Source organism: Pseudomonas sp. RAC1, from assembly GCF_030658255.1.
Lineage (GTDB): Bacteria > Pseudomonadota > Gammaproteobacteria > Pseudomonadales > Pseudomonadaceae > Aquipseudomonas > Aquipseudomonas boreofloridensis.
The window spans coordinates 173,014-227,888 of record NZ_JAUTXS020000022.1; the positions used below are offsets into that span (position 1 = coordinate 173,014).

A 54,875-nucleotide genomic window follows, 5' to 3' on the forward strand; every position below is an offset into this window, starting at 1 on the left:
CTGAAGCCGAACGCGGCGCACAGTTCGTCTGCGTGCTGGCGCTGGTCAGGCATGCCGACGATCCCCTGCCAGTGCTCTGCGAGGGGCTGTGGCACGGGCGGATTCTGTTCGCGGCCAGTGGCGAGCATGGTTTTGGCTACGACCCGCTGTTCTGGGTGCCCGAACGCAATTGCTCCAGCGCCGACCTGGCGCCGCTGGAAAAGAACCAACTCAGTCACCGCGCCCGGGCCATGGCCCTGCTGCGTCAGCGTCTGGGATTGGCATGACCGAATCCTCCTCCGCGCCACCGCCGGGCCTGGTGCTTGCGGTGCTGCCGCCGCTGTCGCTGTACATCCACATTCCTTGGTGCGTGCGCAAATGCCCTTATTGCGACTTCAACTCGCACCAGGCCGGACCGACCCTGCCTGAAGCGCAGTACGTCGATGCCCTGCTCGCCGACCTGGCGCTGGAAATGCCGGCGGTGCAAGGCCGGTCGATCAGCAGCATCTTCTTCGGTGGCGGCACGCCCAGCCTGTTCAGCGCCGCCGCACTGGGTCGGCTGCTGCGTGGCATCGAGCAGCGCATTCCCTTCGCCGCCGACATCGAGATCACCCTGGAGGCCAACCCCGGCACCTTCGAGCAGGACAAGTTCAAGGCCTATCGCCAGACCGGCATCAACCGCCTGTCCATCGGCGTGCAGAGTTTCCAGGCGCAGAAGCTGGAAAAGCTCGGGCGCATTCACAATGGCGACGAGGCCGTGCGCGCCGCCGGCATGGCCCGGGCGGCAGGCTTCGACAACTTCAATCTGGACCTCATGCACGGCCTGCCTGAACAGTCGCTGGACGAAGCGCTGGGCGATCTGCGCCAGGCCATCGACCTGGGGCCGACCCACCTGTCCTGGTACCAACTGACCCTGGAACCGAATACCGTGTTCTGGAACCAGCCGCCGCTGCTGCCCGAAGACGACATTCTCTGGGATATCCAGGAGGCCGGACAGGCGCTGATGGCCGAGCAGGGTTATCGCCAATACGAAGTGTCGGCCTATGCCCAGGCCGAACGCGCCGCGCGCCACAACCTCAACTACTGGCGCTTCGGCGACTTCATCGGCATCGGTGCCGGGGCCCACGGCAAGCTGTCGTTCCCCGACGGGCGCATCCTGCGCACCTGGAAGACTCGCCTGCCCAAGGACTACCTCAATCCCGAGAAACCGTACAAGGCGGGCGAGAAGCTGCTGCCGCCCGATGAGCTGCCCTTCGAGTTCCTGATGAACGCCCTGCGCTTGACCGAGGGCGTGGAAGCCGAATTGTTCACCCAACGCACAGGGCTGCCGCTGGCGCAGTTGGCCGAGGCACGGCGCGCTGCCGAACAAAAGGGGCTTTTGCGAGTCGAACCGGAGCGGCTGGCGGCAACGCCCCAAGGCCAACTGTTTCTCAACGATCTGCTGCAGTACTTCTTGAATTAAGGATGACCCATGGACCTGGTGCTTGACCTGCTCTCGACCGTTTCCCGCTGGAGCCGCAGCAACCTTTCGGAGATTTCCCTGGCGTTGGTGGGCTGCCTGCTGGTGCTGTTCGGCACCGACATCAAGGGCTGGGTCGAGCAGCGCCTGGGCGGACTGGCCGGCGCCCTGCGGGTGCCGTTCATGGCCCTGCTGGTGATGATCGGCAGCGGCGCGGCGCTGATCTATGCCACACCGTGGGTGGTGAAAGCGCTGGCACAGTTCAACAACTACGCCCTGGCGCCGGTACTGCTGGTGGTACTGGTGCTGATCGGCGTGGTGGCGGATCGCCGCGGCTCGTAACGCAAAAGGGCTGCATAGCAGCCCTTTGTCGGTCGGTCCAACGCTGACTGTCAGTCAACCTTCTCGAACTTCAGATCCCACACCCCATGCCCGAGCCGCTCGCCGCGGCGCTCGAACTTGGTGATTGGGCGCTCGTCCGGACGCGGTACGTAGGTGCCGTCCGCCGCCTGGTTGCGGTAACCCGGCGCGGCCTGCATCACTTCCAGCATGTGCTCGGCGTAGGGCTCCCAGTCGGTGGCCATGTGGAACACGCCGCCGACCTTGAGTTTGCGCCGCACCAGTTCGGCGAACGCTGGCTGGACGATGCGCCGCTTGTGGTGACGGGCCTTGTGCCACGGATCGGGGAAAAACAGCATCAGCCGGTCCAGGCTGCCGTCGGCCACGCAGCGGTTGAGCACTTCGATGGCATCACAGTCGTACACCCGTAGGTTTTTCAGGTTCTGCGTGAGCACGCCGTTGAGCAGCGCGCCGACACCAGGGCGGTGCACTTCGACACCGATGAAATCCAGCTCCGGTGCGGCAGCGGCCATTTCCAGCAGGGAGTGGCCCATGCCGAAACCGATTTCCAGGGTGCGCGGCGCCGAGCGGCCGAACACCTGGTCGTAGTCCACCGGGCTGTCGGCCAGGGGCAGGATGAACAGCGGGCCGCCCTGCTCCAGGCCGCGCTGCTGGCCTTCGGTCATGCGGCCTGCACGCATCACGAAACTCTTGATGCGGCGGTGCGGGCGCTCTTCGCCGTCGGCGGAGATCGGCGTTTCTTGCGATTCAGTCATCAGGTGCTCTTACTTGATCAGACCATCCAGCGGCGAAGACGCGCTGGCATAGAGTTTCTTCGGCATACGCCCGGCCAGGTAGGCCATGCGACCGGCGACGATGGCGTGCTTCATGGCTTCGGCCATCAGTACCGGCTGCTGGGCGTGGGCGATGGCGGAGTTCATCAGCACGGCTTCGCAGCCCATTTCCATGGCGATGGTGGCATCGGAGGCGGTGCCCACGCCGGCATCGACCAGCACCGGCACCTTGGATTCCTCGAGGATGATCTGCAGGTTGTAGGGGTTGCAGATGCCCAGGCCCGTGCCGATCAGACCCGCCAGCGGCATGACCGCGATGCAGCCAACCTCGGCCAGTTGACGCGCGATGATCGGGTCGTCGCTGGTGTAGACCATGACATCGAAGCCATCCTTGACCAGGACTTCGGCGGCCTTGAGGGTTTCGATGACGTTGGGGAACAGCGTCTTCTGGTCGGCCAGCACCTCCAGCTTCACCAGGTTGTGGCCGTCGAGCAGCTCACGGGCCAGGCGGCAGGTGCGCACGGCTTCGATCGCGTCGTAGCACCCGGCGGTGTTCGGCAGGATGGTGTAGCGGTCCGGAGGCAGCACATCGAGCAGGTTCGGCTCGCCTGGATTCTGGCCGATGTTGGTGCGGCGCACGGCGACGGTGACGATTTCGGCACCCGAGGCCTCGATGGCCTCGCGGGTCTCGTCCATGTCACGGTACTTGCCGGTGCCGACCAGCAGGCGCGACTGGAAAGTACGCCCGGCCAGGGTGAAAGGCTTGTCGCTGCGAACGTTGCTCATCGTGGTTCCTCTGCAAAGGTTACGGGAGTTGCGGGTGGGCACGGCGCGGCCGTCAGCCGCCACCGATGGCGTGGACCACCTCGACCCGGTCGCCCTCGTTCAACAGGGTGCAGTCGTGCTGGCTGCGCGGCACGATGTCCAGGTTCAGTTCCACCGCCACACGACGCCCGACCAGCTCCAGACGCCCCAGCAGGGCCGCCACGCTCTCGCCTGCAGGCAGTTCGTAGGGTTCACCGTTGAGTTGAATGCGCATGCGCACGGCCACCATCGTTCATTGGGGCCCGCATTCTAGCGCCGATCCGCCGTGCAACCCAAGGGCGAGCGGCGCCATCAGTCGCTATTGCCGACCGACTGGTCAGCCCAGGCGCCACGCCGTCAGGCCCAGACAGGCCCAGCCCGCCAGGAAGCACACGCCACCGATGGGCGTGATGATGCCGAGCTTGCTCACGCCGCTGAGGGTCAGGGCGTAGAGGCTGCCGGAGAAGAGCACGATGCCCACGGCGAACAGGCCGCCCGCCCAGCCGATCAGCCGCCCGGGCAGATGCACGGACAGCATCGCCACCGCCAGAATCGCCAGCGCATGCACCAGTTGATAGCTGACACCGGTATGAAAGATCGCCAGGTAGTCGGCGCTCAGACGGTTCTTCAAGCCGTGTGCGGCGAAGGCACCCAGCGCGACACCGGTGAAGCCGAAGAAGGCCGCGAGCATCAGGAAGCTGCGAAGCATGGGACGACTCCTTGAAAGGGGTCTGTATAATGGCCCGTTCCATCGGTCCGGCCAAGCTATCGACATGCTGTCATCCCTTATCCGCCGTCTTGCTCGTGCTCTGCTCTGGTTCGCCGCAGGCAGCATCGTGCTGGTGTTGGCGCTGCGCTGGGTGCCGCCACCGGGCACGGCCTTGATGGTCGAGCGCAAGGTGCAGTCGTGGGTCGATGGCGAGCCGATCGACCTGCAGCGCGACTGGGTGTCCTGGGAGCAGATCTCCGATGAACTGAAGGTGGCTGTGGTCGCCGGCGAAGATCAGCACTTCGCCAGCCATTGGGGCTTCGATGTCCCGGCGATTCAGGCAGCCTTGGTGCACAACGAGCAAGGGGGCAAGCTGCGCGGCGCCAGCACGCTGACCCAGCAGGTGGCCAAGAACCTGTTCCTGTGGTCTGGGCGCAGTTGGCTGCGCAAAGGCTTGGAGGCCTGGTTCACCGCGCTGATGGAACTGCTCTGGTCGAAGGAGCGCATCCTCGAGGTCTACCTCAACAGCGCCGAATGGGGGCCGGGGGTGTTCGGTGCCCAGGCTGCCGCGCGCTATCACTTCGGCGTCGATGCCAGTCGCCTGACACGTCAGCAGGCCAGCCAGCTCGCCGCTGTGCTACCCAGTCCGCTGAAATGGAGCGCCAGCCGGCCCAGCGCCTATGTGGCAAGCCGGGCCAGTTGGATACAACGACAGATGAGTCAGTTGGGCGGTACCAGCTACCTGATGCAACTGCAGGGCAGCGCGCGCCTCTGAGTGAGGCGCCTGGCAAACGCCAAGGTCACAAGCACCGGTAACGAAAAAGCCGCCTGTTTCGTGGGAAACAGGCGGCTTTTCAGTTGAGCGCAAGGCCGATCAGACGGTGATCAGCGCCTTGACCTTGCTCATCGCGTTTTTCTCGAGCTGACGAATCCGCTCGGCCGACACGCTGTACTTCTCGGCCAACTCATGCAAGGTCGCCTTTTCCTCGGCCAGCCAGCGCTGGTAGAGGATGTCGCGGCTGCGCTCGTCCAGACCGTTCAACGCTTCATACAGGTTGCTGTTGGCGTTGTCGCTCCAGTCGGCATCTTCCAACTGCATGGCCGGATCGTAGCGATGGTCTTCCAGGTAGTGCGCAGGCGAATGGAAGGCGCTGTCGTCGTCGGCATCGGCTGCCGGATCGAAGGCCATGTCATGGCCACTCAGGCGGCTTTCCATCTCGCGCACTTCACGCGGCTCGACGCCCAGGCTCTCGGCGACACGGTGCACTTCGTCGTTGTTCAGCCAGGCCAGACGCTTCTTCTGGCTGCGCAGGTTGAAGAACAGCTTGCGTTGCGCCTTGGTGGTGGCCACTTTGACGATACGCCAGTTGCGCAGAATGAATTCGTGGATCTCCGCCTTGATCCAGTGCACGGCGAAGGACACCAGGCGCACACCCATTTCCGGGTTGAAGCGCTTGACTGCCTTCATCAGTCCCACGTTGCCTTCCTGGATCAGGTCAGCCTGGGCCAGCCCGTAACCAGCGTAGCTGCGGGCGATATGGACGACGAAACGCAGGTGGGCCATCACCATTTGCCGAGCGGCCTCAAGATCCTGCTCATAGAAGAGACGCTCAGCCAGTTCACGCTCCTGCTCGACCGTCAGCAGCGGGATGCTGTTGACCGTGTGCACATAGGCTTCCAGGTTTGCACCGGGAACCAAGGCATACGCAGGTTGCAACGAAGTGGTCATTCAAGTACCTCCGACTCACTGGACTCGTGCCTTGTGGGCACTGCCAACATAGACCCGGAACCATCAGACAAGTTCCTGGATGAAAAAAGTCAATGCTGGCACGAAAGCATTATCGCGGTGCGAGCTCGTTCAGGTGCCGAGCGACCGCAATCCATGCACCGATATACCCCAAGAGCACCGCCCCGATCAAGAGTGACAGACCGTCGGCAGCGGGTACGCCCCCCAGGGCGAAGTCACTGCCATACAGGTCGGAAAGCCCGACCACCGCATCGTTCAGCCAGTTCAGGCCAAACGCGAGGATGCCCCAGGCCAGCACGCCGGCGCCCAGGCCGTACAAGGCGCCCATGTACAGGAAGGGTCGGCGCACGTAGCTGTCGGTGCCACCCACCAGCTTGATCACCTCGATCTCCACCCGGCGGTTCTCGATGTGCAGGCGAATGGTGTTGCCGATGACCAGCAGCAGTGCGGAAATCAGCATCACCGCCAGGCCGAAGACGAAGCGATCGCCCAGTTTGAGGATCGCCGCCAGGCGCTCGACCCAGACCAGGTCCAACTGCGCCACTTCAACCCGCGGCAGCTCCGACAGACGCTGGCGCAGCGCTTCGAGCGCCGGCTTGTCGACTTCGGTCGGTGTCACCACCACCACGCCGGGCAGCGGGTTCTCCGGCAGCTCGCGCAGCGCCTCGCCCAGGCCCGACTGCTGCTGGAACTCCTGCAGCGCCTGTTCGCGGCTGACATAGGTGGCCTCGGCCACCCCCGGCATGGCCTTGATCTCGTCGCGCAGCGCTTCGCCTTGCTGGGTGCCGGCATCGAGCTTGAGGTACAGCGAAATCTGCGCCGCGCGCTGCCATGAGCCGCCCAGTTTCTCGACGTTCTTCAACAGCAGCGACAGTCCCATCGGCATGCTCAGCGCCACCGCCATCACCAGGCAGGTGAAGAAGCTACCGATCGGCTGCTTGCCCAGGCGACGCAGGCTGTCGGCCAAGCTGGCGCGGTGGCTTTCCAGCCAGGCGTTGAGCAGGGTGCGGAAATCCGGGCCATCGTCGTCGTGGCCACCGCGCTTCTTGTCGGACCTGGGGTCTGCCGCCTTGGGCGCGACGCGCTCGGAGACCTTGGGTGTACGGGTGTCGCTCATTGTCCGGCCTCCCCATCGCCGATCAGTCGTCCGCGTTGCAGGGTGAGCATGCGGTGGCGCATGCGCGCGATCAGCGCCAGGTCGTGACTGGCGATCAGCACGGTGGTGCCCAACCGGTTGATGTCTTCGAACACCCCCATGATCTCGGCCGCCAGGCGCGGGTCGAGGTTGCCGGTGGGCTCGTCCGCCAGCAGCAGGGCCGGCTGGTGGACGATGGCGCGGGCGATGCCGACGCGCTGCTGCTGACCAGTGGACAGGTCGGCGGGGAACAGTTCGCCCTTGTCCGACAGCGAAACCCGCTCCAGCGCCGAGTCCACGCGCTTGCCGATCTCGGCCTTGGACAGGCCGAGAATCTGCAGCGGCAGGGCGATGTTGTTGAATACGGTACGGTCGAAGAGCAGTTGGTGATTCTGGAACACCACGCCGATCTGGCGGCGCAGGAACGGAATCTGTGCGTTGCTGATCTGGCCCAGGTCCTGGCCGGCCAGCAGCAGCTTGCCGCTGGTGGGGCGCTCCATGGCCAGCAACAAGCGCAGCAAGGTGCTCTTGCCGGCGCCCGAGTGCCCGGTGACGAACAGGAATTCGCCCCGGCGCGCCCGGAAACTCAGTTCATGCAGGCCGACGTGGCCATTGGGGTAGCGCTTGGCGACCTGCTCGAATCGGATCATGGGTGCTCACGCTCGGCAAACAGGGCTTTGACGAAAGGCTCGGCTTCGAAGGTGCGCAGGTCATCGATACCTTCGCCGACGCCGATGAAGCGGATCGGCAGGCTGAACTGCTTGGCCAGGGCGAAGATCACCCCGCCCTTGGCAGTACCATCCAGCTTGGTCAGGGCCAGGCCAGTCAGTTCGACGCTCTGGTTGAAGTACTTGGCCTGGCTGATGGCGTTCTGCCCGGTTCCGGCATCGAGCACCAGCAGCACCTCGTGCGGCGCCTCGGCGTCGAGCTTGCCGATGACCCGACGGACCTTCTTCAGCTCTTCCATCAGGTTGTCTTTGGTATGCAGGCGACCGGCCGTGTCGGCGATCAACACATCGACGCCACGGGCCTTGGCCGCCTGTACCGCGTCGAAGATCACCGAAGCCGAATCGGCGCCGGTGTGCTGGGCGATCACCGGAATCTGGTTGCGCTCGCCCCAGACTTGCAACTGCTCCACCGCTGCGGCGCGGAAGGTGTCACCGGCGGCGAGCATGACCTTCTTGCCTTCGAGTTGCAGCTTCTTGGCCAGCTTGCCGATGGTGGTGGTCTTGCCGGCGCCGTTGACGCCCACCACCAGAATCACATAGGGCTTGGTCTGCGCGTCGATCTTCAGGGGTTGCTCGACCGGGCGCAGCAGCGCGGCGAGTTCTTCCTGCAGCGACTTGTACAGCGCATCGGCGTCGGCCAACTGCTTGCGGGCGACCTTCTGGGTGAGGTTCTGCACGATCAGCGAAGTGGCTTCGACACCGACGTCGGCGGTCAGCAGGCGTGTCTCGATCTCGTCGAGCAGGTCGTCGTCGATGACCTTCTTGCCGAGGAACAGGCTGGCCATGCCTTCGCCAATGCTGGCGCTGGTCTTGGACAGGCCCTGCTTGAGCCGGGCGAAGAAACCGACCTTGACCTGCTCGGTGGCCGCGACCGGTGCAGCGACCGGCTCCGGCTCGGCTACGGGCACGGCCTCGACGGGGGCAGGCACGCTCACGGGCGCCGGCTCCACCACCACGGGCGCAACCACGACCAACTCGGGTTCGACGGACTGAGGCTGAACCACCGGCTCGGCGATCGGCTCGGCAATGGCAGCAGGACGCTCGGGGATGACCGGCGGCGCGCTCGGTTCCAGATCGGGCACCAGCGCCACCGGCTCTTCGGCAACCGGCAGTACCAGATTGCTCACCGGGGCCTCGGCGACTGGCACCACCACCACGGGCGTTGGGCTGACGGCCTGGACAGGCGCCTCGCTCGGCGCCAGCGGCCGCTCGTCGGCGACCGGTTCGCTGACCTCAATCGGCGCAGGCTCGGCCGCTGCGGCGGGCGTTACCGGTTCGGCAGCCGGTTGCTCGGGTACTGGCGGCGGCTCGGCGACAGGTTGCTGCGGCTTCTTGCGAAACCAGCCGAACAGGCCTTTCTTTTCACCGGCCTCGGCCGGCGCTTTCTTGTCGTCGTTGGAACCAAACATGGAAGACGGCTATCTCAGGGTGGCGATGCACCATCATTGGGCATCGGGAATGCTTTATACGCAGAACAGACTCTCATGCAGGCGGCTGGTTCACGCGCAACGTTTTGTCTTGGTGTCCTGTGGGCCAGAACGGCGACAGGCATGGTCGCCAGGCAACCGGATCAGTATCCTAGCACCTCCTGGCCTGCCGACGCTAAGTCCCGCAGGCCGCCGTACAGGTTATCCATCGTATGAATGCTCTCGCCCGCCGCGCCGCTGGCCTGTTGCTCGGCACGCTCTGCCTGCCCCTGGCGGCACTGGCCGCCGATACGCAATCCACCCACGAATTCATCCTCGACAACGGCCTGAAGGTCGTGGTGCGCGAAGATCACCGCGCGCCCGTCGTGGTTTCGCAGATCTGGTACAAAGTCGGCTCCAGCTACGAGACGCCGGGCCAGACCGGCCTGTCCCACGCCCTGGAGCACATGATGTTCAAGGGCAGCGCCAAGATCGGCCCCGGTGAAGCCTCGCGCATCCTGCGCGACCTGGGCGCCGAGGAAAACGCCTTCACCAGCGACGACTACACCGCCTACTACCAGGTGCTGGCCCGCGACCGCCTGCCGGTGGCCCTGGAACTGGAAGCCGACCGCCTGGCCAGCCTGCGCCTGCCGGCCGACGAGTTCAGCCGCGAAATCGAAGTGATCAAGGAAGAGCGCCGGCTGCGCACCGACGACCAGCCCAACGCCAAAGCCTTCGAGCTGTTCCGCGCCATGGCCTTCCCCGCCAGCGGCTATCACACCCCGACCATCGGCTGGATGGCCGACCTGGAGCGGATGAAAGTCGAGGAACTGCGGCACTGGTACGAATCCTGGTACGCGCCGAACAATGCCACCCTGGTGGTGGTCGGCGATGTCACCGTCGATGAGGTCAAGGGCCTGGCCAACAAGTACTTCGCGGCCATCCCCAAGCGCAGCGTGCCACCGGCCAAGCTGCCGCTGGAGCTCGCCGAGCCCGGTCAGCGCCAGCTCACCCTGCATGTGCGTACCCAGTTGCCCAGCCTGATCTACGGCTTCAACGTGCCGGGCCTGGCCACCGCCAAGGACACCCGCAGCGCCCAAGCCCTGCGGCTGATCTCGGCCCTGCTCGACGGCGGCTACAGCGCGCGCATGCCGGCACGCCTGGAACGCGGCCAGGAACTGGTGGCCGGTGCCTCCAGCAGCTACAACGCCTTCACCCGTGGTGACAGCCTGTTCCTGATTTCGGCAACGCCGAACGTACAGAAGCACAAGACGCTCGCCGATGTGGAAAAGGGCGTCTGGCAGTTGCTCGACGAACTCAAGCGCACCCCGCCGACCGCCGAAGAGCTCGAGCGCGTGCGCGCCCAGGTCATCGCCGGACTGGTTTATGACCGCGACTCGATCAGCAGCCAGGCCACCACCATTGGTCAACTGGAAACCGTGGGCCTGTCGTGGAAGCTGATCGACAGCGAACTGGACGACCTCAAGCGCGTCACCCCGCAGGACATCCAGGAAGCCGCACGCACCTACTTCACCCGCGAACGCCTGAGCGTTGCCCATGTTCTGCCCGAGGAGTCCGCCCATGACTGATCGTCGCGCCCCCCGCGCTCTGCGTCCCGGCCGTGGTGCGTTCGCCTCGGCGCTCACCCTGGCGTTGTTGCTCGTCGGCCCCGCGCAGGCCGACGAGGCCACCGGCACCATCGACCGCTCCAGCGCGCGCCCGGCCAATACCCTGCAGTCGCTGGCCGAGCTCGACGGCAAGGCGCCCAGTCGGCGTCAACTGAACATCCAGCACTGGACCACGGCCGAAGGCGCCCGCGTGCTGTTCGTCGAAGCCCGCGAACTGCCGATGTTCGACCTGCGCGTGACCTTCGCGGCCGGCAGCAGCCAGGACGGCCCGGTGCCGGGCCTGGCCACCCTGACCAACGCCATGCTCAACGAGGGCGTGGCCGGCAAGGACGTCACTGCCATCGCCCAGGGCTTCGAAGGCCTGGGCGCCGACTTCGGCAACGGCTCCTATCGCGACATGGCCGTGGCTTCGCTGCGCAGCCTCAGCGCCGCCGACAAACGCGAACCGGCGCTCAAGCTGTTCGCCGACGTGGTCGGTAAGCCCAGCTTCCCGCAGGACGCCCTCAAGCGCATCAAGAACCAGTTGCTGGCAGGCTTCGAGTACGACAAGCAGAACCCCGGCAAGCTGGCTGGCCAGACGCTGTTCGCCAACCTCTACGGCAGCCATCCTTATGCCCACCCCAGCGATGGCACCGCGCAGAGCATCCCCGGCATCACCCAGGCGCAGTTGCGCGCGTTCCACGCCAAGGCCTATGCAGCCGGGAACGCGGTGATCGCGCTGGTGGGCGACCTCAGCCGCAGCGACGCCGAAGCCATCGCCGCCCAGGTGTCCGCCGCCCTGCCCAAGGGCCCGGCACTGGCCAGTCCCGCCGAGCCGACCGAACCCAAGCCCGGCGCTACCCACATCGACTTCCCGTCCAAGCAGACCCACCTGATGCTCGCCGAACTGGGCATCACCCGCCAGGACCCGGACTGGCCTGCGCTGTCCCTGGGCAACCAGATCCTCGGCGGCGGCGCCTTCGGCACCCGGCTGATGAGCGAAGTGCGCGAGAAACGCGGCCTCACCTACGGCGTGTACTCCACCTTCACCCCGATGCAGGTGCGCGGACCGTTCATGATCAACCTGCAGACCCGTGCCGAACTCAGCGAAGGCACCCTGCAACTGGTGCGTGACATCCTGGCCGACTACCTGAAGAACGGCCCGACCCAGCAGGAACTGGACGACGCCAAGCGCGAGCTGGCCGGCAGCTTCCCGCTGTCCAACGCCAGCAACGCGAGCATCGTCGGGCAACTCGGCGCCATTGGCTTCTACAATCTGCCGCTGACCTGGCTCGAAGACTTCATGCAGCAGTCCCAGGCGCTGACGGTCGAGCAAGTCAAGGCGGCGCTGAACAAGCACCTGGCGGCGGACAAGCTGGTGATCGTCACCGCCGGCCCGAGCGTGCCGCAAAAGCCCCTGCCGCCACCGACAGACACACCGTCCGAGCAGCCACTCGGCGTACCGGAGCACTGATGGCCAGACCTTCCTCCCCCGCCCAGCCCCACAGCAAAGGGGCTGGCCAGTTGCGCATCATCGCGGGCGAATGGCGCAGCCGTCGCCTGGCCGTGCCCGAAGGCGAAGGCCTGCGCCCGACGCCCGATCGCGTGCGCGAAACCCTGTTCAACTGGCTGGCGCCCTACATCGAAGGCGCCCATGTGCTGGATGCCTTCACCGGCAGCGGCGCGCTGGTGCTCGAGGCGCTGTCGCGCGGCGCGGCCGATGCGGTGGCGCTGGACAGCAATCCGGCAGCCATCGCCAACCTCAAGCACAACCTGGAGTTGCTGCGCTGCCCGCGCGGGCAGATCATGCAAACCGACGCCTTGCGCTACCTCGGCGGGCCGGCCAAGCAACCCTTCGACCTGGTGTTCCTCGACCCGCCCTTTCACAAAGACCTGCTGGCCGAGGTGTGCAATCTGCTGGAAAGCCAGCAGTGGCTGCGCGACCAGGCGTGGATCTACACCGAGAGCGAGGCCGCGCCGTCGAGCCTGCCGATGCCGGGCAACTGGCGCTTGCACCGGGAAAAGAAAACCGGCCAGGTGCATTACGCCTTGTGGCAGCGCGGCGAAGTGCGCCAGGACAGCCAGACATAGGTAATACCTGCCGATACCTGCCGTGATCGAAGCTGCTCCGCTCGTGAACTCACTCGGAGCAGCGCCCCCATGCAAGCATCCCCCCTCGCACTCGAAGACGTGATCACCGCGCCCCACTCGCCTCACCAGCACTTCACCTTGCCCAACGGCCTCGCTGTCCACTTCCAGCACGATCGACGCAGCCCCTTGGTGTGCGTGCACCTCTACTACCATGTGGGCTCCAGTCACGAGGCGCCGGGCCATACCAATCTGTCCCATGTACTGGAGCACATGATTTTCGAGGGCAGCGAAAAACTCGCCACCGGTCAGTACCTGCGCGTCATCGAGTGGCTGGGCGGCAACAACAACGCCCAGACCCTGCAAGACGCCACCGTCTACACCATGGTCCTGCCAGCCTCGCGACTGGAAGTGGCGCTGGAGATCCTGGCAGATACCATGGTCAATGCCCGCCTGAGTGAACAGGCCTTCGAGAAAGCCCGGACCGCCGTGCGTGACGAGCGTCGCCTGAAAATCGACAACAGTCCTGTGCAACAGGCCATAGAGCGCCACCATGCCCTGGCCCACGGCACCAGCCCCTATGGCACACCCCACTATGGTCAAGCACGGGATCTGGAGGACATGAGCCTGAGCGCGCTACGGACCTGGTACCGGAATCGTTACGCGCCGAACAACGCCACGCTGGTGGTGGTCGGAGACGTCGAGGCCGACGCTCTCCAGCGTCTGGTGGAACGGCATTTTGCCGCTCACGAGGCCGTACCGCTGCCGCCTCCGGAAGTCCCTCGTCACGCAACGCCCCTGCACGCGCGCAGTCAGTCGGTGACCCTGCCCGGCCTGCGCGACGGCTTGCTCATGGCCTTCAATGTTCCGAGCCTGGCAACCTGCGATGAACCGCGCAGCGTACATGCGTTGAGAGTCGTCGCCGAACTGCTGGGCAGAGGCGCTTCGTCGCTGCTGCACAGCCAACTGGTGCGCGGACAGCAGGTGATGACCGGCATCGACCCTTCGTACGACTATCAGGTGCGTGGCGACACCTTGCTCAACTTCGCCGGTTACGTCGCCCCCGGGCATACCCCGGCCGCCGCCGAGCAAGCTGTGTGGGACGTAATCGATGGGCTTCGGACAGCGCCTGTGAGCGCCCAGCACATCGAGAACGCCAAATTCCACTTGCTGGCACAGCATGCCGCCGCCCAGGCCAGCCTCACCGGCCAGGCCGATGCCATCGGCTGGAGCGTGATCGGCGGCACCGCGCCCGCCCTGCGCCAACAACACCTGCGCACATTGGCCTCGATCACCGAGCAAGACATCCAGCACGCTATCGACACTTACCTGACTCGCGAGCGATCGACCGTCACCCACCTGTGCGCCGTCACGCCGGTCATCGATGAACACCCCGTGCTGACCTGCGCCGATCTGTCGCCCGGCATCGCCGCCGTGGACATGTCCGCGCTGATGTCGGCGCAGGGTCTGCCGGAGATCGCGTTGGACGGTACGCAACGACCGCTGCAGCAGTGGCACACGGCGCAGGGCAGCAAGGTGTGCTTCGTCGCCAGCGCGGGCGCGCCGATGTTCGATCTGCAACTGCGCTTCAAGGCCGGCGCGTGTCATGACGGCGATACCCCGGGCCTGGCGGCACTGACGCTGTACATGCTCGACCAAGGCGGCGGGCAATGGGATGCCGCGCAGATCGCCGAGCGATTCAAGGCCCTGGGTGCCACCTTCAGCCGCAACGTCACTCCTGACGACGCCATCCTGCGCCTGCGTTGCCCGGCCCACGCGGGGCTGCGCAGCGACGCCCTGGCGCTGCTGACGGCCGTGTGCGCACGCCCGAGCTTCGAGCCCACGGCCCTCGAACGGATGCGCACGCGCGTGCTCAACTATGTGCGCCGCCGCGAAGCCAAAGCGCAAAACCGGCTCAACGTCGAAACGCTGCGCTTGCTATATGCCGCGCACCCCTACACCCAAGATCACCACGGCACCGTCGCCAGTCTCGCCACCCTCGATCGCCAGCAGATCGTCGACTTCCACCAGCGCGCCTACAACGCTGCGAACCTGGAGATCACCCTGGTCGCAGACCTGCCGCACGAACAGGCGCACGCCTTGCTGGCCTCACTGAGCCAAGCGCTCACGGCAACCGAACAGCCCCTCCCGACCGTGGCCAAGGCGCAGGCCACCGGCCAGCCGGGCACGCTGCGTATCGAAGAGCCCGGCAACGAGACCGCGACGGACAACGTCACGCTCAAGCTCGCCTTCGCGGTGGATACGCTGCCGAACGATCCACACTACCCGGCGCTGCTGATGGCCAACCAGATAATCGGGGGCAGCTTCCAGTCGCGGCTGGTCAGCGAACTGCGCGAGCGCCGCGCGCTGACCTACGCGATCCATAGCCGTCTGCACCACTATCGCGCGGCGAGCGTGTTGATCGTGTCGTGGGACATCCAGCCTCAGTACCTCGACGCCTCGCTGGAACTGGTCCGGCTGGTGCTGCGTTGTTTCATCGAGCAAGGCCCGAATCCCGTCGAACTGCACATGGCGCGCAGCCAACTGCTCGGCAAACAGTTGCGCACCTTCGCCGACGACGAGGAACTGGCCACACTGCTCGCCGAGATCAACGCCCAAGGGCTGCCGGCCGACCATTGCAGCAGTTATTCAGCGCGCCTGGCCCAGGTCAGCGCGGCGCAGGTTCAGGCGGCAGCCCGGCAGGCCTTCGACCCAAACCGCTGCGTGGTGGTCAGCGTCGGTCCGAACGTGGCGCAGAAACCATTGCCGGCGCTCGTCGGCGCCGACCACTAAGCGCGGTACAGGTGCGCTGTTTCATGGCACTCTAGGCAGGCCCATCACGAGTTGCCCAGCATGCCCAGTCCCACCGCCCTCTTTCGTCCGGCCCGCGGCCTGTCGAACCCGCACCTGCAAACGCTTTGGGGACCGCTGTGGCGCAAACTGCCTGCGCTGCGGCGCGCCCGAGAGCGGTTGTGGCTGGAGGATGGCGACTTTCTCGACCTGGACTGGTACGGCCCTGACCAGACCGAGACGCCGCTGGTGCTGGTGCTGCACGGCCTGACCGGCTCGTCCGACTCGCCCTACGTGAAGGGCCTGCAACAGGCACTTGAGGCGCAAGGCTGGGCCAGCGTCGCACTGAACTGGCGGGGCTGCTCGGGCGAACCGAATCGGCTTGCGCGCAGCTACCACTCCGGCGCCAGCGAAGACCTCGGCGAAACCGTCCGCCATCTGCGCGCCCGACGTCCGCTGGCGTCGCTGTACGCCGTGGGTTACTCGCTGGGCGGCAATGTGCTGCTCAAGTACCTGGGTGAAACCGGCGCGGCCAGCGCACTTCAGGGCGCAGTGGCGGTTTCGGTACCGTTCCGCCTGGACCAGTGCGCCGACCGCATCGGCCTGGGCTTCTCGAAGATCTATCAGGCGCATTTCATGCGCGAGATGCTGAGCTACGTGCAGGTCAAGCAGCGCCATTTCCAGGCGCAGGGGCACGTTGAAGCGCTGGCGGCCCTCGAGGGCCTGGGGCCGCTGCGCAACCTGCGCACCTTCTGGGATTTCGATGGCCGGGTAACGGCGCCCCTGCACGGTTTCAACGACGCGCACGACTATTATCGCCGCGCCTCCAGCCGCTACTACCTGGGCGAGAACCGCACCCCGACCCTGATCATCCAGTCCCAGGACGATCCCTTCGTGTTCGATCACAGCCTGCCGACATCAGAAGAATTGGCGCCGCAGACCGAATTCGAACTGCATCGGCACGGCGGCCATGTGGGTTTCGTCGAAGGCAGCCTGCGCGCTCCGGGCTACTACCTGGAACGGCGGATTCCGCAGTGGTTGGGCGGGTTGGGTTAAGCGGGGCCTCTTTCAGTCGCCGATCTCGATGGCGTGGTCGGCGTCATTGATCCACTCGCTCCAGGAGCCGGCGTACAGCCGACCCAGCGGATAGCCCGCCAGCGCCAGGGCGAACAGGTTGTGGCAAGCCGTGACGCCCGAACCGCAATACGCGACCAACTGTTGCGGTGCGCGGCCCGCGAGCTTCTGGTCGAAGCGCTGGCGCAATTGCTCGGGAGGCAGGAAGCGTCCGTCAGCACCCAGGTTGTCGGTGAACGTGGCGCACTGTGCGCCAGGGATGTGTCCGGCCACCGGGTCGATCGGCTCGACTTCCCCGCGAAAGCGCGGCAGCGCCCGCGCATCGATCAAGGTCAAATCAGGCGCGTCCAGGCGCTTGGCCAACTGCTCGGCATCGATCAGCAGCGCAAGGTCCGGCTCACCGGCGAAACTGCCCTCGCGCTGCGGCGGCGGGTCCAGGCTCAGCGGCAAATGCGCGGCATGCCAGGCTTTGAGCCCACCGTCGAGGAGGAACACTGCGTCACGTTTGCCCAGCCAGGCCAGCAGCCACCAGGCGCGGGCGGCATAGGCGCCGGGACCATCGTCGTAGAGCACCACCTGGCTGTCGTTGTCCACGCCCCAGGCGCGCAGGCGCTCGGCCAGCCGCTGCGGATCAGGCAGTGGATGTCGGCCACTGCGACCCTTGATCACAGGTCCGCTGAGGTCGCGCTCCAGGTCGGCGAAATGCGCCCCTTCGATATGCCCCTCGGCATAGCTGCGCTGGCCGTAGTCAGGGTCTTCGAGGGCGAAACGGCAGTCGAGAATCACCAGTCCTGGCGAACCCAGGCGCTCGGCCAATTGCGGCGGGGTGATCAGTTGCGCAAGCGGCATGACAGTCTCCTATCGATGGCACGAACGGCCCGGCAGGCATGCGCCAGGGCCTGATTGAAGCGGCTATGGACCTGTTCGCGTGGCAGCCAGCGACAGGTTCACGGACCGAAGCGAAGGGAGTATAAGCTGGCCAGATGCCCACCTTGCACGGAGCTGCCGTGAGTTCGTCCAATCCCCCGCCCGTTGAATCATCCGACCTCGCCCTGCAACGCTTGTTCGACGCTCAGCGCCGCGCGTTTGCCGCCCACCCGATGCCACCCGCCGATCAGCGCAGGCAATGGCTGAGGTACCTGCGCGAAACCCTGCTGGCTAATCGCGAGCGTTTGATCGACGCCATCGACGCCGACTTCGGTGGACGCAGCGCCGATGAAACCCTGTTCGCTGAACTGCTGCCTACCGTGCACGGGCTGCGGCATGCCGAACGCCGCGTGCGACGGTGGATGAAACCCCGGCGGCGCAAGGTGGGCCTGGCGTTTCAACCGGCCCGCGCCCACGTGCTGTGGCAGCCGTTGGGCGTGGTCGGCATCATCGTTCCCTGGAATTACCCGCTGTTCCTGAGCATCGGTCCGCTCACCGATGCGCTGGCGGCGGGCAACCGCGTCATGCTCAAGCTCAGCGAGGCCACGCCGCAGACCGCTGCGCTGCTCAAGCACCTGCTCGAACAGGTGTTCCCCAGCGACCTGGTCGGCGTGGTGCTGGGTGAGGTCGATGTCGCCCAGGCCTTCGCCCGGTTGCCGTTCGATCACCTGTTGTTCACCGGCGCCACGGCCATCGGCCGCCAGGTCATGCAGGCCGCAGCGGCCAACCTCACACCGGTGACCCTGGAGCTGGGCGGCAAGTCGCCCGCCATTGTCGCGCCCGACGTGCCGTTGACCATGGCCGCCGAACGCATCGCCTTCGGCAAGACGCTCAATGCCGGGCAGACCTGCGTGGCCCCAGACTACGTGCTGGTCCCACGCCAGCAGTTGGACGCGTTTGCCCAGGCCTATCGGGCGGCCGTGACCCGGCTGTACCCGCGCATCGCCGGCAACCCCGACTACAGCGCCATCATCAACCCGCGCCAGTTGCAGCGCCTCGAACACCTGCTGCAGGACGCCCGCGACAAAGGCGCCCAGGTGCTCGACCTGTATCCGCAGGAAGCGCGCCAGGGCCGGCGACTGCCACCGCACCTGCTGCTGCAGGTGAGCGATGACATGCAGGTGATGCAACAGGAGATCTTCGGCCCGCTGCTGCCGCTGGTGCCCTACGACGATCTGGACGACGCCCTGGCCTACATCGCCCAGCGCCCTCGCCCACTGGCCCTGTACTACTTCGGCTACGATCGCCGCCAACAGGCTCGCGTGCTGGCGCACAGCCACTCCGGTGGCGTCTGCCTGAACGACACCCTGCTCCACGTTGCCCAGGATGACTTGCCGTTCGGCGGGATCGGCCCCTCCGGGATGGGTCATTACCATGGCCAGGCGGGTTTCCAGACCTTCAGCAAGGCCAAGGCCGTGCTGGTCAAGCAGCGCGTCAACCTGGCCAGGCTGATCTACCCGCCCTACGGCACGGCGCTGCAGCGCCTGGTGCAGCGCCTGTTCATCCGCTGATGGCAGCGCGGGCATGACAGCCAATAGACGCACTGTCTATAGTGCCATCAGCCGGTCACATGACTTGGCCCGGCAGCAGTCGCTGCGCTACCATCCGACTCCCCAACGCACTCCAGCCAGGATGACGCGATGAACCGAGTGTTGTACCCGGGTACTTTCGACCCCATCACCAAAGGCCATGGCGACCTGGTCGAGCGTGCGTCCCGCCTGTTCGACCAAGTGGTCATCGCGGTGGCAGCCAGCCCCAAGAAGAATCCGCTGTTCCCGCTGGAACAACGGGTGGCGCTGGCTCGTGAGGTCACCAAGCACCTGCCCAATGTCGAGGTCATCGGCTTCTCCACCCTGCTGGCGCAATTCGCCAAGGAGCAGGGCGCCAATGTGTTTCTGCGCGGGCTGCGTGCGGTGTCCGATTTCGAATACGAATTCCAGTTGGCGAACATGAATCGCCAGTTGGCGCCGGACGTGGAGAGCCTGTTCCTCACACCGTCGGAACGCTATTCGTTCATTTCCTCGACCCTGGTGCGGGAGATCGCCGCGCTGGGCGGCGATATCAGCAAGTTCGTCCACCCCTCCGTGGCCGACGCACTGACCGAACGCTTCAAGAAGTAGTCATGCTCGCCGGAACGCCGCGTGGGCGCGACACCGCGCCTGCGTGCACTGCGCGCAGTAATGCGGCACAATTGCGCGCATTGCCTTGATACATGCCTGGGCGGCAAGCCCTGGCCGGAGTCCCAATGTCCCTGATCATCACCGACGATTGCATCAATTGCGACGTCTGCGAACCCGAGTGCCCGAACGCCGCCATCTCCCAGGGCGAGGAGATCTACGTGATCGATCCGAACCTGTGCACCCAGTGCGTGGGCCATTACGACGAGCCGCAGTGCCAGCAGGTCTGCCCGGTCGACTGCATCCCCCTGGATGACGCGCACCCGGAAACCGAAGACGAGCTGATGGCCAAGTACCGCCGGATCACCGGCAAGGCCTGATGACCGTGCTCGGCGCGATTCGCCAGGCGCTGCTCGGCGCCGCCCTGGCGCTGCTGGCCAGCGCCGCGCTCGCCGACGGCCCAGGTCGGGCCGCCATCGCCAGCCCGCACGCCGACGCCACGGCCGCCGCGCGACAGGTGCTGGCGCAGGGCGGCAACGCCTTCGACGCCGCCATCGCCATCAGCGCCGCACTGGCCGTGGTCGAGCCATACGGTTCGGGGCTGGGCGGCGGCGGGTTCTTCCTGCTGCGCGAACAGGGCGAGCCAACGCGCTACGCCTTTCTCGATGCCCGCGAACGCGCGCCTGGTGCGGCTTCGCCGGACATGTACCTGGAAAATGGCAAGGTCCGTGCCGGGCTGTCCGTCAATGGCCCCTTGGCCGCCGCCATTCCCGGCTTGCCCCAAGCCCTCGCCGACCTCGCCGCCACCCACGGCAAACTCCCGCTCAAAGACAGCCTGGCCCCGGCCATCCGCCTGGCCAACCAAGGCTTTACCGTCGACCGCATCTACCGCGACCGCGCCAGCATGCGCCTTGACGCGCTGCGCGCCGACGCCGAAAGCACCCGCCTGTTCTTGCGCGACCAGCAGGTGCCCGCTCTCGGCACCCGTATCCGCCAGCCCGAACTCGCTGCCACCCTGCAGGCGCTGGCCGACCACGACCGCGATGGCTTCTATGGCGGAGCGGTCGCGCGGCGACTGGTGGCAGGTGTCCGCCAGGCCGGCGGGCTGTGGACGCTCGACGACCTCGCTGATTACCGCACGGCCTGGCGCCAGCCGCTGCGTTACAGCCTGGCCGATCAGCGCGAACTGATCAGCAGCCCACCGCCGTCGGCGGGTGGCGTGGCGCTGGCGCAAAGCCTGGCGATGCTCCAGCGCCTGCCCTGGCAGAGCGCCGAGCCGGTGCAACGCAGCCACTACGTGGTCGAGGTGCTGCGCCGCGCCTATCGCGACCGGGGTCTGCTGGGCGATCCAGACTACGTCGCCAACCCCATCGACCGCCTGCTGGCGCGTTCGTACCTGACCTCGCTGGCCGACAGCATCGATGTGCACCAGGCGACCCCCAGCAGTGCGCTGCCGCCGGCACCGGCCTGGCGCGAAGGCGACCACACCACTCACTTCACCGTGATCGATGCCGCTGGCAATGCCGTGTCGGCCACGCTGTCGGTCAACCTGCCGTTCGGCGCCGCCTTCACTGTGCCCGGCAGCGGCGTGGTGCTGAACAACGAGATGGACGATTTCGCCGCCGACCCCAGCGGCAGCAACAGCTACGGACTGGCCGGCAGCCAGGCCAATGCCGTGGCCGCGGGCAAGCGTCCATTGTCGAGCATGACCCCCAGCTTCCTGGAAAGTCCGTCACAGCTCGCCAGTTTCGGCACACCGGGCGGCAGCCGGATTCCGAGCATGGTGCTGCTGTCGATGCTGGGTTTCCTGGAAGGACGACCGGTGAGCGACTGGCCCGCCACGCCCCGCTACCACCATCAGTACCTGCCGGATGTGATCGAGCACGAGCCCGACACCTTCGACGACGCACAAAAGGCCGCGCTGCGGGCGCGTGGTTACACGCTCAAGGATCTGCAGCGCAGCTACGGCAACCAGCAGGTGGTGTATTGGAACAAGCGCGCGGGCACGCTGGAAGCGGCCAGCGATCCACGCGGGGAAGGTCAGGCCACGGTGCTGGAGGCTGTCCGGGAGTGAGCGGCGCTCAGCGCTGGCAGCGTGGGCAGAACACGCTGGCGCGCTGGCCGAGCTTGACCTCGCGCAGTTCGCTGCCGCACACCTTGCACGCCTCGCCACCCCGCCCGTAGGCATACAGCTCCTGCTGGAAATAGCCGGGCTGGCCGTCGCCGCCGATGAAATCACGCAACGTGGTGCCGCCGCGTTCGATGGCGGCGGCGAGCACCCGCTTGATCTCGATCGCCAGCTTCAGATAACGCGCCCGGCTGATGCCGCCAGCAGCGCGGCGCGGGTCGATACCCGCAGCGAACAGCGCTTCGGTGGCGTAGATGTTGCCCACGCCGACCACCACGGCGTTGTCCATGATGAACGGCTTGACCGCCATCGACCGCCCGCGCGACAGCTGGAACAGCCGCTCACCGTCGAACAGCTCGGTCAGCGGCTCCGGCCCCAGGCGCGCCAGCAGTTCGTGGCCGAGCGGGTCATGGCTCCAGAGCATGGCGCCGAAGCGACGCGGGTCCGTGTAGCGCAGCATCAGCCCGGATTCCAGCTCGATGTCCACGTGTTCGTGCTTGGCCGCCGGCAAGCCCTGCTCGACCAGGCGCAGGTTGCCGGACATGCCCAAGTGACTGATCAGCGTACCCACCTCGGCGTTGATCAGCAGGTACTTGGCCCGCCGCTCGACGCTGAGAATGCGTTGGCCCGAGAGGCGCACATCCAGATCTTCAGGGATCGGCCAGCGCAAGCGGCGATCACGCACCACCACCCGGCTGACCCGCTGCCCTTCGAGGTACGGCGCGATACCGCGTCGGGTTGTTTCGACTTCCGGCAACTCAGGCATGGATCAACGGCCACTCAGTTCGCGAATGTTCTGCTTGAGGCTGTCGAAGTCGTATTCCGACAGCCCGATGTAATCGAGTACCAGCGGGCCGACCGCGTTCCATTCGTGATCTTCGCTCTGGTTGCCCAGCACCTGGTAGGACGCGCAGATGTGCTCGGCCATCTTCAGCACCGCCAGCAGGTTCTTCAGTTGGGTCTGGCCGTTGCGCGACGTGTCGTCGCGGAAGATCGACAGCGCGTTGTGATGATTGGCGATGGCGCCGCTGATGTGCTCGGGCAGGCGCCACGACTTGGCCGTGAAGTAGCCCACCACCGAGTGGTTGGTATTGAGGGCGCGGTTTTCGGTGTCGACCACGCGGTTGTCCGCGCTGGCATTGGCGTAGGCGTCTTCCAGCACGTCCATGTAGTTGGGGAAACGCTTGAGCATCAGCGGCACGCCGCAGTCATGGAACAGGCCGAGCGTGTAGGCCTCGTCCACCGCCTGGATGCCGGTGCGCTTGGCCAGGGTCAGGCAGGTCATGGCCACGTCCTGGGCGGTATCCCAGAACCGGTTGAGGGTGACGATGGTCTCGTCGCTCATCTCGCCCTTGATCGACTGGGCGTTGATCAAGTTGATGATCGAGCGGCTGCCCAGCAGGTTCACCGCGCGCTGGATCGAACCGATCTTGTTGGCCAGGCCGAAATGCGGCGAGTTCACCAACTTGAGCAACGCGCCGGACAGACCGGGGTCTTGGGCGATGAGCTTGGCGATGGTTTCCAGGTCCGGGTCGGGCATGTACTGCTCGAACTGCAGGTCCACCATGATCTGCGGCTGGGGCGGGATGGTGATGCCCTGCAAGGCTTGCTGGATCTGTTCGGCGGTAAGTTCCTGGGACATGGCTGCGCACTCGGGGATAAGGGGGAATTCTAACCCTGTACGCCGGCAGGGCACCAACCACTGAATCGTTCGCCGGGAACTTTACTTTAGGGCCGGCGGCCTCCTTTCTCACACCTATCGATGAAATGGAGTAACAACTCATGACCGCACAACTCAACGGCAAGCGCGTGGCCTTTCTGGTGACCGACGGCTTCGAGCAAGTCGAGCTGACCGGTCCGCGCGACGCGCTGCTGCAGGCCGGCGCCCAGGTGGATGTGCTCGGCGAGGAGACCGGCAGCGTGCGCGGCTGGAACCACGACAAGCCGGCCGATGCCTTCCAGGTCGATGCCACGTTCGACGACGCCCAGGGCACGACCTACGATGCCATCGTAGTGCCAGGCGGCGTGCAGAACTCCGACACCATCCGTCTGATTTCGGGCGCACAGAAACTGGTGAAAAGCCACGCCGCAGCCGGCAAACCCCTGGCGGTGATCTGCCACGGCGGCTGGTTGCTGATTTCCTGCGACCTGGTCAAAGGCAAGCGCATGACCAGCTTCAAGACCTTGCAGGACGACATTCGCAATGCAGGCGGTCAATGGGTGGATGAAGAGGTGGTGGTGGACGGCAACCTGATCAGCAGCCGCCAGCCTGACGATATCCCGGCATTCAACGCGCAATTGATCAAAGCGCTGAGCTGAGCCTCTCGCGGCCTGAACCGCAGCCACGGCGAGGTCGCTCTGCGCCTCGTCGCGCTGCGCTGCGAATCCCGCCAGCGACACGCTATACTCCCGCTCTTTTTTCCGGAGCGACGTCATGTCCCTGCCCAGCCTTCGTCTCAAAGCCAATGCCGACCGCCGTTTGCGCGCCGGTCACCTGTGGGTCTACAGCAACGAGATCGACGTGGCTGCGACCCCGCTGCAGGGCCTGAAGGCCGGGCAGCAGGCGATCCTCGAAGCGGCCAACGGCAAGCCGCTAGGCGTGGTCGCCGTCAGCCCGAACAACCTCATCTGCGCGCGCCTGCTGTCGCGCGACAGCAAGCTGGCGCTGGACAAGTCGTTGCTGGTGCACCGTTTGAACGTGGCCTTGTCGCTGCGCGAACGGCTCTTCGAGCAGCCCTGCTATCGCCTGGTCTACGGCGATTCCGACTTGCTGCCTGGGCTGGTGGTCGATCGCTTCTACGACATTCTGGTGGTGCAACTGGCCTCGGCCACCATGGAAGCGCACAAGGACGAAGTGATCGCCGCGCTGGTGCAGGTGCTCAAGCCCAGCGGCATCCTGTTCAAGAACGACTCGGCCGCACGCGACGCCGAAGGCCTCGCGCGCTATGTCGAGACGGTCTACGGCGAAGTGCCGGATTGGGTCGCCCTGGAAGAGAACGGTGTGAAGTTCGAAGCCCCGGTGCGCGAAGGCCAGAAGACCGGCTGGTTCTACGACCACCGCATGAACCGTGCGCGCCTGGCGCCCTACGTCAAAGGCAAGCGCGTGCTCGACCTGTTCAGCTACATCGGTGGCTGGGGCGTGCAGGCCGGTGCCTTCGGCGCCAGTGAAGTGTTCTGCGTCGATGCCTCGGGCTTCGCCCTGGATGGCGTCGAGCGCAACGCCGCGCTGAACGGCATCGCCGACAAGCTGACCTGCATCGAGGGCGATGTGTTCGAAGCGCTGCGCGAACTCAAGGCCGCCGAAGAGCGTTTCGACGTGATCATCGCCGACCCACCCGCCTTCATCAAACGCAAGAAAGACCTGAAGAACGGCGAAGCGGCCTACCGTCGCCTCAACGAACAGGCCATGCGCATGCTGAACAAGGACGGCATCCTGGTCAGCGCCTCGTGCTCGATGCACCTGCCCGAGGACGATCTGCACAACATCCTGCTGACCAGCGCCCGCCACCTGGATCGCAACCTGCAACTGCTCGAGCGTGGCGGTCAGGGCCCGGACCACCCGGTGCACCCGGCCATCGCCGAAACGCGCTACATCAAGAGCATCACCTGCCGGTTGCTGCCTAATAGCTGACTACGGTTCAGCGCGGTTTGAAAAAGCCCGGTATTGGATAACCAATGCCGGGCTTTTTTACGCGTTAGATAACCTGCGAAGCAACAGCGGAAAGCTCCTACAAGTTGTTGAGAATTGTCAGCCGATATAGAAGCTTGCCTCTCTAGATATTTTTTCTACTCTAAGAAATGTCGCAATGATGCGGTTTAAAGAGCACGTTAGATCGTGTTCGACCGAATGATCGATCAACAGCGCGAGCAGCGTCGCTGGTTGAGCCCACTACATACGTCAATGCGGTCAGAATTTCTCAAGAACAATTAGACGCTCCATTTATAAAAAGCGCTGGAATAATCGCATGAACTCGACCCCACCCTCCCCCCCTGGCCGACGACTGCTTGCTTTACTCGCATTGATGACGCTATTAGGCGTCTTCCCTGTGGATGTGGTGCTCCCTTCACTCCAAGCAGTCAGCGAAGAATTTTCAGTCAGCCTCGTAAGCGCTTCCTACTCCGTCAGTTTGTTCGCAATCGGCGTGGCCATTTCTCAGTGTGCAATCGGACCGTTGTCAGACCGAATGGGTCGCAAAAGACTTCTACAGGCCGGCCTTTACTTATCGATCATCGGAGCGGTTGGCTGCACCTTATCGGGTGATTACATAAGTTTTACAGTCTTTCGGATACTTCAAGCCGTTGGCTGCGGCTGTTTCGTATTAAGCCAGGCCATCATCCAGGATCGATACTCGGACCATCGACGCAATACCTTGAGGATAATCTTGACCACCGCAAGCGGATTGTTCATTTCCATTGCGCCGCTGGCGGGCAGCGTATTGCAAAATTTTTTCGGCTGGCAGGGAAGCTTTTATGTGTTCAGTGGTTTCGCTTTCCTGGCTATCGTTCTGTGCGCGAAAGAACTGACAGAGAACCGCTCGAAACCTCCCCTACCCGGTGCGATGAAAAGCTACAGCATCTTGATTCGCGACCCTCGCTTCTTGGCCTACTCGATCCTTTCTGCTTTTGCATTCGCCTGCCATTTTTCCTTCATCGTCGTATCTCCGTTACTGCTCATGAACCGCTTGGGACTTTCCGAGTACGGCTTTTCGATGGTTTTTCTTGGCTATGGATGTGCCTACCTGGCCGGCGGCATCATCGCCAGTGCGATCAACGGGCGGATACCGACACGCACTCAGATTCGCGTCGGCCTTGGGCTCATCGGCCTGGCAGGTGGGGTGCTGGTCGTCTGGCTCACATGGACCGCGTTGTCCATCACGGCGCTCTTGGTGCCCATGATCGTCTGCACGGCAGGCACCACGATCGTCAGGCCCGCGGCCACCTGCGCAGCACTGGATCGTCATCCTGAGCGCGCAGGCGCCGCAGCGGCGCTCGGTAATACGCTGCTGTTCGCGATTGGGGGCGCGGCGAGCGGGCTGATCGCGATGATGCAAGCCAGCCTACCGATGAGCCTGGGCTTGGGTTTCATCGGCGTGAGCCTGTGCGGCGCGCTGGTGCTCGAAAGGCTGTCTTGCGCTGCAGCCGAGCCCACTGCAACACGCCCTTGAGCAGCAGGAGCAGCAAGCCCGAGAAGATCAACGTCCGACCCGACGCACGCGCCCGGCTGAGGACGAGCTCCCAGGCCTGCATACCCCCTGTCACTACGTCTGCGCCAGCCTCACAACTCCAGCACCACCGAAGCGATACCGAAGTAGATCAACACGCCCACTGCGTCGGCGATCGATGTCACCAACGGGCCACTGGCGGTAGCCGGGTCCAGCTTGAAGCGGCTGAGCAGGAACGGCAGGCTCATGCCGATGAGGCTGCCGATCAGCACGATCACCAGCATGCTGCTGGCCACGATCACGGCAATCTCCGGCCCACCGCGCAACACGCCGAGCGATGCCACGGCCACGGCCATGGTGCCGCCCAAGGCCAGAGCCACGCCGCACTCGCGGGCCAGCATTCGCATCCAGTCGCGCATCACCACTTCGCCCGTGGCCAGGCCGCGCACCATCAAGGTCGCGGACTGGGCACCGGCATTACCGCCGCTGTCCACCAGCAGGGGCAGGAAGAACACCAAAGCGATGTGCGCGGCGATGGTGTCTTCGAACGCTGCGATACCGGCCCCGGAAAATAGATTGCCGAACACCAGCACCACCAGCCAGAGCACGCGCTTGCGGTACATCAGGCCGATGGTGGCGTCCTTGAGGTTGCCGATGTGGTTGGTGATCGACGCACCTTTGTGAAAGTCCTCGGTGGCCTCTTCCACCATCACGTCCAGTGCCTCGTCGCAGGTGACGATGCCCACCAGGCGCCCGAGTTCGTCGAGCACCGGCACGGCCAGCAGGTCGTGCTCGCGGATCAGGCGCGCGACTTCCTCCTGGCGTGTGGCGGTGCTGACGCAGAGCACATTGCGCACCATGATGGCGTCTATCGGCTGGTCGGGCGCCGCCAGGATCAGCTCGCGCAGCGACAGGGTGCCAAGCAGGTTGCGCGCGGCATCCACCACGTAGGACTGATAGATGGTTTCAGCATCTGCTGCCTCGCGGCGCAACATGTCGATGGCCTGACTGGCCGTGAGCCCGCTGTCGAGGTGAGAATACTGGCTGATCATCAGCGCGCCTGCCGTGCCGGCCTCGTAAGTGTCGGCCTGCAGAAACCGGTCCCGCTGCGCCTGGGCGGCCTGGCGCAATTCGAGCGGATTGGATGGGGTGTAGTGCATGGGAGATTCTCCAGGCGCCGTGACAGGCGCCTGCTGACCTCAGCCGCACGGGCTCAAGCCTTCGCAAGCCCTGGCGACGGCGCGCTCAGTGCCAGAATGCAAGTTCGCGATGAACTGAAACTGGGAAGGTCCATTGAGGTAGTAGCTCGTGAAGCCGCACATGCGGCGCGGGGATCATAGGGAGCGCGGCGAGGAAAGAACACCGCCCAACCCGCGTTTGGGACAAGTCCTACAACTACCGCAGCGAGTCGTGAAAGCCACCGTCCAGACACATCGCCATTTCCTCACCGCCCCAGCGGTGTAGAATCGGCCTATTCATCGCCAGACATCCCCAGGCGGGTTTATGAGCTCTGGCCAGGCACGCGGCGATCCCGCGCAGTCCCGGCCCCATCCGTGCAGCGGCAACCGGCCTGCGGCGCCAAGGACAAGCGAAGCTCACTCCCCTTACCAGTGACCTGATCAAGCCGCCAGGAGTGCGTCATGCCTGATTACCGTTCCAAGACCTCCACCCACGGCCGCAACATGGCCGGTGCCCGCGCGTTGTGGCGTGCCACGGGCATGAAGGACGATGACTTCAAGAAGCCGATCATCGCCATCGCCAACTCCTTCACCCAGTTCGTTCCGGGTCATGTGCACCTGAAGGACCTGGGTCAGTTGGTCGCTCGAGAAATCGAACGCGCCGGTGGCGTGGCCAAGGAATTCAACACCATCGCCGTGGACGACGGCATCGCCATGGGCCATGACGGCATGCTGTACTCGCTGCCCAGCCGCGAGATCATCGCCGACGCCGTCGAGTACATGGTCAACGCCCACTGCGCCGACGCCATCGTCTGCATCTCCAACTGCGACAAGATCACCCCCGGCATGCTGATGGCCGCCCTGCGCCTGAACATCCCGGTGATCTTCGTCTCCGGTGGGCCGATGGAAGCTGGCAAGACCAAGCTGGCCAGCCACGGCCTGGACCTGGTCGATGCCATGGTCATCGCCGCCGATTCCTCGGCCTCCGACGAAAAAGTCGCCGAGTACGAGCGCAGCGCCTGCCCGACCTGTGGTTCGTGCTCCGGCATGTTCACCGCCAACTCGATGAACTGCCTGACCGAAGCCTTGGGCCTGGCCTTGCCGGGCAACGGTTCGACCCTCGCCACTCACGCCGACCGCGAGCAGTTGTTCCTCACTGCCGGACGCACCATCGTCGATCTGTGCAAGCGCTACTACGGCGAGAACGACGAGTCGGTGCTGCCGCGCAACATCGCCAACTTCAAGGCGTTCGAGAACGCCATGATGCTCGACATCGCCATGGGCGGCTCGACCAACACCATCCTGCACCTGCTGGCCGCTGCCCAGGAAGCCGAGGTGGCCTTCGACCTGCGCGACATCGATCGCCTGTCACGCACGGTACCGCAGCTGTGCAAGGTGGCGCCGAACATCCAGAAGTACCACATGGAAGACGTGCACCGCGCCGGTGGCATCTTCAGCATCCTCGGCTCGCTGGCCCGTGGCGGGCTGCTGCACACGGACCTGCCGACCGTGCACAGCCGCAGCATGGAAGAAGCCATCGCCAAGTGGGACATCACCCAGACCGATGACGCCGCCGTGCACACCTTCTTCAAGGCAGGCCCAGCCGGCATCCCGACCCAGACCGCCTTCAGCCAGTCGACTCGCTGGGACACGCTCGATGACGACCGCGAGAACGGTTGCATCCGCAGCGTCGAGCACGCCTACTCGCAGGAAGGCGGCCTGGCCGTGCTGTACGGCAATATCGCCCTGGACGGCTGCGTCGTGAAAACCGCCGGTGTGGACGAGTCGATCCACGTGTTCGAGGGCACCGCCAAGATCTTCGAAAGCCAGGACAGCGCCGTGCGCGGCATCCTCGCCGACGAAGTGAAGGCCGGCGACATCGTGATCATCCGTTACGAAGGTCCGAAAGGTGGTCCAGGCATGCAGGAAATGCTCTACCCCACCTCGTACCTGAAGTCCAAGGGCCTGGGCAAAGCCTGCGCCTTGCTCACCGACGGCCGTTTCTCCGGCGGCACCTCGGGCCTGTCCATCGGCCATGCCTCGCCGGAAGCGGCGTCGGGCGGCGCGATTGGTCTGGTGAAGGATGGCGACAAGGTGCTGATCGACATTCCCAACCGCTCGATCAACCTGTTGGTCAGCGACGAGGAGCTGGCGGCGCGCCGTGCCGATCAGGACAAGAAAGGCTGGAAGCCCGCCGAAGCGCGACCACGCAAGGTGACCACCGCACTGAAGGCTTACGCCCTGCTGGCGACCAGCGCTGACAAAGGCGCGGTACGCAACAAAGCCATGCTCGACGGCCTCTGAAGGTTGCGAGCCTGACCGAACCGGCGCCCACAGCGCCGGTTTTTTTGCGCCCGCAGTTTGCATTACAGCGGCAGGCTGGTGGTCGACTTGATCTCGGACAGCGCCACGATCGAATTCACTTCCTGGATCCCCGGCACGTTCGACAGCTTCTCGAAGAAGAAGCGCTCGTAAGCCTCGATATCGGCCGTGACGATCCGCAGCAGGAAGTCCACCGAGCCCATCAGCACGTAGCACTCCAGCACTTCGGGAAATCCACGGATCGCCTCGGTGAACTCGGTGAAGTTGGAGCGACCATGGGCGTTGAGCTTGACCTCCGCGAAAATCTGCGTGTTCAGACCCACTTTACGGCGATCGAGCAGGGTGACCTGAGCGCGGATGACCCCTTCGTCTTTCAACCGCTGTATCCGTCGCCAGCAGGGGGACTGGGAAAGCCCCACGCGCTCGGCAATCTGCGCGCTGGACAAGGACGCATCCTCTTGGAGCAATTCGAGAATGCGCCGGTCATAGGCATCCAGTTCGCCGTGCATGATTGATCCTTTTATTTACGGTTATGAGACTTGATCTAGTCTCAGGCTCAGTTCAAACGAGGAATAATAACGAAGAAATGCCTGTTTCGACCTGGGAGAATGCTCTGCATCCAATGGGAGACCTTCATGAATGCACTCGAACGCCAAGACACCCCCACGCGCAGCGATGCCTGGGCGGCCAGTGTCCACCTTACCGAGGTGCGTTATCGCCTGGATATCGAGGCCGAACCCGACAGTTTGTGTCGAGTGCTGAACCTGTTCGCTCTGCAATTTCTCACGCCACACAGTGTGCAGGTCTGTCAGCACGATGACGTGCTGCACGTGGAAATCGGTATCGCCGGACTGAGCTGGCACCGTGCCGGTGTGATCGCACAGAAAATGCGCAACCTGGTGTGCGTGGGCGAAGTACTGCTGGAAAACGTACCCAGGCTGTCGGAAGTCGTCGTTGGCTGAGGCGCCTCGATGCCGCTGCGACCGCGCAAGATCCGGAAACCCATTTTTACCGGACCGTATTTCAACCCCGGCTAAGCTTGCCCAGGCCTTCAGCAGCCCGGCAAGGATGCCGCCATGCACAGCCCACACGATCACAGCCTCGACCTCAATCGCCTACTCGAAGCGCTGCTGGCCGAGCAGCGCCTGGACCCCGCCGATACGCTTCGCGTGCTCGAGCACGCCAGTCACCCGCCGAGCCATCCCCTGGAGATTCTCGCCAGCCTGTCCCTGAAAGACCGCCTGCGGCCCGGCCATACACTGGATCTGGATACCCTCTGCCAATGGCTGGCAGACAAGACCGGCCTGCCCTATGTACGCCTTGACCCGCTGACCATCGACCTGGCCGGGGTGGCGGACCTGATCTCCCCGGCCTTCGCTCGCCGTCATGGCATCCTCGCCGTGGACAGGGACGACACCGCGGTCACCGTGGCCAGTACCCAGCCCTATCAGCGCGAATGGGAGGCCGACCTGGGGCGCAGCCTTGGCCAGCCGATCCGTCGCGTACTGGCCAATCCGGCGCAACTGCGCCAACTCACGCACACCTACCAGCACCTGGCGCACTCGGTACAAGGTGCCCAGCAGCAGCGCGCCAGCTTGGGCGCACTGGAACACTTGCTGGAACAGAGTGGCAGAACGACGGCCAACAACGCCGACGACGCGCACATCGTGCACATCGCCGACTGGCTCCTGCAGTACGCCGTCGAGCAGCGCGCCAGCGATATCCACCTGGAGCCACGTGGCGATCAGGGCCAACTGCGCTATCGCATCGACGGCTTGCTGCACACGGTGTACGTGTTTCCGGGCAGCGTGACCTTGGCACTGGTCAGCCGCCTGAAGCATCTGGGGCGAATGGACGTGGCCGAGAAACGCCGCCCTCAGGATGGTCGTTTGAAAAGCCGTCTGCCCGACGCCAGCGAAATCGAATTGCGCCTGTCCACCCTACCGACTCCCTTCGGCGAAAAGCTGGTGCTGCGCATTTTCGATCCGGAACAGTTGCATGAAGACTTCGAGCGCCTGGGGCTGGAAGGCCGCTTGCTCGAGCAGTGGCAAACGCTGCTGGCCCGGCGCCAGGGCATTGTCCTGCTGACCGGCCCCACCGGCTCCGGCAAGACCAGCACGCTCTATGCCAGCCTCAAGTACCTCGCTACACCCGAGATCAACCTGTGCACCATCGAAGATCCCATCGAGCGGCTGGAGCCCGGCCTGAACCAATTGCAGGTCCAGCCGGCGCTCGACCTGAGCTTCGCCAATGGAGTGCGAGCGTTGCTGCGCCAGGACCCTGACATCATCATGATCGGCGAAATCCGTGACCGGGAAACGGCGCAGGTCGCGGTGCAAGCCGCCTTGACCGGTCACCTGGTACTTTCCACCCTGCACACCAACGACGCCTGCAGCGCTATCACCCGCTTGCAGGAACTGGGCGTTGCCGACTACCTGATCAAAGCCACGCTGATCGCGGTCATGGCCCAGCGTCTGGTCCGGACCTTTTGCGTGGCTTGCCACGGCAGGTCAGGCGAGAACGATGCGTCGTGTAGGACCTGTCGCGGAACTGGCTACAAGGGGCGTACCGGACTGTTCGAACTGCTGGTGCTCTGCGAAGCTCTGCGAGCGCGAATCGGCGCCCGGATGGACCTGGCGAGCCTGCGACAGCAAGCTTTTGCCAGAGGTATGCGGGACTTGCGCCGATGCGGCGAAGACAAGGTTGCACAGGGGCTGACCAGCCTGCAGGAGGTTCTGCGGGTATGCCCCTGAGCACCGCCCCTATCTTGCGCGCAAAGGAACTTGCCTCAGGCAAAGCGATCGAATCCGGCACCTGTGCGCCCTAACCTTCCGAGGTATTCAACATGCGTCTCAAATCCGCCATTGCGGCCGCTGTCATGCTGTCTCTGCCCGTGGGCTCCGCCCTGGCATCCTGGCGCGACATCATCTCTTCCGGCGCAACCACCGCCTCCACGTACCTGACCTTCAAGGACCACAAGCTGGTCGCCGCGGCACAGGACGACGCTGGCAGCTTCGTCGCCAGCGACGGCGCGATCCGCGGTCCTTACCTGGAAGCCGCGATGCGTCAGGTACGGGCCGAGAATCCCGGTGTACAAGCCACCGACATGGACTTGGCCAACGCCATCCTGGCCAGCAATCTCGACGCGAAGTAGTCACCTCGCGTGCAGTGCGGGGCAGCCTGATGGCCGCCCCGGTCACTCATTCCCCGATGGCCGCCTGGTAACCGGCAGCATCCAGCAGCTTGTCCAGTTCGGCCGCATTGCTCGGCTTGAGCTTGAAGATCCAGGCCTCGTAAGGCGTTTCATTCAGCTGCTCCGGGCTGTCGGCCAGTGCTTCGTTGACGGCGATCACTTCGCCACTCACTGGTGCATAGATATCAGACGCCGCCTTGACCGATTCGACCACACCTGCGGCATCACCCGCCGCGAACACCTTGCCGACTTCGGCCAGTTCGACGAAGACCACATCGCCCAAAGCTTCCTGGGCATGGTCGCTGATGCCCACGGTGACGCTACCGTCAGCCTCCAGGCGAGCCCACTCGTGACTTTCAGCGAAACGCAGGTCGGCGGGGATATTGCTCATGTGTCGTTTTCCTCGATTGGCTCAGCGGCGTACCGCCGGTAATGGTTCAGATCAGAATCTTGCCGTGGCGCACGAAGGTGGGTTTGACCACGCGCACCGGATACCACTTGCCGCGAATTTCCACCTCAGCACGCTCACCCGTGGCCATGGGTACCCGCGCCAAGGCGATGGACTTGATCAGCGTAGGAGAGAAACTACCACTGGTAATCTCTCCTTCGCCAATCCCGGCGACGCGAACGGTCTGATGAGCGCGCAGGACACCGCGTTCTTCCAATACCAGGCCGACCAATTTCTCTTCAACCCCACGCTCGATTTCCGCGAGCAGACCGCCGCGCCCGATGAAATCGCGCTCTGCCGGCTCCCAGGCGATGCTCCAGCCCAGGTTGGACGTGAGCGGCGTATGGCGTTCGTCGATATCCTGACCGTACAGGTTCATACCGGCTTCCAGACGCAAGGTATCGCGCGCGCCGAGGCCGCTGGGCGCGATGCCGGCGCCGACCAGATCGTAGAAAAAGGTGGCCGCCTGATCGGCCGGCAGGATGATTTCCAGACCGTCCTCGCCGGTATAGCCAGTGCGGGCGATGAACCAGTCCCCGTCGGTCACCCCCTCGAACGGCTGGAGCGTGCGGATCAGCGCCGCCCGCGCGGCACTCAGCAGCGCTGCGACCTTCTCGCGCGCCTGCGGGCCCTGGATGGCCAGAATGGCCAGATCCGTGCGCGAGACCAGGTTCACGGCATGGCCTGCGCGGCAGGCATTCAACCAGGCCAGCACCTTGTCGCGGGTGGCGGCATTGGCCACCAGTCGGTAGCCCGCCTCGGTTCGGTAGACGATGAGGTCATCGATGACCCCGCCCTGCTCGTTGAGCAACGGGCTGTAGAGCGCCTTGCCGGTGCGGTCGAGGCGGATCACATCGTTGGCCAGCAGACGGCGCAGCCAGGGCATGGCATCTGCACCGTCAAGGTCGATGACACTCATGTGGGAAACATCGAAAACGCCGCAATCGCGGCGCACCTGATGATGTTCTTCGACCTGCGAGCCGTAATGCAGGGGCATGTCCCAACCACCGAAGTCGACCGTCTTGGCGCCAAGCGCCAGGTGCAGGTCGTACAGGGGCGTGCGCTGTCCCATGGGTTTCTCCTTCCGGGCGTGGCGAGGCAGAGGCGGTCGGCGCTGTTCGATCAGCGCTGGCTATTGCAGGACCGGCCTCGGCGAATGCCGCGCATTGTAGCGGCAAGGGCCAGGGCTGACACCCTCAGCACGCTTGCCCAGGCCCGCGCGCCGAGCGACGGATCAGCAGGATGACCGGCAGCAGTCCGACCAGCACCAGGGTCAGGGCCGGCAGCGAGGCGCGCGCCCACTCCCCTTCGCTGGTCATCTCGAAGACGCGCACGGCCAGGGTGTCCCAGCCGAACGGACGCATGAGCAAGGTCGCCGGCATTTCCTTCAGTACATCGACGAAGACCAGCAACGCAGCGCTCAACACGCCCGGCACCAGCAACGGCAGATACACCCTGAAAAACAATCGCGGCCCGGCCACGCCCAGGCTGCGCGAAGCCTCTGGCAGCGAGGGCCTGACCCGCGCCAGGCTGCTCTCCAACGGCCCATAGGCCACGGCGATGAACCGCACCAGATACGCCAGCAATAGGGCGGATACGCTCCCCAATAGCAATGGCTTGCCCGCGCCACCGAGCCAACTGGACAGCGGGATCACCACATGGTTATCCAAGTAGCTGAAGGCCAACATGATCGATACCGCCAGCACCGATCCCGGCAAGGCATAGCCCAGATTGGCCAGCCCGACGCCGGCGCGGATCGAGGCACTGGGCGCCTGGCGTCGGGCGAAGGCCAGCACCAGCGCCACGCACACGGTGATCAGCGCCGCCATGCCACCGAGAGAGAGGGTGTGCAGGATCAACCCGGCATAGCGCTCGTCCAGGTCATGGCGGCCACGCTGCCAGAACCACGCCAGCAGTTGCAGCAGCGGAATCACGAACGCGCAGGCGAAGACCAGCAGGCACCAGCCACTGGCGGCCAGGGCCTTGAGTCCACGCAGGTGATACAGGGCCCGGCCACGCGCACGCTCGTTGGCGCTGCGCGTCGCGCCACGGACGCGGCGCTCGCCGTACAGCACCAGCATGACCGCCAACAGCAGCAGGCTGGCCAACTGCGCGGCGCTGGACAGGCTGAAGAAGCCGTACCAGGTCTTGTAGATGGCGGTGGTGAAGGTATCGAAGTTGAACACCGCCACCGCGCCGAAATCGGCCAGGGTTTCCATCAGCGCCAGGGCGACGCCGGCGCCGATGGCCGGCCGCGCCATGGGCAACGCCACCCGCCAGAAGGCCTGCAGCGGTGAGAGGCCCAGTACCCGCGCCGCCTCCATCAGCCCCCGGCCCTGGGCCAGAAACGCACTGCGAGCCAGCAGGTAGACGTAGGGATAGAACACCAGCACCAGCACCACGATCACACCGCCGGTGGAGCGCACACGGGGCAGGCGCAGAGGACCGAACAGTTCACGCAACGCGCTTTGCACGGGACCGGCGAAATCCAGCAGGCCGACGAAGACGAACGCCAGCACGTAGGCCGGAATGGCGAAGGGCAGCATCAGCGCCCAGTCCAGCCAGCGCCTGCCGGGGAATTCGCAGAGGCTGGTGAGCCACGCCAGGCTGACGCCGAGCAGGGTGACGCCCAGGCCAACGCCCACCACCAGCGTCAAGGTATTGCCCAGCAGACGACTCATCTGGGTGTCGAGCAGGTGCGACCAGATCTGAACATCGATCGACTGCCAGGACAGCACCAGCACGCTCAGGGGCAGCAGCACCAGAGCGGCGATGAGCGAGACCGGGACATACCAGCGGCGTTGGGGTGTGTGAGGCAAAGTGGCTGAGTCCGGTGGCTGGGTTGGTTGCGTTGCGGCGATCGCGGGGTGAACCCGCGATCAGGTTCATGACTCAGTTCCAGCCAGCCCGGTCCATCAAGCGAATGGCTTGGGCCTGACGCTTGCCAGCCACCTCCACCGGCAGGCTGTCAGCCTTGAAGCTGCCCCAGGCCGCGACCTCGTCCGACGGCTTGACCTTGGGATTGGCTGGAAACTCCTGGTTGATGTCGGCGAACAGCTTCTGCGCCTGCTCACCGGTCATCCACTCCACCAGCTTCTTCGCCGCCTCCGGGTGAGGCGCGTGCTGGGTCAGGCCGATCCCCGACAGGTTGACGTGCACGCCACGGTCGCCCTGGTTAGGCCAGAAGATCTTCACCGGCAGGTTCGGATCGATCTTGTGCAGGCGGCCGTAATAGTACGTATTGACCACGCCGACATCGCACTGACCGGCCGCCACGGCCTGAATCACGGCGTTGTCGTCGGAGAACACATCGGTGGACAAGTTGTTGATCCAGCCTTTGACCAGCTTCTCGGTCTCGGCCTCGCCATGCGCCTCGATCAGCGTGGCGGTGAGCGACTGGTTGTAGACCTTCTTCGCCGTGCGCAGGCACAGACGGCCTTCCCACTGCTTGTCGGCCAGGGCTTCGTAGGTGCTCAGTTCAGCGGGCTTGACCCGGTCGCTGGCGTAGACGATGGTCCGCGCCCGCAGGCTCAGGCCCGTCCAGTCATGGGAAGCGGCGCGGTACTGGGGCGGAATGTTGCGGTCGATGATGTCCGACTTGATCGGCTGCAGGATGCCCATCTGCTCGGCCTGCCACAAGTTGCCGGCATCGACGGTGAGCAGCAGGTCGGCCACGCCGTTCTGGCCCTCGGCCTTGATGCGCTGCATCAACGGCGCTTCCTTGTCGGTGATGAACTTGATCTTCACCCCTGTTTCGGCGGTGTAGGCGTCGAACACTGGCTTGATCAACTCGTCGATGCGCGAGGAATACACCACCACTTCGTCGTCCGCCGCCTGGGCAGTGCCAGCGAACAGGGTCAGCGCCAGGGCGGCGAACAGAGGCTTGCGGGGCGACATGGCGAGGGCTCCAGGGGTAAGTGAGGCGCAAAGGGTAGTGAATCTCATTTGCCTGCTCACCCACTGAGCCGTTACCAGATGTTGCAAGGGAACGGCTGACCCTCAGGCTTTTGCCAGCGCCGGCAGATCGCCGCTCAAGCCCAGCGCCTGACGCACGAACAGCGCCTTGGCCTCGGGCAAGTCCTGCACCACTTTCAGCCCCGTGTTGCGCAGCCAGCGCAGCGGCAGCGGATTGGCCTGGAACAGGCGCTCGAAGCCCTCCATGGCCGCCATCAGCGCAAGGTTGTGCGGCATGCGTCGGCGCTCGTAGCGACTCAGCACCTTGACGTCCGCCAGGCGCTCGCCACGCTCGCTGGCGCGCATCAGCTCCTCGGCCAGCACGGCAGCGTCGAGGAACCCCAGGTTGACCCCCTGACCCGCCAGTGGGTGGATGGTATGGGCGGCATCGCCAATCAGCACCAGGCCTTCGTCCACATAGCGCTTGGCATGGCGCTGACGCAGCGGCACGCACAGACGCGGATCGGCATGCTCGACCCTGCCCAGGCGCCCCTCGAAAGCGCGCTCCAGCGCCCGGCAGAATGCCGCGTCGTCCAGCGCCATGGCCTGCTCGGCCTGCTCCGGCGTGGTGGACCAGACGATCGAGCACCAGTGTTGCCCACCGTCGCGCGCCAGCGGCAGGAACGCCAGCGGCCCCTCGTCGGTGAAGCGTTGCCAGGCCGTGGCCTGGTGCGGCGCGCTACAACGCACGCTGGTGACGATGGCGTGATGCAGGTAATCCCATTCGCGGGTGGCGCAACCGGCCAGGCGACGCACCGCCGAGTGGGCGCCGTCGGCCGCCACCACCAACGGTGCGCGCACGCGTCGACCGTCGGCCAGCGTGACCAGCCACTCGTCACCGGAGCGACGCAGCTGTTCCAGACGGGCATTGGGCACGAGGCCGACATCGCTGTCGTGCAGGCGCTCGAGCAGGCCGTCCTGGACCACGCGGTTCTCGACGATGTGGCCCAGCACCTGGGCATGCACGCTGGCCGCCGAGAAGTGGATCTGCCCGGTGCCGCTGCCGTCCCATACCTGCATGTCCGAATATGGACACACGCGTCGCCCGGCGATGCCTTCCCAGGCGCCGAGGCGCTCGAGGATGCGCTGGCTAGCGGCCGACAGGGCACTGACCCGCGGCTCGAAGGGCGCCGCCGCCTCGAACGGCTTGACCGACAGAGGCCCGCCATCGACCAGCAGCACCTGCAGCCCGCTGTGGCGCAAGGCGAGCGCCAGGGCGCTGCCGACCATACCGGCTCCGACAATCAACAGATCCGCGCGCATGTCCATGCCTTATGCCTGCCTCGCTTGCGGCTTGAGCCGCACATATAGGGTTTTGTCGACACGGGCCACCAGCTCGCCAGCGCCGTCACGGATGTCCACCTGCAGACGCGGCAGGCATTTCTTGCCACTGGCCGTCTGCTGACGGATGTCGTCCAGCAGGGCATCGTCGATGTGCAGTTCGGCGAACACCGGACCTTTGCCCGGTGCGATGAAGTCGATGCTGGCAGCCTTGTCCCAGACGATGTACTCGCTGCCCAGCTGCTCGATCAGCAACAGCATGTAGAAGGGGTCAACCATCGAATACAGGCTGCCGCCGAACTGGGTGCCGACGTAGTTGCGGTTCCAGCGCGTCAGGCTCATGCGCACCTTGACGCTGCGCATGTCCGGACTGATGCGTTGCACGCGGATGCCGGCGCCCAGGTAGGGCGGGTAGAGATTCAGCAGCCAGCGCAGCAGGCGGGCGCGACGGGCGAGCTTGCGCGCATCGCTCATGCCTGGCCTCGCAGATCGGCGCGAGTGCCCAGGCCCATGGCCTGGCGGGCGAACCAACTTTTCGCCGGGGGCAGCAGGTCCAGGCCCAGCAGGCCGAGGTTGCGACCGCCGGCCAACAGCGGCTGAGCCGTGCCGAACAGGCGTGTGACCTGGTCGGAAAAGCCAATGGTCAAGGCTTGATCGAGGCGCTGACGTTCACGGTAGGCCTGCAACGTGGCGAGGTCGCCCGGCTGTTGCGGACCGGCGAGCAAGGCCTCGGCCAGGGCTTGCACATCGCGCAGCGACAGGTTGAAGCCTTGGCCGGCAATCGGGTGCAGGCTGTGCGCGGCATTGCCCAGCACCACCAGGTGCGGACGCACCTGCTCTTGGGCCTCGACCAGCGCCAGCGGATACAGATGCCGTGCGCCGACCTGGCGCAAGGCCCCCAGGCGATAACCGAAGGCCTCTTGCAACTCGCCGAGGAATGCGCGCTCGTCGAGGTCGGCCAGGCGCCGCGCGTCCATGCCCTGTCGGGTCCAGACCAGCGCGCAGCGATTCTCCGGCAGCGGCAGCAAGGCCATGGGGCCTTGTTCGGTGAAGCGTTCGAAGGCCTGGCCCCGATGGGCCTGGCCAGGGGTGATGTTGGCGATCAGCGCACTCTGCTCATAGGGGATGCGCCGCACATGGATACCCAACTGCTCGCGCAGGCCGGAGCGGCCGCCGTCGGCAAGAATCGCCAGGTCGCACTCCACGCGGGTGTCGTCGTCCAGTTGCAGGCGGTAGCCGCCGGCGATCGGCTGCAAGGCCTTGACCTCGGCCGGGCAGCGCCAGCTCACCACTTCGCTGTCCAGGCCCTGCCACAGGCATTGGCCGAGCCAGGCGTTCTCCACCACGTAGCCCAGCGCCGGCACGCCCTCCTCCTGGGCATCCAGGCGCGTTGCGCCGAAGCGGCCGCGATCGGACACCTGGATCTGGCGGATCGGCTCGGCGCGACGCTCGATACCGTGCCACAGGCCCAGTTGGTCGTAGATCTGCCGGGTGCCGAAGGACAGCGCTGAAGAGCGCGCATCGTAGCTGGGCTGGAAGCTGTCACCGGGGGCGAACGGCTCGATCAGCAGAATGCGCCATCCACGCGCCTTGGCCCCGGCCTGCAAGGCCAGCGCCAGGCTGGCACCGACCAGACCACCGCCGATGATCGCCAGATTGACTCGATTCATGCCACGTCCTTGCGCGCGTCGGCCATCAAGGCCTCGATCTCGGCGACCGTCTTCGGCACGCCTGAGGTGAGGATTTCACAGCCTTTTCTGGTGACCACCACGTCGTCCTCGATTCGAACCCCGATACCACGCCATTTCTTCGCCACGCGCGTGTTGTCCGGGGCGATGTAGATGCCCGGCTCGACGGTCAGCGCCATGCCCGGTTCGAGCACGCGCCACTGACCACCGACCTTGTATTCGCCCACGTCGTGCACGTCCATGCCCAGCCAGTGTCCGGCGCGATGCATGTAGAAGGCGCGGTAGGCCTCGCTGTCGATCAGCGCCTGGACCTCGCCCTGCAGCAGCCCCAGCCTGACCAGCCCTTCGGTGATGACCCGCACCGTCGCCTCGTGGGCGTGATTCCAGTGCTTGCCGGGCGCGATCTCGGCGAAGGCGGCGTGTTGGGACTCCAGCACCAGCTCGTAGATCGCCTTCTGCTCAGGCGAGAAGCGCCCACTGACCGGGAAGGTGCGGGTGATGTCGCTGGCATAGCAGTCGATTTCGCAGCCCGCGTCGATCAGCACCAGGTCGCCGTCCTTGAGCGGTGCATCGTTCTGCTGGTAATGCAGGATGCAGGCGTTGCGCCCAGCGGCGACGATCGAGCCGTAGGCCGGCATCTTCGCGCCCCCCTGACGGAACACGTAGTCCAGTTCGGCCTCCAGGCTGAATTCATGCAGTCCGGCACGGCAAGCCTGCATGGCCCGCACATGGGCACGCGCGGAAATCGCCGCGGCCTCGCGCATCACCTTCACTTCCGCCGCCGATTTATACAGGCGCATGTCGTGCAGCAGATGATCCAGGGCAACGAATTCATTCGGTGGCTGGGCGCCGAGACGGGCCTTGGAGCGAATCACGTTGATCCAGTCCATCAGCCGTCGGTCGAATTCGGGGTTGCTGCCCATGGCGCTGTAGACCCGCTCGCGCCCCTCGATCAGCCCCGGCAGGATCTCGTCGATGTCGGTGATGGGGAAGGCATCGTCGGCGCCGTAGTCGCGAATCGCCCCTTCCTGACCTGCGCGCAGGCCGTCCCAGAGCTCGCGCTCGGGGTTGCGCTCGCGGCAGAACAGCACGTACTCGCCGTGCTCGCGCCCGGGAATCAGGGCGATCACCGCCTCGGGCTCGGGGAAGCCGCTCAGGTACTGGAAATCGCTGTCCTGGCGATAGACGTGCTCGACGTCGCGGTTGCGAATCGCCACCGCTGCCGCTGGCAGGATGGCGATGCTGTTGGGGACCATCTGCGCCATCAGCGCCTTGCGCCGACGGGCGTACTCCGCCTTGGGGATGTGGCTCATGGGCAAACGACCCCCGGAACGATCAATGCAGCGATGGCTTGGGCGCTGGCGCGACGGGTGCGGCCAGCTCCGTGTACAGCAGCAACGGGGCGACGCGCAGGTACTCCATGACTTCCATGTAGTCGTTCTCGCCGTCCTCGGATTCTTCCAGTGCTTCCTGGACCTGGGAAATGGCCACCAGGTCCTGCAGCACATCCTTGGCATCGGTGGACAGGTCCTTGCCGCCGGCGTTCAGGCCGAAGCCGGCAATGAAGCCCTGGCACCACTGGCCCAGTGCAGTGGCACGTTCGGTCAACGAGGTTTCATCGCCCGGCAGCAGCAGGACGATGGCGACGTCTTCGCCGGTGAGTTCGGCCTTGACCATCTCCTGCAGGCCGATCAGGGCCGCGCGGACGTTGTCTTGCGGTTCGCTCTCCAGCGCAGCCGCGGCGTCGGCCAGCCAGGCCTCGGCATCGAAGCCGGCACCGGCGCAACTGCGGCCGATCAGCAGACCATGCAACTCGGCCGGAGAGACAGGATGACCGTTGCTCGACAGCAACGAGGCGAAGGCGGTGTAAGGCGATTGGGTATTGGGCATGGGCGGCTAGGCGCCAGACGGCGCATATGACTAGAATGAAGGCCTTGTATCCTAGCACCGGCAGGCGCGCCAAGACCATCTGCGCCGCCCGCCCCGGCTCGGGCAGACGCAAGATCGCCAGGCGATCGACGAAGGAGCGGATCGAGTGCAATCCACGCAAGACAATGACCTGCAGGCGCTGATGAGCCGTTTCGAGCTGCTGATTGCACGCGTCGAGCAACTAAAACGGCAAAATGCACTCCTAGTAGCGCAGGAACGGTCCTGGCGCGAAGAGCGCGCCCACCTCATCGAAAAGAACGAGATCGCCCGGCACAAGATCGAGTCGATGATCTTGCGTCTGAAGGCCCTGGAGCAAGACTCATGAGTTCAAGCAATAGCGTCACCGTGCACATCCTGGACAAGGAGTACTCGATCATCTGCCCGCCGGAAGAGCGCAGCAATCTGGTCGGCGCGGCGCGCTACCTGGACGGCAAGATGCGCGAGATCCGCAGCAGCGGCAAGGTGATCGGCGCCGATCGCATCGCGGTCATGGCCGCCCTGAACATCACCCACGAATTGCTGCACCGCCAGGAGCGTCCCGAGGGCGCCAGCGCGGGCACCACCCGCGAGCAGGTGCGTGACCTGCTCGAGCGAGTCGATCAGGCGCTGTCCGACGACCCGGTTAGCAAAAAGGATTGAGATAGGTATACTGGCGCCACTCCCTGGTGGATGCGCCAGTCGGTTATGTCCCTGAGCCGATACGCACAACCACGGGGCTTGCACGTGGGGCCGGTGTGCATGTCCGCTCGACGGAAAGCCTTAAAGCCTCCTGCAATCTCCACCTTGAACTTTCGGGTTCAAGGGCTACACCGATAGCGGTCTTATCGGGGAGCCTGAATATTCGATGCCCGCCCCTTTGGCGGGCATTTTCGCTTAGGCCGCCTGCCACGGCCCGCTTCCGGGATCGCCTGTGCCATGACCGACACCGCGCCGCTCACCCGTCCACAACTGCGTCGCGTGTTGCGCAACGCCCGTCGCGCACTCACCTCGGCTCAGCAGCGCCAGGCCGCCCTGGGCCTGTACCGCCAGTTGGCGCAGCATCCGCTGTTTCGACGTGCCCGGCACATCGCCCTGTATTTGCCCAACGACGGTGAGATCGACCCGCGCCTGTTGCTGCGTGAAGCGCAGCGCCGTGGCAAGCGCACTTACTTGCCGGTCCTGCACGCCTGGCCGCGCACGCGCATGGTGTTCCAGCGCTTCGAACGCGGCGAGCCACTGCGGCGCAACCGTTTCCGTATTGCCGAGCCGGTGATCGAGCGCAAGCGTCAGCGGCCGGTGTGGGCACTGGACCTGATTCTGCTGCCACTGGTGGGCTTCGACGAGGCAGGCGGACGCCTGGGGATGGGCGGAGGCTTCTATGATCGCAGCCTGGCCTATCAAGGCCGGCGCCAACACTGGAAGAAACCGCTGCTGCTGGGTCTGGCCCATGAATGCCAGAAGGTTGAGCGCCTGGCTCAGGCCAGTTGGGATGTACTGTTGCGCGGAACCGTCTCGGACCGCAACTGGTACCTGGCGCCGGCTTGAAGGCCGCGCGCCGCAGCGATCAGCGTGACTGTTGAGGGGTGGACACGGCCGACGTCTGATATGACGCGTCGAGCTTGCGCTCCCACAAACCCTGCGCATAACCGGTGGTGACCACGCCCAGACCGAAGATGAAGGCCAGGATCCACAGTAGGTCCGGTTTGCGTTTGTTCATGATTGCCCCCTCGGCAAACTGTTCAGGCTCGACGACTTTCTCGGCATCGCCGGAGCCCCTAACGTTAAAATCGGCGCATTTTCCGCCAACGTGACGCAACACGCAAACGTTGACGCCAACCGGCTGTCGGTTAGATGCAACATCTTATTTCCAAACTTGTCAGGAGCAGCGCCCATGGCCTATTGGCTGATGAAATCCGAACCCGACGAGCTGTCCAGTGCCGATTTGTCGCGCCTGGGCCAGGCGCGCTGGGACGGCGTGCGCAACTATCAGGCGCGCAATTTCCTGCGCGCCATGAGCGTCGGCGACGCGTTCTTCTTCTATCACTCCAGTTGCCCGCAGCCCGGCATCGCCGGCATCGCCCGGATCAGCGCAGGCGCCTACCCGGACCCCACCGCGCTGGACCCACAGAGCCCCTACTTCGACGCCAAGGCCAGCGCCGACAAGAACCCCTGGAGCGCAGTCGACGTCGAGCCGGTACGCACCTTCGATCAGGTACTGGAATTGGCGCAGCTCAAGCAGCAGACGGCACTCGCCGAACTGCCGCTGGTTCAGAAGGGTAGCCGGCTGTCGGTGATGCCGGTGACGACGGAACAATGGCAGGCGATTTGCGCGCTGGTGCGGTGATTACACGGCAGCTAGCCAGCGTCACTGCACGATCAGGTTATTGAACAGCAAGTCTTCGACGATCGGCTTGCCTTCCTCGGCCTGCATCACCTGCTGCACCTGCTTGAGCGCCTCCTGACGCAACGCCTCCTTGGCCTCGACGCTGCTCATGTTGTCCACACCCTGCTGGGTGAACAACGCCACCAACTGGTTGCGGATCAGCGGCTCATGGTGCTTGACCGCCGCCACGGCGGCATCGCCGGTGACGCGCAGGGCCACGTCGGCCTTGAATACCCGCAGCTTGGGCCCGCCATCGAGCGCATAGTTGCCGACGAAGGGCGGGCTCAGGCTGATGTAGGCCACCTTCGGTTCCCCTTCCTTGGCTTCTTCGGCCAGGGCCGCGACCGGCAGCAGCAGCGCCAGCACCATCAAGATCCACGCTTTCACGACTTCGCTCCTCGACACAATGGGCGCCAGCTTACCCAGCACCGCGTACAAACCCAAGCCCGGGCTTATGCCGGCCCATCAGAACAGGCCATGCTCGTTGACCCACCCCTTCGCCCTCCTACACTTATCGGCCAACACCCGCAAAGGAATAGCCCGATGAAAGCTGTGTTGTGCAAAACCCTGGGGCCGGCAGGCGACCTGGTGCTCGAAGAGGTCGCCAGCCCGGTGCCCAAGCCCAACGAGCTGCTGCTCGACGTGCACGCCGCCGGGGTCAACTTTCCCGACACGCTGATCATCCAGGGCAAGTATCAGTTTCAGCCGCCACTGCCCTTCTCGCCCGGCGGCGAAGCGGCCGGTGTGGTGGCGGCGGTCGGCGAGAAGGCGGGCACGTTCAAGGTCGGCCAACGGGTCATGGCGCTGACCGGCTGGGGCGCCTTCGCCGAACAGGTCGCGGTGCCGCACTACAACGCCTTGCCGATTCCCGACGACATGGACTTCACTACCGCCGCCGCCTTCAGCATGACCTACGGCACCTCCATGCACGCCCTCAGCCAGCGCGGCCAGCTCAAGGCCGGCGAAACCCTGCTGGTGCTCGGCGCCTCGGGCGGCGTGGGCCTGGCGGCCGTGGAGATCGGCAAGGCCCTGGGTGCGCGGGTGATCGCCGCCGCCAGCAGCGCCGAGAAGCTGGCCGTCGCCCAGGCTGCCGGCGCCGACGAACTGATCGACTACAGCCAGGCCAGTCTGAAAGACGAAGTCAAACGCCTGACCGGCGGCCAGGGCGCAGACGTGATCTACGACCCGGTCGGCGGCGAGCTGTTCGACCAGGCGGTACGCAGCCTGGCCTGGAACGGCCGACTGTTGGTCGTGGGTTTCGCCAGCGGCAGCATCCCGCAACTGGCCGCCAACCTGGTACTGCTCAAGGGCGCGGCGGTGCTCGGCGTGTTCTGGGGCGCCTTCGCCCAGCGCCAGCCCCAGGACAATGCCGACAACTTCAGGCGACTGTTCGCCTGGTACAGCGAAGGCAAGCTCAAGCCGCGCGTGTCACAGACCTATCCGCTGGCGCAGGCCGGGCATGCCATCGATTGCCTGGCCCAGCGCCAAGCGGTCGGCAAGTTGGTGGTGATCGCCCGGTGACGGGCTGGGCCTCGCAGCAGGTTCGATCAAAAAAGGAATGACCCTCGCACTTTTTTTCGCTTGTAGAGAAAGTGCATTCCTCGCTTTCATGTCAGGATCTCTACCACCTTCAGGAACCCCGCGATGCCCGCCCACCATTTCGTCAGCCCCGACAGCATTCGCACGCAGTTCTCCGCAGCCATGTCGCGCCTGTACAAAGAAGAGGTGCCGCTGTACGGCACGCTGCTGGAGCTGGTGAGCGAGGTCAACCAGCAGATCCTGGCCGAACAGCCCGAAGTGGCCCAGGCCCTGCGCTGGACCGGCGAAATCGAGCGTCTGGACCAGGAGCGCCATGGCGCGATCCGCGTCGGCACGGCCGAGGAGCTGGCAACCATCGCCCGACTGTTCGCGGTCATGGGCATGCGACCGGTCGGCTACTACGACCTGAGCCCGGCGGGCGTGCCGGTGCACTCCACCGCCTTCCGCGCGGTGCACGAGCAGTCGCTGCACATCAGCCCGTTCCGGGTCTTCACCTCGCTGCTGCGCCTGGAGCTGATCGACGATCTCGGCCTGCGCGAGCTGGCCCGCGACATCCTGGCCAAACGCAGCATCTTCACCCCGCGCGCACTCGAACTGATCGCCCAGCACGAGCGCGACGGCGGCCTGAGCGCCGCCGATGCCGAGACCTTCGTCGAGCAAGCCCTGCACACGTTCCGCTGGCATCCGCAGGCGACGGTCAGCGCCGAGCAGTACCAGCAGTTGCACCAGCAGCACCGCCTGATCGCCGATGTGGTGGCCTTCAAAGGCCCGCACATCAACCACCTGACGCCGCGCACCCTGGACATCGACGCCATCCAGGTGGGCATGCCGGCCAAAGGCATCGCGCCCAAGGCCGTGGTCGAAGGCCCACCCACTCGACGCCATCCGATCCTGCTGCGCCAGACCAGCTTCAAAGCGCTGCAGGAAACGGTCGCCTTCAGCGATGCCCAAGGCAGTCACACCGCACGCTTCGGCGAGATCGAACAGCGCGGCGCGGCGCTCACGGCCAAGGGCCGCAGGCTCTACGACCGCCTGCTCGACGCCACCCGCGCGGCCCTGGGCGGCGTGCCCGCCGAGGCCAATGCCGAGCGCTATCGAACGCTGCTGGCCAGCCACTTCGCCGAGTTCCCCGATGACCTGGCGCAGATGCGCGAACAGGGCCTGGCCTATTTCCGCTACTTCGCCACCGAAAAAGGCTTGGCCGAACGTACCCGCCAGGATCGCCCTGACACGCTGCAAGGCCTGATCGATGCCGGGCACGTGCATTTCGAAGCGCTGGTCTACGAAGACTTCCTGCCGGTCAGCGCCGCCGGGATCTTCCAGTCGAACCTGGGCGACGACGCACAGGCCCACTACGGCAGCAACGCCAACCGCGAGGCCTTCGAGGCCGCGCTGGGCCTTGCGGTGCTGGACGAGTTGGCCCTGTATGCGCAGGCCGAACAGCGTTCGCTGCAGGCCTGCGTCCAGGCCCTGGGCGTGACCCTGGCCTAGCCGCCCTTACCCGGCGACGCGAAAGCGGTCCACTTCCTGGCGCAACTGCTCGGCCAGCCCTTCCAGCTCCCGGGCCGTCGCCGCCAGCTCGTTGGCCACGTCATGCTGCTCACTGTTGGCCTGGGCGATGCTCTGCAGGTTGCGGCTGAGCAGGTTGGCGGTGCTGCTCTGCTCCTGGGTTGCCGTGCTGATCACGGTGAACTGCTCGCCCGCCGCACGGCTCTGCTCGTCGATGCGGGCCAGCGCCTGGGCCACCTTGTCGTTGCGCTCCAGGCCATCCTGCATCAACCGATTGCCCTGCTCCAGGGTGCTGATCGCCTGACCCGTCTGCTGTTGGATGCTGGCGATCATGGTGGAAATTTCCTCGGTGGCCTGGCGGGTCCGCGCCGCCAAGCCACGCACCTCATCGGCCACCACGGCGAAGCCGCGGCCTTGCTCGCCAGCGCGCGCCGCTTCGATGGCGGCGTTGAGCGCCAGCAAGTTGGTCTGCTCGGCGATCGCGGTGATCACCCCGACGATGCCGCCGATTTCCTGCGAACGCGCCCCCAGGCTGTCCATCACCGTCGCCGTGCCGCCCAGCGCTTCGGCGATCTGCCGCAGCGAGGCGGACGCCTGGTCCATGGCCGAACGCCCGATACGGGTCTGCTGGGCGTTGTCCTGGGCCATGCGCTCGGTGCCTGCCATGTTCTCGGCAATGTTCATCGACGTGGCGCTGAATTCCTCCACGGCACCCGCCATGCTGGTGATTTCGCCGGACTGCTGTTCCATGCCCTCGCACGCCCCGGACGACAACCCGGCCAACGACTGCGAGCGGGCACTGACCTGTTCGGAGGCGCTGCGAATGTGCGTGACCATGGTCGCCAGGGCGTCGGCCATCTGGTTGAAGCTGCGCGCCAACTGACCGATCTCGTCCTCGCTGGTCAGCGTCAGCCGCGCACTGAGGTCGCCTGCGCCCAACGCCTGGGCCTGGCGCACCAGGTCGTCCAGCGGACGCAGCTTGCGCCGCAGCAGCCACAAGGTGGCGAGCACCGCCAGCAGCATGGCCAGCAGACTGCCAATCGCCAGGCGCAAACCGACACTCCAGGTCACTTCGCGGATTTCCGCCTCGGGCATGCTCGCCACCACGGTCCACGGGCCTTCGGCGAACGGCTGCACCACGCTGAAGAAACGCTGGTCACCGCTGTTCCAGAACTGCGCGTGCGCCCCCAGGCCCTTGATGGCCGTCGCCGCAGCCTGGGTATCGGCCACCCCCGCCGGCGGCACCAGCCACTGACCTTGGTTGTCGAGCAGCGCCAGCGAACCGGTCTGGCCGATGCGGAAGCGCTTGAGGTTGGTGAACTGGGCGTTTTGCGCATCGGTGTAGTCGAAGCCGACGAACAGCACGGCGATCACCCGACCGCTGGTGTCGCTGACCGGCACGTAGCGGGTCATGTAGTTGCGCTCGAACAGCACGGCGCGGCCCACGTACATCTGCCCGGCCAGCAGCCGCGCATAGGCCGGGTGCGCGCGGTCGAGCTGGGTGCCGATGGCGCGGCTGCCGTCCTGCTTCTTGAGGTTGGTGGCGATGCGCACGAAGTCGTCGCCACTGCGCACGAACAGCGTGGCGATACCGGCGGTCATCTGCTGGAATTCATCGACGATGCTCAGGTCGTTGTTGAGCAGGTGGTCGCCCAGGTACAGCGCTGGGGTGGCGACACCGGCCACCTGCACGCTCTGGCCGTCCTGAATCCTCAGGCCAGAGGCGAAGCGGCGTTCGAACAGCCCGCTCAGGCGCTGGGTGTTGTCCTTGAGCGAGCCGTGGAAGGTGTCGAGCTGATCGGCGAGCAGCCGCGCTTCGCTACCCAAGTGCTGCTGGCGGGTGGCGAGGTTGGCGTCGTCGAGCGAGCGCAGGGCGAACAGGGTACTGCCGGTGATCACCAATGCCAGCACGATGGCGAGGGCGATACCGAGTTGCGAGGCGATCCGGGCACGGGGTCGAGGCATGGCGAAGCTCCTGGCAAGGGGCCGGGATCGTCCTGATCACGCTGACCACCCGCTTTTATTATCGACGGGAACGGGCGTCCTCTTCCGGGACGCTGGTGCCAATGGATCGGCGTCGCCGATGAATACTTGAGTGTCGGACGCGGGAATACGCAAACGTTTTGCGTCGGGTTTTCTCGGCAACTTACGGCGAATAGCGCGCAGCGATGCACCGGTCAAGCCGGCGCTTTTACGGCGCAGGCGCTGCTTTCCAGCCACCGCCCAACGCCAGGAACACGCTGACCTGCCCCATCGCTACCTGACTGTTGGCCGCAGCCAACTGGCCACGCACATCGGTGTACGCGCGGGTGGCCTGCAAATCGGCCAGGAACGACTCGCGCCCGGCTTGGTAACGGCGGTGAGTCTGGTCGGCGGCGTCCTTGGCGGAGCGTTCGGCATCGGCCAGCGCGTCGCGTCGTTCGAGCAAGGCGCTGTATTGCGCCAGCCGCGTCTGGGTTTCGCGCAGGGCGTCGAGCACCACACCGTCGAAGTGCGCCAGCGCGGCCTGGGTCGACGCCTCGGCCTCGCGGATGCGCGCACGCGTACCGTTGGTGGGCAGCGTCCAACTGATCTGCGGGCCGAAGCCCCAACGATTGGTGGAAGGCTCGCCCAGGTTGTCGATGATGCCGAGGGTGCCGATCTGCGCGCCGAAGCTGATGTTCGGGTACAACGCGCCGGTCGCCACACCGATGTTCGCCGTGGCTGCTGCCAACTGCCGCTCGGCCTGGCGCACGTCGGGCCGACGCTTGAGCAGTGCGGCGCCGTCGCCCACCGGAATCAGTTGCGCCAGGTGAGGCAGTTCGGCGCACTCGGCGGTGCCAGCGGGCAACTGGCCGACCGGCACGGCCAGCAGTGCCGCCAGGGTATACAGGCCCGCTTCGCGCTCGGCCTGGAAGCGCGGCAACTCGGCGCGCAACGATTTGAATTGGGTCTGCGAACGGGTGACCAGGGTCTCGTCGCCGCGCCCGGCATCGCGCAGACGCTGGTTGAGTTGCACGCCCTGCTGTTGCAGGTCCAGCGATTGCCGGGCGATGTGGTATTCCTCATTGGCCGAGCACACCTGGGTGTAGGCCTTGACCACGTCGGCCACTACCGTGATGCGCGCGGTGTCGGCGGCGGCCTGGACGGCATCGGCATTGGCCTTGGCCGCCTCGGTGCCACGCTTGAGCGTGCCCCACAGGTCGAACTGGTACGAGGCGCTGATGATCGCTTCGCCGATATTGGCCACCGGCACTTTATTCGGCTGCAGAAAGGCTTCGCCAGACTCTTGCAGGCGCTGGGCACCGGCTTTGGCACCCGCGCCAAAACCGCCCTGCGACTCAGCCACTTCCACCTGGGCACGGGCCTTGGCGATGTTCGCCGCCGCCACGCGCAATTGACTGTTGGCCGCCAACGCCTGGCGCACCAGCGCGTTGAGCCGTGGATCCTGATACAACTGCCACCAATCGTCCGGCACCGGCGCCGACACCACGCTGCTGGCATCCTCGCGCAACGGACCGTTCAGGTCGCTGCGCTGCACGGCGGCGTCGGCGGGCACGTGGTAGTCGGGGCCGACCGTGGTGCAAGCACCCAGTGCCAGCGCCAGGGTCGTGAGCATCAGGCGTTTCATGGCCGCTGCCCTTCGACGATCGAGACCGTCGCGGTGCGCCCGGCGATCAGGCGAAAGTCTGCGGGCACCTCGTCGAAGGCGATGCGCACCGGAATCCGCTGGGCCAGGCGCACCCAACTGAACGCGGGATTGACGTTGGGCAGCAGGTTGGCGCCGCTGACCCGGTCACGGTCTTCGATGCCCGCCGACAGGCTTTGCACATGCCCGCGCAGGCGCGTGTCATCCCCCATGACACGGATGTCCACGGCGTCACCGACGTTGATGCCACCGAGCTTGGTTTCCTCGAAATAGCCGTCGACGTGGTACGAGGTGCTGTCGACCACCGACAGCACGGCTCGGCCTGCGGTGACGAACTCGTGGGCGCGCGGGGCGCGGTCGTTGAGGTAACCGTCCACCGGGCTGCGCACCACCGAGCGCTCGAGGTTGAGCTTGGCGATGTCCACCGCCACCTGCGCCTCGCTCACCGCCGAGCGGGCACGGGCTTCACGCGACTGGCTCTCTTCGAGCTGCTCGGCGGCCACCAGGTTGCCCAGCTTGCGGTTGCGTCGGGTTTCGCGGGCGGCCTGGGCCAGGGTTTCCTGGCGCTCGGCCAGGCTCGCCTGGGCCTGGCGCAAGGCCAGCGAGAAACGGTCCTGGTCGATGGTGAACAACACGTCGCCGCGCTTGACCACCTGGTTGTCGCGCACGCTCACCTGCTGGATCAACCCGGACACGTCCGGGGCGATCTGGATCACGTCGGCACGGATGTGCCCATCGCGGGTCCAGGGCGCGAACATGTAGTACACGACCATCTGCCAGACCAGCACGGCCGCCAGGGTCACCACCAGCAAAGTCAGGACCACGCGGCCCAAGGTCAACAACGGTTTTTTCATGGCAGCATCAGGCTTCGACAAAAGTGATCCACCGCGCCCAGCAGCACGGCGTAGAGAGCAACGTTGAACAGCGCCCGGTGCCAGACCAGGCGGTAGAAATGCAGGCGCACCAGCACCGCGTGCAGGCCCAGGAACACCACATAGGTGCCCAGCATCATCACCAGCAGCGTAGGCAGGAAGACTCCGCTGATATCCACTTCGCCAATCACAGCGGTGCTCCATCGATGGCAGGGGGCAGTTGCGCTTGCGCGTCCGGTTCGAGCATCACCTCGACACCCGGCAGCAGCGACAGGCGCAAACCGGAGAGGGCATGCAGCAGATGGACCCGGGGCTCGCCGCGCTCGTTCAGTCGATCCTGGGCCAAGGCCAGACGCGCCCGCTCCATGTGCCGCAGCAGCGCCGCCGACGCGTGCAGGCGTTCGCCGCTGCGCAGGCACGCGGCGTAGTGGGCGCCGACTTCCTCGATCACCGTGCGCAGGCGCGCGCGGGCGTCGTCGCCGGCACGCGGCAAGTACGCCAGCAGGTCCAGCAGGTTCAACCCCACGCGCAGATCACGCAGCGCCGTGCCGGTGTCCTGGCCGGTCTGCAACAGGCGCGGCAGGTGCTGCATCAGGCGGTCGAGCATCTGCACGCCGACCTTGCGCTGTTCGGCCAGGGTCGCCGGCTCGGTCATCTCGACGATGTCGCGCCAGGCGAAGCGGGTCATGCGCTTGGCGGCCAGTTCCACGCCGAACGGGCGCATCACCAAGGTCCAGATGAAGGCGAACAGCAGCCCCACGGGGCCGGCCAGGTTGGAATTGACGAAGGTGAAGAAGTCGGCGTCGTAGGCGCCCTGGATACTGATGAAGTTCGAGGTGTTGACGATGGTCAGCAAGGTGCCCAGGTAGAAGGCCGGCTGCACGGTCAGGGTGCCGATGACGATGAACGGCACGGCGAACGCCAGCACCAGCATGGCGAAATCATGCAGGTTGGGCAGCACCAGGAACAGGTACAGGCTGGAGAGAATCACCGAGATCAACGTCCAGAAGAAGAACCGGTAGATCTGCGGCGCCGGGTCGTCCATCGCGGCGAAAAAGCTGCATGCGACGGCGGCGAGGATTACCGCGCTGGCGCCGTCGGCCCAGCCCAGGCTGATCCACAGGCCACAGGCGACGACGATGGCGACCACGGTGGAGAGCACCGAGTAGAGCATCAGGCCGCGGTCGAAGAACGGCGTCAGACGGCCCAGGCGCCAGTGCCGGTACACCGCCCGCCAGGGCCGCGCGTCATCGTCGCGCAGGGCGTGCTGCAGGGTGCAGCAGTCCTGCCAGAGGTCGATCCATTCGCTCAGCCGGTAGAGCGCGTTCGACAGCAGCAAGGCCTGGCGCTGATCGAGCGCCTCGGCGTCGGGCTGCAGGTGCTCGATCTGCACGTGCAGGGCGCTCCAGCGCCCGATCGAGGGATCGTCGGCGGTGCTTTCGAGCCAGGCGCGGGCGTCGGCCAGCAACGCTTCGAGCTGTGCGTACTGCACCGGGGCGCGGCCCTGCAAGGCCACCAGGGCATCGTCAAGGGCGTCGATCACCGGCAGCAGATGGATCATCCGCCCGCGCAGTTCGCGGGCGTTCTTCAGCGTGTGCGGTCCCGCGCCCTCGTGGCCGAGCTGTCCGATCATCAGCTCCAGGCTGTTGAAGGTGGCTACCATCGAGCTGCGCAGGGCGCCAACCTGTTCGGCAGCGGCGTCGCGGCTCAGGTACAGGTCGCTGTAGCGGATGGCCTCGGCGAACCACTTGCCGGTGGCGCCGACTACCACCGGTGCCAGGCGCCGCGGCCAGAAAATCGCGCCCACCACGGCCGCACAGACGATGCCCAGGCAAATCTCCTGGGCGCGTGAGGCCGCCACGTCGAACACCGCCAGCGGGTTGTCGACCACCGCCAGGGCGATCATCGGCAAGGTGTAGCCGGCCAGCATGAACATGTAGTTGTTCGCTGTGCGCAGGTTCAGCGACAAGTACAGCAAG

Annotated in this window: 55 protein-coding genes and 1 other RNA gene (2 of these 56 only partly in view); 27 read left to right on the forward strand and 29 right to left on the reverse strand. The window is 65.4% G+C overall.

The genetic code is table 11. From position 1 onward, the window contains the following. The 3 genes in view from rdgB to Q7C30_RS05720 are tightly spaced (at most 9 nt apart) and all read left to right on the forward strand, a layout consistent with a single transcriptional unit that may run on beyond the window. On the forward strand, positions 1–266 hold the 3' end of the coding sequence (gene rdgB / locus Q7C30_RS05710; RefSeq protein WP_167335976.1) for an RdgB/HAM1 family non-canonical purine NTP pyrophosphatase. Its footprint begins 331 nt before the window's first position; the window shows 266 of its 597 coding nt (coding positions 332–597); the start codon falls outside the window, past its left edge; its stop codon occupies positions 264–266. Then, positions 263–1,441, forward strand: a complete 1,179-nt coding sequence (gene hemW, locus Q7C30_RS05715; RefSeq protein ID WP_039582555.1) for a radical SAM family heme chaperone HemW — start codon at positions 263–265, stop codon at positions 1,439–1,441. Before rdgB ends, hemW begins: the two co-directional genes overlap by 4 nt. A 9-nt stretch (positions 1,442–1,450) precedes the next feature. After that, positions 1,451–1,780: a DUF3392 family protein gene (locus Q7C30_RS05720; protein WP_317870957.1), complete on the forward strand. Its 330-nt coding sequence runs from the start codon at positions 1,451–1,453 to the stop codon at positions 1,778–1,780. 50 nt (positions 1,781–1,830) lie between these two features. On the opposite strand, the gene trmB is transcribed toward Q7C30_RS05720, so the two are convergent. The 4 genes from trmB to Q7C30_RS05740 form a co-directional block, all read right to left on the reverse strand. Further along, the gene (gene trmB / locus Q7C30_RS05725; RefSeq protein ID WP_317870958.1) at positions 1,831–2,553 is read right to left on the reverse strand and encodes a tRNA (guanosine(46)-N7)-methyltransferase TrmB; all 723 of its coding nucleotides are present in this window, start codon (positions 2,551–2,553) and stop codon (positions 1,831–1,833) included. Between the two features lie 9 nt (positions 2,554–2,562). Next, complete coding sequence (locus tag Q7C30_RS05730) at positions 2,563–3,357, reverse strand: thiazole synthase (RefSeq protein WP_116887356.1); 795 nt, start codon at positions 3,355–3,357, stop codon at positions 2,563–2,565. A 52-nt stretch (positions 3,358–3,409) separates the two neighbouring features. Beyond that, positions 3,410–3,610, reverse strand: coding sequence for a sulfur carrier protein ThiS (gene thiS, locus Q7C30_RS05735; RefSeq protein ID WP_029612374.1), 201 nt, complete (start codon positions 3,608–3,610; stop codon positions 3,410–3,412). 102 nt (positions 3,611–3,712) lie between these two features. After that, the gene (locus tag Q7C30_RS05740) at positions 3,713–4,084 is read right to left on the reverse strand and encodes a DUF423 domain-containing protein (RefSeq protein WP_039582551.1); all 372 of its coding nucleotides are present in this window, start codon (positions 4,082–4,084) and stop codon (positions 3,713–3,715) included. Between the two features lie 64 nt (positions 4,085–4,148). Here Q7C30_RS05740 and mtgA point away from each other — a divergent pair, with 64 nt between their 5' ends. Further along, entirely contained in the window at positions 4,149–4,859 is a 711-nt protein-coding gene (mtgA, locus tag Q7C30_RS05745) for a monofunctional biosynthetic peptidoglycan transglycosylase (protein ID WP_116887355.1), read from the forward strand. A gap of 99 nt (positions 4,860–4,958) precedes the next feature. On the opposite strand, the gene rpoH is transcribed toward mtgA, so the two are convergent. From rpoH to ftsY, 4 genes are all read right to left on the reverse strand, one after another. Then, positions 4,959–5,813: an RNA polymerase sigma factor RpoH gene (rpoH, locus tag Q7C30_RS05750; protein WP_317870959.1), complete on the reverse strand. Its 855-nt coding sequence runs from the start codon at positions 5,811–5,813 to the stop codon at positions 4,959–4,961. Positions 5,814–5,922: 109 nt separating this feature from the next. After that, on the reverse strand, positions 5,923–6,948 hold the full coding sequence (gene ftsX / locus Q7C30_RS05755) for a permease-like cell division protein FtsX (protein ID WP_317870960.1): 1,026 nt from the start codon (positions 6,946–6,948) through the stop codon (positions 5,923–5,925). Beyond that, the gene (gene ftsE, locus Q7C30_RS05760; RefSeq protein WP_029612380.1) at positions 6,945–7,616 is read right to left on the reverse strand and encodes a cell division ATP-binding protein FtsE; all 672 of its coding nucleotides are present in this window, start codon (positions 7,614–7,616) and stop codon (positions 6,945–6,947) included. The genes ftsX and ftsE overlap by 4 nt, the downstream gene beginning before the upstream one ends. Next, positions 7,613–9,103, reverse strand: coding sequence for a signal recognition particle-docking protein FtsY (ftsY, locus tag Q7C30_RS05765; RefSeq protein WP_317870961.1), 1,491 nt, complete (start codon positions 9,101–9,103; stop codon positions 7,613–7,615). Before ftsY ends, ftsE begins: the two co-directional genes overlap by 4 nt. Positions 9,104–9,333: 230 nt before the next feature. On the opposite strand from ftsY, the gene Q7C30_RS05770 reads away from it, so the two are divergent. From Q7C30_RS05770 to Q7C30_RS05790, 5 genes are all read left to right on the forward strand, one after another. Next, positions 9,334–10,689, forward strand: a complete 1,356-nt coding sequence (locus tag Q7C30_RS05770; protein ID WP_317870962.1) for a pitrilysin family protein — start codon at positions 9,334–9,336, stop codon at positions 10,687–10,689. After that, positions 10,682–12,181, forward strand: coding sequence for a pitrilysin family protein (locus Q7C30_RS05775; protein ID WP_304484860.1), 1,500 nt, complete (start codon positions 10,682–10,684; stop codon positions 12,179–12,181). The genes Q7C30_RS05770 and Q7C30_RS05775 overlap by 8 nt, the downstream gene beginning before the upstream one ends. Further along, entirely contained in the window at positions 12,181–12,798 is a 618-nt protein-coding gene (rsmD, locus tag Q7C30_RS05780; RefSeq protein WP_317870963.1) for a 16S rRNA (guanine(966)-N(2))-methyltransferase RsmD, read from the forward strand. Before Q7C30_RS05775 ends, rsmD begins: the two co-directional genes overlap by 1 nt. Before the next feature lie 69 nt (positions 12,799–12,867). Then, a complete protein-coding gene (locus Q7C30_RS05785) occupies positions 12,868–15,588 on the forward strand; it encodes a pitrilysin family protein (RefSeq protein WP_317870964.1) in 2,721 nt (906 codons plus the stop codon). Positions 15,589–15,648: 60 nt separating this feature from the next. After that, positions 15,649–16,641, forward strand: coding sequence for a hydrolase (locus tag Q7C30_RS05790; RefSeq protein WP_317870965.1), 993 nt, complete (start codon positions 15,649–15,651; stop codon positions 16,639–16,641). A 12-nt stretch (positions 16,642–16,653) separates the two neighbouring features. Here Q7C30_RS05790 and Q7C30_RS05795 read toward each other — a convergent pair whose 3' ends face one another. Further along, complete coding sequence (locus Q7C30_RS05795; protein ID WP_317870966.1) at positions 16,654–17,508, reverse strand: sulfurtransferase; 855 nt, start codon at positions 17,506–17,508, stop codon at positions 16,654–16,656. 158 nt (positions 17,509–17,666) lie between these two features. Between Q7C30_RS05795 and Q7C30_RS05800 the strand changes: the two genes are divergently transcribed. From Q7C30_RS05800 to ggt, 4 genes are all read left to right on the forward strand, one after another. Continuing rightward, positions 17,667–19,097 carry a coniferyl aldehyde dehydrogenase gene (locus Q7C30_RS05800; RefSeq protein WP_317870967.1) on the forward strand — a complete coding sequence of 477 codons (1,431 nt, stop codon included), beginning with the start codon at positions 17,667–17,669 and terminating at the stop codon, positions 19,095–19,097. Positions 19,098–19,226: 129 nt separating this feature from the next. After that, positions 19,227–19,706, forward strand: a complete 480-nt coding sequence (coaD, locus tag Q7C30_RS05805) for a pantetheine-phosphate adenylyltransferase (RefSeq protein WP_317870968.1) — start codon at positions 19,227–19,229, stop codon at positions 19,704–19,706. Between the two features lie 125 nt (positions 19,707–19,831). Then, the gene (locus tag Q7C30_RS05810) at positions 19,832–20,083 is read left to right on the forward strand and encodes a YfhL family 4Fe-4S dicluster ferredoxin (RefSeq protein ID WP_039582535.1); all 252 of its coding nucleotides are present in this window, start codon (positions 19,832–19,834) and stop codon (positions 20,081–20,083) included. Beyond that, the gene (ggt, locus tag Q7C30_RS05815) at positions 20,083–21,777 is read left to right on the forward strand and encodes a gamma-glutamyltransferase (RefSeq protein WP_317870969.1); all 1,695 of its coding nucleotides are present in this window, start codon (positions 20,083–20,085) and stop codon (positions 21,775–21,777) included. Before Q7C30_RS05810 ends, ggt begins: the two co-directional genes overlap by 1 nt. A gap of 7 nt (positions 21,778–21,784) precedes the next feature. Here the strand turns inward: ggt and mutM are convergent, their stop codons facing one another. After that, positions 21,785–22,597 carry a bifunctional DNA-formamidopyrimidine glycosylase/DNA-(apurinic or apyrimidinic site) lyase gene (gene mutM, locus Q7C30_RS05820; protein WP_116887349.1) on the reverse strand — a complete coding sequence of 271 codons (813 nt, stop codon included), beginning with the start codon at positions 22,595–22,597 and terminating at the stop codon, positions 21,785–21,787. Positions 22,598–22,600: 3 nt separating this feature from the next. Further along, positions 22,601–23,419 carry an HDOD domain-containing protein gene (locus Q7C30_RS05825; RefSeq protein WP_295486443.1) on the reverse strand — a complete coding sequence of 273 codons (819 nt, stop codon included), beginning with the start codon at positions 23,417–23,419 and terminating at the stop codon, positions 22,601–22,603. Positions 23,420–23,613: 194 nt separating this feature from the next. On the opposite strand from Q7C30_RS05825, the gene Q7C30_RS05830 reads away from it, so the two are divergent. The 3 genes from Q7C30_RS05830 to Q7C30_RS05840 all read left to right on the forward strand — a co-directional run bounded on the left by Q7C30_RS05830 (position 23,614) and on the right by Q7C30_RS05840 (position 26,996). Next, positions 23,614–24,150, forward strand: coding sequence for a type 1 glutamine amidotransferase domain-containing protein (locus tag Q7C30_RS05830; protein WP_317870970.1), 537 nt, complete (start codon positions 23,614–23,616; stop codon positions 24,148–24,150). Between the two features lie 115 nt (positions 24,151–24,265). After that, a complete protein-coding gene (locus tag Q7C30_RS05835) occupies positions 24,266–25,462 on the forward strand; it encodes a class I SAM-dependent rRNA methyltransferase (protein WP_295486183.1) in 1,197 nt (398 codons plus the stop codon). A 334-nt stretch (positions 25,463–25,796) separates the two neighbouring features. Next, positions 25,797–26,996 (forward strand): MFS transporter, encoded by a 1,200-nt coding sequence (locus Q7C30_RS05840; protein WP_317870971.1) that lies wholly within the window; start codon positions 25,797–25,799, stop codon positions 26,994–26,996. 110 nt (positions 26,997–27,106) lie between these two features. Here Q7C30_RS05840 and mgtE read toward each other — a convergent pair whose 3' ends face one another. Continuing rightward, the gene (gene mgtE, locus Q7C30_RS05845; protein ID WP_317870972.1) at positions 27,107–28,153 is read right to left on the reverse strand and encodes a magnesium transporter; all 1,047 of its coding nucleotides are present in this window, start codon (positions 28,151–28,153) and stop codon (positions 27,107–27,109) included. Between the two features lie 480 nt (positions 28,154–28,633). On the opposite strand from mgtE, the gene ilvD reads away from it, so the two are divergent. After that, on the forward strand, positions 28,634–30,475 hold the full coding sequence (gene ilvD / locus Q7C30_RS05850) for a dihydroxy-acid dehydratase (RefSeq protein WP_317870973.1): 1,842 nt from the start codon (positions 28,634–28,636) through the stop codon (positions 30,473–30,475). 62 nt (positions 30,476–30,537) lie between these two features. Here the strand turns inward: ilvD and Q7C30_RS05855 are convergent, their stop codons facing one another. Beyond that, positions 30,538–31,002, reverse strand: coding sequence for an Lrp/AsnC family transcriptional regulator (locus Q7C30_RS05855; protein ID WP_039582527.1), 465 nt, complete (start codon positions 31,000–31,002; stop codon positions 30,538–30,540). Positions 31,003–31,128: 126 nt separating this feature from the next. On the opposite strand from Q7C30_RS05855, the gene Q7C30_RS05860 reads away from it, so the two are divergent. The 3 genes from Q7C30_RS05860 (at position 31,129) to Q7C30_RS05870 (ending at position 33,647) form a co-directional block, all read left to right on the forward strand. Then, on the forward strand, positions 31,129–31,455 hold the full coding sequence (locus tag Q7C30_RS05860; RefSeq protein ID WP_116889998.1) for a hypothetical protein: 327 nt from the start codon (positions 31,129–31,131) through the stop codon (positions 31,453–31,455). Positions 31,456–31,569: 114 nt separating this feature from the next. After that, positions 31,570–33,246, forward strand: coding sequence for an ATPase, T2SS/T4P/T4SS family (locus tag Q7C30_RS05865; protein ID WP_317870974.1), 1,677 nt, complete (start codon positions 31,570–31,572; stop codon positions 33,244–33,246). A gap of 92 nt (positions 33,247–33,338) precedes the next feature. Further along, a complete protein-coding gene (locus Q7C30_RS05870) occupies positions 33,339–33,647 on the forward strand; it encodes a DUF2388 domain-containing protein (protein ID WP_039582522.1) in 309 nt (102 codons plus the stop codon). Positions 33,648–33,693: 46 nt separating this feature from the next. On the opposite strand, the gene gcvH is transcribed toward Q7C30_RS05870, so the two are convergent. From gcvH to Q7C30_RS05915, 9 genes are all read right to left on the reverse strand, one after another. Continuing rightward, positions 33,694–34,077 (reverse strand): glycine cleavage system protein GcvH, encoded by a 384-nt coding sequence (gcvH, locus tag Q7C30_RS05875; protein ID WP_317870975.1) that lies wholly within the window; start codon positions 34,075–34,077, stop codon positions 33,694–33,696. A gap of 46 nt (positions 34,078–34,123) precedes the next feature. Then, positions 34,124–35,206 (reverse strand): glycine cleavage system aminomethyltransferase GcvT, encoded by a 1,083-nt coding sequence (gene gcvT, locus Q7C30_RS05880; protein ID WP_317870976.1) that lies wholly within the window; start codon positions 35,204–35,206, stop codon positions 34,124–34,126. A 124-nt stretch (positions 35,207–35,330) separates the two neighbouring features. After that, positions 35,331–36,953 (reverse strand): iron ABC transporter permease, encoded by a 1,623-nt coding sequence (locus tag Q7C30_RS05885; RefSeq protein WP_317870977.1) that lies wholly within the window; start codon positions 36,951–36,953, stop codon positions 35,331–35,333. A gap of 73 nt (positions 36,954–37,026) precedes the next feature. Then, complete coding sequence (locus Q7C30_RS05890; protein WP_295486161.1) at positions 37,027–38,031, reverse strand: extracellular solute-binding protein; 1,005 nt, start codon at positions 38,029–38,031, stop codon at positions 37,027–37,029. A 102-nt stretch (positions 38,032–38,133) separates the two neighbouring features. Beyond that, on the reverse strand, positions 38,134–39,351 hold the full coding sequence (locus tag Q7C30_RS05895) for a 2-octaprenyl-3-methyl-6-methoxy-1,4-benzoquinol hydroxylase (protein ID WP_317870992.1): 1,218 nt from the start codon (positions 39,349–39,351) through the stop codon (positions 38,134–38,136). Positions 39,352–39,360: 9 nt separating this feature from the next. Next, complete coding sequence (locus Q7C30_RS05900) at positions 39,361–39,843, reverse strand: DUF4442 domain-containing protein (protein ID WP_039582510.1); 483 nt, start codon at positions 39,841–39,843, stop codon at positions 39,361–39,363. Then, entirely contained in the window at positions 39,840–41,039 is a 1,200-nt protein-coding gene (ubiH, locus tag Q7C30_RS05905; protein ID WP_317870978.1) for a 2-octaprenyl-6-methoxyphenyl hydroxylase, read from the reverse strand. The genes Q7C30_RS05900 and ubiH overlap by 4 nt, the downstream gene beginning before the upstream one ends. Next, on the reverse strand, positions 41,036–42,370 hold the full coding sequence (pepP, locus tag Q7C30_RS05910; protein ID WP_039582507.1) for a Xaa-Pro aminopeptidase: 1,335 nt from the start codon (positions 42,368–42,370) through the stop codon (positions 41,036–41,038). The genes ubiH and pepP overlap by 4 nt, the downstream gene beginning before the upstream one ends. 22 nt (positions 42,371–42,392) lie before the next feature. Next, complete coding sequence (locus Q7C30_RS05915; RefSeq protein ID WP_039582505.1) at positions 42,393–42,947, reverse strand: YecA family protein; 555 nt, start codon at positions 42,945–42,947, stop codon at positions 42,393–42,395. A gap of 181 nt (positions 42,948–43,128) precedes the next feature. Between Q7C30_RS05915 and Q7C30_RS05920 the strand changes: the two genes are divergently transcribed. From Q7C30_RS05920 to Q7C30_RS05935, 4 genes are all read left to right on the forward strand, one after another. After that, the gene (locus Q7C30_RS05920; protein ID WP_037028563.1) at positions 43,129–43,311 is read left to right on the forward strand and encodes a TIGR02449 family protein; all 183 of its coding nucleotides are present in this window, start codon (positions 43,129–43,131) and stop codon (positions 43,309–43,311) included. Beyond that, on the forward strand, positions 43,308–43,625 hold the full coding sequence (locus tag Q7C30_RS05925) for a cell division protein ZapA (RefSeq protein ID WP_029614654.1): 318 nt from the start codon (positions 43,308–43,310) through the stop codon (positions 43,623–43,625). The genes Q7C30_RS05920 and Q7C30_RS05925 overlap by 4 nt, the downstream gene beginning before the upstream one ends. Before the next feature lie 17 nt (positions 43,626–43,642). After that, a non-coding RNA gene (gene ssrS / locus Q7C30_RS05930) (6S RNA) lies at positions 43,643–43,821 on the forward strand. An 80-nt stretch (positions 43,822–43,901) separates the two neighbouring features. Continuing rightward, positions 43,902–44,510, forward strand: coding sequence for a 5-formyltetrahydrofolate cyclo-ligase (locus Q7C30_RS05935; RefSeq protein WP_317870979.1), 609 nt, complete (start codon positions 43,902–43,904; stop codon positions 44,508–44,510). A gap of 19 nt (positions 44,511–44,529) precedes the next feature. On the opposite strand, the gene Q7C30_RS05940 is transcribed toward Q7C30_RS05935, so the two are convergent. After that, positions 44,530–44,682: a hypothetical protein gene (locus tag Q7C30_RS05940; protein ID WP_162889483.1), complete on the reverse strand. Its 153-nt coding sequence runs from the start codon at positions 44,680–44,682 to the stop codon at positions 44,530–44,532. 174 nt (positions 44,683–44,856) lie between these two features. Here Q7C30_RS05940 and Q7C30_RS05945 point away from each other — a divergent pair, with 174 nt between their 5' ends. Next, positions 44,857–45,309, forward strand: coding sequence for an EVE domain-containing protein (locus Q7C30_RS05945; protein WP_317870980.1), 453 nt, complete (start codon positions 44,857–44,859; stop codon positions 45,307–45,309). 21 nt (positions 45,310–45,330) lie between these two features. Here Q7C30_RS05945 and Q7C30_RS05950 read toward each other — a convergent pair whose 3' ends face one another. Next, the gene (locus Q7C30_RS05950; protein WP_029614651.1) at positions 45,331–45,735 is read right to left on the reverse strand and encodes a flagellar basal body-associated protein FliL; all 405 of its coding nucleotides are present in this window, start codon (positions 45,733–45,735) and stop codon (positions 45,331–45,333) included. Between the two features lie 156 nt (positions 45,736–45,891). Between Q7C30_RS05950 and Q7C30_RS05955 the strand changes: the two genes are divergently transcribed. Beyond that, on the forward strand, positions 45,892–46,869 hold the full coding sequence (locus Q7C30_RS05955; RefSeq protein WP_295486125.1) for an NADPH:quinone oxidoreductase family protein: 978 nt from the start codon (positions 45,892–45,894) through the stop codon (positions 46,867–46,869). 123 nt (positions 46,870–46,992) lie between these two features. Then, positions 46,993–48,378 (forward strand): VOC family protein, encoded by a 1,386-nt coding sequence (locus Q7C30_RS05960; RefSeq protein WP_317870981.1) that lies wholly within the window; start codon positions 46,993–46,995, stop codon positions 48,376–48,378. Between the two features lie 6 nt (positions 48,379–48,384). Here the strand turns inward: Q7C30_RS05960 and Q7C30_RS05965 are convergent, their stop codons facing one another. The 5 genes from Q7C30_RS05965 to Q7C30_RS05985 form a co-directional block, all read right to left on the reverse strand. Next, on the reverse strand, positions 48,385–50,361 hold the full coding sequence (locus Q7C30_RS05965; protein ID WP_317870982.1) for a methyl-accepting chemotaxis protein: 1,977 nt from the start codon (positions 50,359–50,361) through the stop codon (positions 48,385–48,387). A gap of 226 nt (positions 50,362–50,587) precedes the next feature. Continuing rightward, entirely contained in the window at positions 50,588–52,006 is a 1,419-nt protein-coding gene (locus Q7C30_RS05970; RefSeq protein ID WP_295486117.1) for a TolC family protein, read from the reverse strand. Continuing rightward, positions 52,003–52,878, reverse strand: coding sequence for an HlyD family secretion protein (locus tag Q7C30_RS05975; protein ID WP_039582496.1), 876 nt, complete (start codon positions 52,876–52,878; stop codon positions 52,003–52,005). The genes Q7C30_RS05970 and Q7C30_RS05975 overlap by 4 nt, the downstream gene beginning before the upstream one ends. After that, the gene (locus Q7C30_RS05980) at positions 52,875–53,087 is read right to left on the reverse strand and encodes a DUF1656 domain-containing protein (protein WP_029615220.1); all 213 of its coding nucleotides are present in this window, start codon (positions 53,085–53,087) and stop codon (positions 52,875–52,877) included. Before Q7C30_RS05980 ends, Q7C30_RS05975 begins: the two co-directional genes overlap by 4 nt. After that, positions 53,084–54,875, reverse strand: the 3' portion of a protein-coding gene (locus tag Q7C30_RS05985) for an FUSC family protein (RefSeq protein WP_317870983.1). Its footprint extends 296 nt past the window's final position; only the last 1,792 of its 2,088 coding nucleotides appear in the window; its start codon lies off the right edge, out of view; the stop codon is at positions 53,084–53,086. The genes Q7C30_RS05980 and Q7C30_RS05985 overlap by 4 nt, the downstream gene beginning before the upstream one ends.

Excerpts from the sequence above, each read along its gene's own strand:
- hemW (WP_039582555.1), top strand. The coding sequence starts at position 263 with ATGACCGAATCCTCCTCCGCGCCACCGCCGGGCCTGGTGCTTGCGGTG.
- Q7C30_RS05720 (WP_317870957.1), top strand. The coding sequence starts at position 1,451 with ATGGACCTGGTGCTTGACCTGCTCTCGACCGTTTCCCGCTGGAGCCGC.
- trmB (WP_317870958.1), bottom strand. The coding sequence starts at position 2,553 with ATGACTGAATCGCAAGAAACGCCGATCTCCGCCGACGGCGAAGAGCGC.
- Q7C30_RS05730 (WP_116887356.1), bottom strand. The coding sequence starts at position 3,357 with ATGAGCAACGTTCGCAGCGACAAGCCTTTCACCCTGGCCGGGCGTACT.
- thiS (WP_029612374.1), bottom strand. The coding sequence starts at position 3,610 with ATGCGCATTCAACTCAACGGTGAACCCTACGAACTGCCTGCAGGCGAG.
- Q7C30_RS05740 (WP_039582551.1), bottom strand. The coding sequence starts at position 4,084 with ATGCTTCGCAGCTTCCTGATGCTCGCGGCCTTCTTCGGCTTCACCGGT.
- mtgA (WP_116887355.1), top strand. The coding sequence starts at position 4,149 with ATGCTGTCATCCCTTATCCGCCGTCTTGCTCGTGCTCTGCTCTGGTTC.
- rpoH (WP_317870959.1), bottom strand. The coding sequence starts at position 5,813 with ATGACCACTTCGTTGCAACCTGCGTATGCCTTGGTTCCCGGTGCAAAC.
- ftsX (WP_317870960.1), bottom strand. The coding sequence starts at position 6,948 with ATGAGCGACACCCGTACACCCAAGGTCTCCGAGCGCGTCGCGCCCAAG.
- ftsE (WP_029612380.1), bottom strand. The coding sequence starts at position 7,616 with ATGATCCGATTCGAGCAGGTCGCCAAGCGCTACCCCAATGGCCACGTC.
- ftsY (WP_317870961.1), bottom strand. The coding sequence starts at position 9,103 with ATGTTTGGTTCCAACGACGACAAGAAAGCGCCGGCCGAGGCCGGTGAA.
- Q7C30_RS05770 (WP_317870962.1), top strand. The coding sequence starts at position 9,334 with ATGAATGCTCTCGCCCGCCGCGCCGCTGGCCTGTTGCTCGGCACGCTC.
- Q7C30_RS05775 (WP_304484860.1), top strand. The coding sequence starts at position 10,682 with ATGACTGATCGTCGCGCCCCCCGCGCTCTGCGTCCCGGCCGTGGTGCG.
- rsmD (WP_317870963.1), top strand. The coding sequence starts at position 12,181 with ATGGCCAGACCTTCCTCCCCCGCCCAGCCCCACAGCAAAGGGGCTGGC.
- Q7C30_RS05785 (WP_317870964.1), top strand. The coding sequence starts at position 12,868 with ATGCAAGCATCCCCCCTCGCACTCGAAGACGTGATCACCGCGCCCCAC.
- Q7C30_RS05790 (WP_317870965.1), top strand. The coding sequence starts at position 15,649 with ATGCCCAGTCCCACCGCCCTCTTTCGTCCGGCCCGCGGCCTGTCGAAC.
- Q7C30_RS05795 (WP_317870966.1), bottom strand. The coding sequence starts at position 17,508 with ATGCCGCTTGCGCAACTGATCACCCCGCCGCAATTGGCCGAGCGCCTG.
- coaD (WP_317870968.1), top strand. The coding sequence starts at position 19,227 with ATGAACCGAGTGTTGTACCCGGGTACTTTCGACCCCATCACCAAAGGC.
- Q7C30_RS05810 (WP_039582535.1), top strand. The coding sequence starts at position 19,832 with ATGTCCCTGATCATCACCGACGATTGCATCAATTGCGACGTCTGCGAA.
- ggt (WP_317870969.1), top strand. The coding sequence starts at position 20,083 with ATGACCGTGCTCGGCGCGATTCGCCAGGCGCTGCTCGGCGCCGCCCTG.
- mutM (WP_116887349.1), bottom strand. The coding sequence starts at position 22,597 with ATGCCTGAGTTGCCGGAAGTCGAAACAACCCGACGCGGTATCGCGCCG.
- Q7C30_RS05830 (WP_317870970.1), top strand. The coding sequence starts at position 23,614 with ATGACCGCACAACTCAACGGCAAGCGCGTGGCCTTTCTGGTGACCGAC.
- Q7C30_RS05835 (WP_295486183.1), top strand. The coding sequence starts at position 24,266 with ATGTCCCTGCCCAGCCTTCGTCTCAAAGCCAATGCCGACCGCCGTTTG.
- Q7C30_RS05840 (WP_317870971.1), top strand. The coding sequence starts at position 25,797 with ATGAACTCGACCCCACCCTCCCCCCCTGGCCGACGACTGCTTGCTTTA.
- mgtE (WP_317870972.1), bottom strand. The coding sequence starts at position 28,153 with ATGCACTACACCCCATCCAATCCGCTCGAATTGCGCCAGGCCGCCCAG.
- ilvD (WP_317870973.1), top strand. The coding sequence starts at position 28,634 with ATGCCTGATTACCGTTCCAAGACCTCCACCCACGGCCGCAACATGGCC.
- Q7C30_RS05855 (WP_039582527.1), bottom strand. The coding sequence starts at position 31,002 with ATGCACGGCGAACTGGATGCCTATGACCGGCGCATTCTCGAATTGCTC.
- Q7C30_RS05860 (WP_116889998.1), top strand. The coding sequence starts at position 31,129 with ATGAATGCACTCGAACGCCAAGACACCCCCACGCGCAGCGATGCCTGG.
- Q7C30_RS05865 (WP_317870974.1), top strand. The coding sequence starts at position 31,570 with ATGCACAGCCCACACGATCACAGCCTCGACCTCAATCGCCTACTCGAA.
- Q7C30_RS05870 (WP_039582522.1), top strand. The coding sequence starts at position 33,339 with ATGCGTCTCAAATCCGCCATTGCGGCCGCTGTCATGCTGTCTCTGCCC.
- gcvH (WP_317870975.1), bottom strand. The coding sequence starts at position 34,077 with ATGAGCAATATCCCCGCCGACCTGCGTTTCGCTGAAAGTCACGAGTGG.
- gcvT (WP_317870976.1), bottom strand. The coding sequence starts at position 35,206 with ATGGGACAGCGCACGCCCCTGTACGACCTGCACCTGGCGCTTGGCGCC.
- Q7C30_RS05890 (WP_295486161.1), bottom strand. The coding sequence starts at position 38,031 with ATGTCGCCCCGCAAGCCTCTGTTCGCCGCCCTGGCGCTGACCCTGTTC.
- Q7C30_RS05895 (WP_317870992.1), bottom strand. The coding sequence starts at position 39,351 with ATGCGCGCGGATCTGTTGATTGTCGGAGCCGGTATGGTCGGCAGCGCC.
- Q7C30_RS05900 (WP_039582510.1), bottom strand. The coding sequence starts at position 39,843 with ATGAGCGATGCGCGCAAGCTCGCCCGTCGCGCCCGCCTGCTGCGCTGG.
- ubiH (WP_317870978.1), bottom strand. The coding sequence starts at position 41,039 with ATGAATCGAGTCAATCTGGCGATCATCGGCGGTGGTCTGGTCGGTGCC.
- pepP (WP_039582507.1), bottom strand. The coding sequence starts at position 42,370 with ATGAGCCACATCCCCAAGGCGGAGTACGCCCGTCGGCGCAAGGCGCTG.
- Q7C30_RS05915 (WP_039582505.1), bottom strand. The coding sequence starts at position 42,947 with ATGCCCAATACCCAATCGCCTTACACCGCCTTCGCCTCGTTGCTGTCG.
- Q7C30_RS05920 (WP_037028563.1), top strand. The coding sequence starts at position 43,129 with ATGAGCCGTTTCGAGCTGCTGATTGCACGCGTCGAGCAACTAAAACGG.
- Q7C30_RS05925 (WP_029614654.1), top strand. The coding sequence starts at position 43,308 with ATGAGTTCAAGCAATAGCGTCACCGTGCACATCCTGGACAAGGAGTAC.
- Q7C30_RS05935 (WP_317870979.1), top strand. The coding sequence starts at position 43,902 with ATGACCGACACCGCGCCGCTCACCCGTCCACAACTGCGTCGCGTGTTG.
- Q7C30_RS05940 (WP_162889483.1), bottom strand. The coding sequence starts at position 44,682 with ATGAACAAACGCAAACCGGACCTACTGTGGATCCTGGCCTTCATCTTC.
- Q7C30_RS05945 (WP_317870980.1), top strand. The coding sequence starts at position 44,857 with ATGGCCTATTGGCTGATGAAATCCGAACCCGACGAGCTGTCCAGTGCC.
- Q7C30_RS05955 (WP_295486125.1), top strand. The coding sequence starts at position 45,892 with ATGAAAGCTGTGTTGTGCAAAACCCTGGGGCCGGCAGGCGACCTGGTG.
- Q7C30_RS05960 (WP_317870981.1), top strand. The coding sequence starts at position 46,993 with ATGCCCGCCCACCATTTCGTCAGCCCCGACAGCATTCGCACGCAGTTC.
- Q7C30_RS05965 (WP_317870982.1), bottom strand. The coding sequence starts at position 50,361 with ATGCCTCGACCCCGTGCCCGGATCGCCTCGCAACTCGGTATCGCCCTC.
- Q7C30_RS05970 (WP_295486117.1), bottom strand. The coding sequence starts at position 52,006 with ATGAAACGCCTGATGCTCACGACCCTGGCGCTGGCACTGGGTGCTTGC.
- Q7C30_RS05975 (WP_039582496.1), bottom strand. The coding sequence starts at position 52,878 with ATGAAAAAACCGTTGTTGACCTTGGGCCGCGTGGTCCTGACTTTGCTG.